The sequence below is a fragment of the Streptomyces sp. NRRL F-5650 genome (genome assembly GCF_000721365.1).
Classification (GTDB): domain Bacteria; phylum Actinomycetota; class Actinomycetes; order Streptomycetales; family Streptomycetaceae; genus Streptomyces; species Streptomyces ardesiacus.
The window spans coordinates 1-57,047 of sequence record NZ_JOGV01000025.1; the positions used below are offsets into that span (position 1 = coordinate 1).

The following is a 57,047-nucleotide window of genomic DNA, read 5'->3' on the forward strand; positions in this document are numbered from 1 at the left end:
CAACGCCGCCGTCGTCCTCGTCACCCACGAAGCACGCGTCGCCGCCTACTCCGACCGCGAGATCGTCGTCCGCGACGGCAAGTCCCGGGACATGGAGCGGGCCGTATGAGCGTGCGCCAGTGGGCCGCGGACCTGATGCTGGGCGTCCGCTTCGCCTTCACCGGTGGCCGGGAGGGCTGGACGCGGGCCGTGCTGACGGCCGTGGGCGTCGGACTCGGCGTGGCCCTGCTGCTGCTGACGACCGCGATCCCGAACGCGCTCACCGTCCGGCACGAACGGGAGGCGGCACGCTCCGACATCACCTTCGCCTCCGAGCCGATGCCCAAGGCGAACGACACGCTCGTGGTCGCCAGGGTCGACGACTACTTCCGCAACGACGACGTGCGGGGCCGGGCCCTGGAGCCCGAGGGTCCGCGCGCTCCGCTGCCGCCGGGGCTGGAGAAGTTCCCCGCGGTGGGCGAGATGGTGGTCTCCCCCGCCCTGAAGGAACTCCTGGAGTCGGACTCCGGCGCGCTGCTGCGCGAGCGGCTGCCCGACCGGATCGTGGGCACGATCGCGGAGCCCGGGCTGATCGGGTCGGCCGAACTCGCCTACTACCGCGGCGCGGAGGGGCTCGCCGAGCAGATCACGCCGGGCCGGATCGAGCGCATCGACCGGTTCGGCGACCCGAAGCCCGGCGAGGAGCAGTCCGACCCGGTGCTGCTCCTGCTGGTCCTCGTCGTCTTCGTGGTGCTGCTGATGCCGGTCGCGGTGTTCATCGCCGCCGCCGTGCGCTTCGGCGGCGAGCGGCGGGACCGGCGGCTCGCCGCGCTGCGCCTGGTGGGCTCCGACAGCCGCATGACCCGGCGCATCGCCGCCGGTGAGGCCCTGGCCGGCGCGGTCCTCGGACTGGTCTTCGGCGCCGCCTTCTTCATGGTCGGGCGGCAGCTCGCGGGTACCGCCGAGGTGTTCCGCATCAGCGTGTTCCCCAGCTACCTCAACCCCTCCCCGCTGCTGGCCCTGCTGGTGGCGGTGGCGGTGCCGGCGGCGGCGGTGCTGGTGACGCTGCTGGCGCTGCGCGGGGTGGTCATCGAGCCGCTCGGCGTGGTGCGTGCCGGCCGCCCGGCGCGGCGCCGGCTGTGGTGGCGGCTGCTGCTGCCGCTGGCCGGTCTGGCGATGCTGTACCCGATGATCGGCAACGGCCGGGACAACGGCGACTTCAACCAGTACCTGGTGACCGGCGGTGTCGTCCTGCTCCTGGTGGGCGTGACCGCGCTGCTGCCGTGGATCGTCGAGAGCGTCGTCGCCCGCCTCGGCTCGGGCGGCGTGGCCTGGCAACTGGCCGTGCGCAGGCTCCAGCTGAGCAGTGGTACGGCGGCCCGCATGGTCAACGGCATCGCGGTGGCCGTCGCCGGGGCGATCGCGCTGCAGATGCTGTTCGCCGGCGTGGACAGCGACTACACCAGGTCCACCGGGCAGGACGTGTCGCGGGCACAGATGGAGGCCCAACTGGCGAGCGGCGTCCCGATGGCCGCGGCGGCCGAGAAGTTCCGCGACACCAAGGGTGTGAAGGAGGTCTACGCCTACTCCGAGGGCTACCTGGGCGACCGCCCCCGCGACCCGGAGCACGGCACGATGATCACCGTCGGGGACTGCGCGTCGCTGCGGGAGATCTCCACGCTGCCCTCGTGCGCGGACGGGGACGTGTTCGCCGTCCACGGTGCCGAGTGGGACACGGGTGAGGACATGACGAAGCTGGCCGCCCCCGGCCGGACGCTGTACTCGGACCCGACCTACGAGGGCGGTCCGAAGCGCCGGGCGGTCCCGTGGACGGTGCCGCAGGGCATCAAGACCGCGAAGGCGCGTCCGGGGCTGGTGGCCGGGACCGACCGGGGCGGCTTCCTGATCACGCCGGGGGCGGTGCCGGACGCGCTCGCGCCGACGCTGGACGGCCACGCCTACCTCAAGCTGGACGAGTCCGTGCCGGACGTGCAGGACCTGGTCCGCAACACCGCGTCGGGCATCGACCGGCTGGCGGACACCGTGACCTGGGCGGCGACCGAGCGCACGGACCGCTTCGACGCCATCCGCACCGGCCTGTTCGTGGGGGCGGCGTGTGTGCTGGCGCTGATCGGCGCCAGTCTGCTGGTCTCGCAGCTCGAGCAGTTGCGCGAACGCAAGAAGCTGCTGTCGGCCCTGGTGGCCTTCGGCACCCGGCGCCGCACGCTGAGCCTGTCGGTGCTGTGGCAGACGGCGATTCCGATCGTGCTCGGCCTGCTGCTGTCCATGATCGTGGGCCTGACCCTGGGCACGGTGCTGCTGAAGATGACGGGCACCCCGGTGCGCGTCGACTGGACGGGCGTGCTCTCCATGACCGGCATCGGTGCGGCGGTCGTCCTGGTGGTGACGCTGTGCAGTTTGCCGCCGCTGCTGCGGCTGATGCGTCCGGAGGGACTGCGCACCGAGTAGGGCCGCACACGGAGGCAGGACCGAGGGACCGGAGGACCGCGCGGGCGGCCGTCCGGTCCCTCAGTCGTGCACCGTCCGCACCGGCAGGTCCGCCATCGCCTCCCGCAGGGCCGCCGCCAGTTCCCCGTACTCCGCCGAGCGGGCCGCGCCCGTGCGCATGGCGAGGGCGACCCGGCGGGTGGGGGCGGGGTCGGCGAAGGACGCGGTGAGGAGCTGGCTGGAGCGGGAGGTCTCCACGCGCACGGCGGTGCGCGGCAGCAGCGTCACCCCGAGGCCGCCCGCCACCAGTTGGACCAGCGTCGACAGTCCGGCGGCCGAGGTCGTGGCCGGGACGCCCGCGCGGCCCGCCTCCCGGCAGATGTCGAGCGCCTGGTCGCGCAGGCAGTGCCCTTCGTCGAGCAGCAGCAGCTTCAGCTCGCGCAGCACCGAGCGCTCGATGCCCTCACGGCCGCCGAGCCAGTGGTCGAGCGGCGTGACCAGGACGAAGTCCTCGTCGAAGAGCGGGAGTTCGGTGACGCCGGGGACACCGAGCGGCACCGCGAGCAGCAGCAGGTCGAGCCGGCCGGTCGTCAGGCCCTCCAGCAGGCTCGCGGTCTGCTCCTCGTGGACCTGGAGGTCGAGGTCGGGGTAGCGCTGGTGGACCAGCCGCAGCACCGTCGGCAGCAGGTACGGCGCGACGGTCGGGATGACGCCGAGCCGCAGCGCGCCGGTGAAGGGCGCCCGGACCGCCTCCGCCTCCTCCAGCAGCGCGCCGACCTCCGCCAGGACCGCCTTGGTCCGCACCGCGAGCCGTTCACCGGCCGGCGAGAGCAGCACCTTGCGCGTCGTACGCTCCAGGAGGGTGACACCCAGTGCCTCCTCCAGGGCGGAGACGGCCCCGGAGAGCGCCGGCTGGCTCATGCCGATCGCCGCTGCGGCGTCGCGGAAGTGCAGGTGCTCCGCGACCGCGTCGAAAGCCCGCAGTTGGGCGAGGCTGGGCTGCCTCTTCCGTCCCGACACTAATAGCCACCTCCGATCAACTCGACCGAGTGTAGCTATTTCACTAATCAATGCACCCTGTGCCAACATCATGAACGTCCAACCCGTGGGAAACGCCTGCAAAAAGGGTGTTTCCTCGCTGCACTTTTGGAGAGCGCGTGCTCACTGTCGGTGACAAGTTCCCCGAGTTCGATCTGACCGCCTGCGTCTCGCTGGAGAAGGGCAAGGAGTTCCAGCAGATCAACCACAAGACCTACGAGGGTCAGTGGAAGGTCGTCTTCGCGTGGCCCAAGGACTTCACCTTCGTGTGCCCGACCGAGATCGCCGCCTTCGGCAAGCTGAACGACGAGTTCGCCGACCGTGACGCCCAGATCCTCGGCTTCTCCGGCGACTCCGAGTTCGTGCACCACGCCTGGCGCAAGGACCACCCGGACCTGACCGACCTGCCGTTCCCGATGATGGCCGACTCCAAGCACGAGCTGATGCGGGACCTCGGCATCGAGGGCGAGGACGGCTTCGCGCAGCGCGCGGTCTTCATCGTGGACCAGAACAACGAGATCCAGTTCACGATGGTCACCGCCGGCTCCGTCGGCCGTAACCCCAAGGAGGTCCTGCGGGTCCTCGACGCCCTGCAGACCGACGAGCTCTGCCCGTGCAACTGGAGCAAGGGCGACGAGACCCTGGACCCGGTCGCGCTGCTGTCGGGGGAGTGAGCTGACATGTCCCTCGACTCCCTGAAGTCCGCCATACCGGACTACGCCAAGGACCTGAAGCTCAACCTGGGCTCGGTCATCGGCAATTCCGACCTCCCGGCGCAGCAGCTCTGGGGCACCGTGCTGGCGACCGCCATCGCCTCGCGCTCCCCCATCGTGCTGCGCGAGCTGGAGCCGGAGGCGAAGGCGAACCTGTCGCCGGAGGCGTACTCGGCCGCCAAGTCGGCCGCGGCGGTCATGGCGATGAACAACGTCTTCTACCGCACCCGGCACCTGCTGTCGGACCACGAGTACGGCACCCTGCGCGCCGGTCTGCGGATGAACGTCATCGGCAACCCGGGCGTCGACAAGGTCGACTTCGAGCTGTGGTCCTTCGCGGTGTCCGCCATCAACGGCTGCGGCATGTGCCTGGACTCGCACGAGCAGGTGCTCCGCAAGGCCGGCGTGGACCGCGAGACGATCCAGGAGGCGTTCAAGATCGCCGCCGTGGTCGAGGCCGTCGGCGTCACGCTGGACGCCGAGGCGGTCCTGACCGCCGAGTAGCCCGCCCCCGCACGGCACGGGCCCCGCTCACCGGGAGGTGGGCGGGGCCCGTTCGCGTACCGGCGCCGGCGGGGGCGCCGCGCTACGCCGGGGAGGCGTCCGACGGCGGACCGGCCTGCGGCGGCTGCCGGGGTCCCTTGGTCTCCGGGGCGGCCGGCTCCCGGCCGATCGCCGGGGCGGCGTCGCTCGACGTGGCCCCGTGGGGCTTGGGCTGCTTGCGCAGGGCGGTCTCGCGGGAGTACGCCCGCAAGTAGCCCACGACGGTGTTGGTCACCGCCACCAGGGGCACGGCGACCACGGCACCGCCGATGCCGGCCACCATGCCGCCGGCGGCCACCGACAGGACCACCGCGAGCGGATGGACCCGCACCGCCCTCCCGAGGATGAACGGCTGCAGGATGTGCCCCTCGATCTGCTGCACCGCCAGCACCACGACCAGCGTCATGACCGCGGCGAACACGCCCTGCGTCACCAGCGCCACGACGACCGCGAGCGCGCCCGACACCACGGCGCCGACGAGCGGGATGAAGGCGAACAGGAAGATGAACACGGCCAGCGGGACGGCCATCGGCACGTCGAGGAAGTAGATGCCGAGGCCGATGAAGATGGCGTCGATCAGCGCGACGATCACCGTGCCGCGCACGTAGGCGGTCAGCGTCCGCCAGGCGCGCGGACCGGCCCCGGCCACACCCGGGCGGGCGGCCGCGGGCACCAGCTTGAGCGCCCACTGCCAGATGCGCCTGCCGTCGTAGAGCAGGAAGAGCGTCGAGAAGGCGGCCAGCAGGATGCCGGTGAGCGCCTCGACGACGACCGTGACACCCTCGAGTCCCGCCGACGTTATCTGGTCGGTGTTGGCCCCGACCGCGTCGCGCAGGCTCTTGGCGACCTCGTTGATCTGCTTGTCGGTGACGTGGAAGGGGCTGTTCAGCAGCCAGTTGCGCAGTTCGTCGATGCCGTCCTGGACCTGGTCGGAGAGGTTGTCGATGTTCTCCATGACCTGCCAGGTCACGAACCAGCCGATGAGGCCCATCACCACGAAGCCGAGCACCGCCGTCAGTGCGGTGGCCGGTCCCCGGGGCACCCCGTGCCGGCGCAGCCAGGACACGGCGGGCTGAAGCAGCGCGGTGATCAGCAGCGCGGCCACGAACGCCAGCACCAGCAGTTGTACGGCGCTGATGATGCGCGTCAGCACCCACACGGTGCCCGCGAGCACCAGCAGCCGCCACCCGGCCTCCGCGGCCACCCGTACGCCCCACGGCACGGCCTGCGCCGGGTCGGGGCGGTTGTCGACGGCGACGGTGTGGTGTGCGGCGAAGTGGTCCTCGGCGCCTTCCTCGGCCAGGTCCTCCCCGGAGGGCGGCACGTGGTCGGGGACCGGCTCCGGCCCGTCGTCGGCGTCGTGCCGCCGCGCCTCCTGCCGACGCTGTTCCAACCGCTCGCTCATGTGCGTCAGTCCGGCGCCGAGCCGGCCGAGCCACCCTGGCACTCGTGACATGATCCGTCCTCTTCCCCCGTCTTTCCCCACCACTCCCCCCTGGAGTCGTTCCGGTCCGACCGTACATGCCGGGAGCGCGAAAGCCCCTCACCGTAGGACGGCGAGGGGCTGCGCGAGGTTGAGCGCGGACCGGGGTCCGGAGCCGGGGCTCAGTACCAGTGGTTGGCCTGCCAGAAGGCCCAGGCGTCGCACGGGCTGCCGTAGCGGTTGTCCATGTAGCTGAGGCCCCACTTGATCTGGGTGGCCGGGTTGGTCCGCCAGTCGGCGCCCGCCGAGGCGTACTTGCCCGCCGGGAGCGCCTGGAAGAGGCCGTAGGCGCCGGAGGAGGGGTTGACCGCCTGGTAGTTCCAGCTCGACTCGTGGTTCACGATGTTGCTGAAGCACTGGAACTGGCCGCTGGGCACCATCTGACGGGCCATCGCCTGGATCTGGCTGGTGCTGTAGGAGCTCTGGACGGCGAAGGTGCTGGCGTCGCGCTGGGCGTCGCGGCTGGCGGCGGCCTTCTTCTCCGCCTCGCGCTCCTTGGCCTCCTCGGCCGCCTTCCTGGCCTTCTCCTGCTTGGCCACGGCGGTCTGGGCGGCTGCCTTGCGGGCCGCCTCCTCGGCGTCCTTCTTGGCGCTCGCGTCCGCGGCGATGGCCTGCACGTCGGCCTGATGCGTCAGGGACGCGGTCTGTACCTGCGCCTGCTCACCCATGGGGATGTCGGCGAGCAGCGTCGTGCCTGCTGCCGTCGCCTCCGCGTCGTCGTTGTTCTGCGCGACGCTGCCCGAGGCAACTCCGACGACGCTTCCGACGGCGGTGACCGCCGTGGCCGAGGCCACTGCGAATCCCCGGACCGAGATCCGGCTCACACGGTTTCCTTCCAGCATCGCCCGCATCGGTGACCCTCGCGGACGCAATCGTGCCCCTGGCACTGGCCTCCCCAACTACGGGTCACGGGAGGCACGGGCCCGGTGGACAACTCCCCTGCGGGGAGCGCCGCGTGGTGCTCGGGCGGCATACGACTCGACTATGGAGTTGGCTCTGGTGCTTCTGGGGCGCCGTACCGCTGGGGGCACGGCTGTGTCGTATGCGGGGCCTGACAGGAATGAGACTCTGCCGTAACCCGGCGGGGTGAGGCAATTCTGTGTTGCGTGTGAAAGCTCACATCTCGTTTGGCCCAGGGGATTCACGGAAATCCGCACACACCGAGGCGCCGCCCGGCTAGGCTCTGGGCCTTTCCGGACGGCGCCGAACTGACGGGTAACCGGCCCTGACCGGGTCGGAGTTCCCGTACGGGCGCCAAACGGCCCGGACGGGTGACAGACGGATCAGATGTGCCCGTCCTCCAGCATTTCGGTCACGAGCGCGGCGATCTGGGACCGCTCGGAGCGCGTCAGGGTGACGTGCGCGAAGAGCGGATGCCCCTTCAGCTTCTCGATGACGGCCACCACTCCGTCGTACCGGCCGACCCTGAGGTTGTCCCGCTGGGCCACGTCATGGGTGAGGACGACCCGCGAGTCGGCCCCGATCCGGGACAGCACGGTCAGCAGGACGTTGCGCTCGAGCGACTGGGCCTCGTCGACGATGACGAACGCGTCGTGCAGCGAGCGCCCCCGGATGTGGGTGAGCGGCAGCACCTCCAGCATCCCGCGGGCGGTCACCTCCTCGATGACCTCGCGGCTGGTGACGGCCGACAGCGTGTCGAAGACCGCCTGCGCCCAGGGGCTCATCTTCTCGGCCTCGGAGCCGGGCAGATAGCCGAGCTCCTGCCCGCCCACCGCGTACAGCGGACGGAAGACCATCACCTTCTGGTGCTGCCGCCGTTCGAGCACCGCCTCCAGCCCGGCGCACAGCGCGAGCGCCGACTTGCCGGTGCCGGCCCGGCCGCCGAGCGACACGATCCCGACGTCCGGGTCGAGGAGGAGGTCGAGCGCGATCCGCTGCTCGGCGCTGCGGCCCTTGATGCCGAACGCCTCCCGGTCGCCGCGCACCAGCCGGACGCTGCCGTCGGGCGTGACCCGGCCGAGGGCCTTGCCGCGCTCGGACTGGATGGTCAGCCCGGTGTGCACGGGCAGCTCGGCGGCCTCGGGGACGTGGATCCGGCCCTCCTCGAAGAGCACGTCCACCTGCTCGCCCGGCAGGGTGAGTTCGGACATCCCGGTCCAGCCGGAGGCGTCCGTGATGGCCAGCTCGGCCCGGTACTCCTCGGCGAGGAGGCCCACGGACGACGCCTTGATCCTGAGCGGCAGGTCCTTCGACACGACGGTGACGTCGAACCCCTCGGCCTGCAGGTTCCGGGCGACCGCGAGGATGCGGGAGTCGTTGTCCCCCAGGCGGTAGCCGGTGGGCAGCACGCTGGGGTCCGAGTGGTTGAGCTCGACGCGGACGGTGCCGCCCAGGTCCCCGATCGGGATGGGGGCGTCGAGGCGACCGTGCCGCACCCGGAACTCGTCGAGCAGGCGCAGGGCCTGCCGGGCGAAGTACCCGAGCTCGGGATGGTGCCGTTTGGCCTCCAACTCCGTCACCACGACGATGGGGAGCACGACCTCGTGCTCGTCGAAGCGGTTCAGGGCGTTCGGGTCGGCCAGCAGGACGCTGGTGTCGAGAACGTAGGTGCGCCTGTCGGGCTTGTGGCGCTTTGTGCTGGTCACCACGGAAGGACGTACCCCCTCGGAAGAGGTCGGGGAGCGACGGAGTGGAACGGGGCCGGGAGGGCGGGAACGAGCCGGCCGGTCCGGCCGAGCCGACCGGTCCGGGGCCTGTCGCGCAGACCGTGAGGGCCGCCCTGCACTGGCGCGGGCCGCGGACCGGCCCTCCGCCGCGTCTCCCGTGCCGTGACCGCACGGTGGGGCTGGTGCAAAGGGCCTCCCGGGCGGACGGCTCCGCGCCGCCCGCTGAGATACGACACCCGTGGTTCGGGCGTCGACCTGCTTGGGTTATGCCCTCGAACAAGCGCCGCCATGCCACGACACGGGGCGGCGCACCGGTGAACTCCTCATGACAGCAGCCCCACCCGGGGGCGCCGCCCGGGAGGAAGGGGAGGGAGCCGGAGGACACCTCGGCGAAAAATCCCGCCGACACCACCGGAAGGAACGAAAAGCGGGCCGGTCCGTGGGGGAACGAAAAACGGGCCGGTCCGTGGGGGGGGGATACGGACCGGCCCGAGGGGGGGTTTCCACCATAACCCTTCGTAAGTGATGCCGCGCGCATCGGCGTGTCAAAATTACTCTCCGCAGTCACCCGGCAACGCCCGGATCACCACGGAAGTCCTCATTCCGCCCCAATCGCGACCGCCCGGGCGACTTCGGCGACCGCCCGCCCGGACGTGACCGGCACCGCGCAGCCCCCTCCACTGCGCGGTGCCACGCGCGTAGCTTTGCTCACGCGAATTACCTGGTCTGAACCTACGCGACCGGGCGGCTCGGATTCGACCCGAAAAGAACACCGGTGAATAACAATGTGGAAACCCCGTGAGGAACGACACCGGAACACCCGGACCCCCGGGCACCGGGGCACCGAGGTCGGGTGCCGAGACCGGGACGCCGGCACGGGCGCCTCAGGGCTTGCGCGCGTCGAAGAGGTGACGGGAGCTGTGGGCGACGAAGGGCCCCTCGGCCCGGATGCGCTCGTGGAGGTCGCGCAGCCGGTCGAGGTACGCCTCGACGGTGAAGCCGGGGACCATCCACACCACCTTGCGCAGGAAGTGGACGACGGCCCCGACGTCGAAGAACTCCATCCGCAGCCGCTCCGCCCGCAGCTCGACGACCTCCAGCCCGGCCGCCTCGGCGTCGGCGCGTTCACGCTCGGGATCACGGTGCCGGCGAGTTGCCTCCGGCAGCGGCCCGAGGAAGTGCTCGACGAGTTCGAAGACGCTGGCGGGCCCGACGTGCTGGGCGAAGTAGGCACCGCCGGGCGCGAGTACGCGGGCGATCTCGTCCCAGTGCGGCTCGACCGGATGCCTGCTCACGACCAGGTCGAAGGCACCGTCCGCGAAGGGCAGGGGTGCGTCGTCGGCCGAGGCGACCACCGGGACGCCGTGGGGGCGCAGCAGCCGGGTGGCCTCGGCGACGTTGGGCGCCCAGCCCTCGGTGGCGGCGACGAGCGGGGCCCGGTCGGGGCCTGCGGCGCGGAGGGCGAAGTCGAGCACCTCTCCTCCCCCGGTCTGCACGTCCAGTACGGCGGTGGCGGCCCCGGTGAGCCGCCCGGCCATGGACCGCGCGTATCCCCAGGACGGCCGTGCCTCGGTGGCCCGCCCCTCGAACCAGGAGAAGTCCCACCCCTCGGTGGGAACGGAGGCCCCCTCGGCAACGAGCTCGTCGAAGGAGCTGTGGGGGCCGGTCACGCCCGCGCCTCCACGAGGGGCCGCACCCGCTCCGCGGCGAACCGCACGAACCCCTCCGGGTCCGGCTCGTCCGCCGTCGGCTGCAGGACCACGGTGTCCGCCCCGGCCTCGGCCAGCCTCCGTACGGCGTCGGCGACGGCCTCCGCGTCTCCCGCGACCCCGAGCCCAGGCACGTCCGCGACACCTTCGGCGACCAGTTCGGCGCCCACCCGCTCACGGGCATCGCTCCCCGTGGCGGCGAGCAGATACACCACAACCCTGTGCGGGTCCCCGCTCCGTCCGGCCAGCGCCCGTCCTTCGTCGATGAGCCGCCGAGCACGACGCACCCCGTCGGGCGGGGTGTTCGCGGTGAGCACGGTCCCGTCGGCGGCCTCACCGGCCAGCCGCAGCGACCGGGGCCCGGTGGCTCCGGCGAAGACCTCGGCCCCCTGCTCCGGCGGCCAGTCCAGGCCGACGTCGTCGAGCCGGACGTAACGCCCCTTCACGGTGACCCTCTCCCCGCGCAACAGGGCCCGCAGCGCGAGGAGATGCTCCCGCAGCAGAGTCAGCGGCGACTCGACCCGCGCCCCGACCTGCGCCATCCAGTCCTGCACCCCGTGCCCCACGCCCAGGACGGCACGGCCGGGGAACATCCGGTGCAGCGTGGCGGCCTCCATCGCGGTGAGGGCCACGTTCCGCAACGGCACCGGCAACAGCCCGACCCCGACCCGCACCCGCTCGGTCCACGCGAGGGCGGCGGCGGCCGAGGAGATCCCGCCTTCGCGGAAACAGTCCTCCCACAGCCACAGCTCCTCCAGCCCCGCCTCGTCGGCGACGCGCGCCACGGCACGCAGCCGCTCGGGGGCGAGCTGAGGACGGAGTACGGCACCGAGTCCAGTCATGCGCCCTTCCTACCTTCGGCCGCGCCCCCGGACAACACCATTAGGACGCCGCCCCCAACGGGTTGGTGAACCGAACGGTGCCGGCGATCCCCTCCAGCACCGCCCGGTACTCCGCCCGACGCGCGACCGCGGCGCTGCTGACCGACAGCACGGCCAGCCGCTTGCAGTCGGGGTGGGGAAGGTGGGCGTGGACCTGGAGGAGAGGGAGCCCGGAAAGCGGACCGCCCTCCGCCGGCGGACGCAGGACCTCACTGACGGTCGCAGGGCCACAGGGCAACTCGAGGTACGCAACACGCCGGTGCCCGCACGAAACGGCGGCAACGGCACGAGCGGCGGTCACGGCCCGGGGTGCCGCGGGGGTGTCGTGCCAGGTGATCGTGAAGAGGGACAGCAACGGCTGCGCATCACCGCCGACGTCGTCGCGGTGCAGTCCGAGGGAGCAGTGGACTGTGCCGAATTCCTGCAGCGTGCCCAGCATCTGCTGACCCGAGGCCAGGAGCGCAATGTACCGCTGTCGAACCAACTCGGTCCGAGCCTGCGCGAGCAATGGCGCAGCAGCTACGCGTAGTCGGTCGGCCTCGGCCGATTCTGGTTCCGCAAGGAGAGTATCCAGAGGTATGGCCGTGAAGCCCGCAGGCTCAACGAACCACAGTTCTGCGTGAGGATCCCCGAGAGACTCGTGAGAAATGATCGCAGTAGAACTCACGTCATGCCTCATCTCATGGATCATGGATTGACGGGGTAGACGCCAGCACGTCGTCCGCGCTCAATGTCGTCGGGTGTAGCACCCCAATCAGCGAAGCTCGTACCACTCTGTGCGTCGATGCGCTGCTCAACGACTCTCAGCCGTCGAGGAATTGCTCCCCAGCACGGCGGGGCGGCGACGATTCCGATGAATCGAGGGTCACCTGCGAACCAAAGGGTTTCGATCTCTACTTTCAGACGCCTGTTGGCGAGAGGGGTCATTCGACGACACCACCACCACCTTCGCAGATGGCTGGGAAATACAAGCGGTAGCCACTGTCCAGGACGAGACGGGTTGGGGAACTCGAACCATCCATATTGTTTGCTCACTACTTCTGGGCGCCTGGTCAGCCCTCGCGGGGCATCTCGCACAACTTCCCACGGATATGCGCGCAGAATCCGAACCATCAAAAAGGTATTTGATAAACACTTTAGCCCAATCACTACGCGGTACGGCCCATAGATGAAGTATGGCATGAAAATCCACACCATCCAATTGGGCATCCAGAGGGAGATCTGAAGCAAGCCAACCCAGCCAACGACCCATCCGATCAGCCCGACAACAATTGCCGCCACCTGTAGCGCCCAAGCCAACCGAGTTGAGCGACTATCCCAAGCCATCGACTTACTCACAGGATGCAACTTGACACTCTCTCCGCGCAGATCAAAATACGTAGCGAACCAGATTAATTAGTCCACCGTTGTCAATAATGAGACGCGAGCCATCAATTCCAGCCACAGCACCGTCCTTGATGCCGTCATCATCTGCATCAACGGCGTTGCTGTACAGACCGAACCCTCCGGTGGCAATACCGGTGAGCCCTGACGCTGCAGAAACGACCTTGGCGACCTTCTCTGGGTTGCTGAGCCCGCGCACAGCCCGCGCAAGGATCTGGTTCTCCAGTCCGGCAATTCGTCCGGCTTCATCGAGAGCCTTCGAGCCGTAAGTGCCAAGCTTCTGCCAGACATCCAGCGACCTGGCGCCTGTTTGAATCGCATCCGTCGCTTCGATAGCACCCTTTGATACAGCACCCAGTCCAGGCAGCACCCCCATAAAATCGGCCCCGACTGACACGGCGTTGCTCCAGAAATCCGCGTCAAGCTCCCCTTCCGTGAGGCCGTCCATGAGGGACGCCCGCACTTCAGGATCGGCGAGCCGCAGAGCGAGAGCCGTGGCACTCAGCCCTGAGGCTGTCAGGAGCAATGCCGCCACGGTGGCCAGTCCCAGAGGCCCGGAGAAGAGCAGCGTTACAACCCCGATCACCCCCGCCACAAAGCTCAGGATGTCCGGCAGATTGTCGCCCAGCCAGTCGAGTGCCTCGTCGAACCAACCCGGCTCATGCGGAACCAACTTCTTCGTGGCGTCCCGGATCTTCCGCGCCCTGTATCCCGCCTTCTCCTCGTGCTCCTCGGCCAGCCTCTCCGCCTTGCCGATGATCTTCTTCAGCTCGGCCTTGGCATCATCGAGGTCACCGTTCGCCCGCGTGAGTACCTTCTCCGCGGCATCTCCCTCGGCCCCGTCCTTCTTCAGACCGAGATCACGACCCGCCGCATCCGCACGCCCCTGCGCACGATCCACCGCGTCCTGGGCGTTCTTCGCATCGGCCTCCAGCTTCCTGGCCCGCCGCTGGAAGTCGTCGAGTTCACCCTCCCAGCGGTCCAACTGCCGGGCCGCCTTGCGAATCGAGTGCGCCGCGTTCTTGAGGTTCAACGGCAACGGCCCACCGTCCAACTGCTCACGAAAGGCGACGGCCGCGTCACCCTTCCAATAGCTGCCGTCGAGCAACTTGGTGACGAGGTCGTACGCCTCCTGCAGCACCTTCGCGCAACCGCTGAGCTTCTTCTCCAGGCCCCGCACGGTGTCCGTGTCCCCCGGCACCGGATTGAAGCCCAGGTGCGGATACTCCGGGTTCGGAATGGGCGGCGCGGATTTGAGCCCCTGCGGCTTGCCCAGATCGCCCCGCGACTGCGGGTCGAGAGCGGCGCCGTACGCGTCCTGGCCGACAGGGACCGTCACTTCCCGCCGCCGCCCTTGACCGCCTCGCGGGACTCCCGCAGCGCCGCCTCGAGCGCCTTGTCGACCTCGAGGTAACTGTCCTTGCTCTTGCCGATGATGTCGGCAAGGTCCTCCGTCTGCTTGCCGATCTCCTCGGAGCCGTACTTCCAGTCGTCCTGGAAGGCTTCGCACGCCGAGTCGAGATCGTCCGTGCCCAGGCCGACGATCGTCGCGTCCGACAACGCCTTCCGAACACCCCTGAGCGAAGTCGACGACTCCTTCAGCGACTTCATGAAGCGCCCGAGTTCGTCACCGTCCACGGCAAGCCGCTCCGCCACCCGCCCGTCCCCTCTCACCGGTCCACTGCACCGATGAAGGAACGACGGCATCCGGTTTCCGTGGCGCCCCGACGCCCGCTAACGCCCTGACGACTGGCGGGACGGCTCAGCGGTTGACGGCCTGGATCTCCTGGACAACGACGGCCTGGGTCGCGCCGAGCGTACCGTCCGGCAGATCACCGCCCGCACTGTCGGTGCCCGTCCAGTGGATCTTCCAGGTGACCGTCGCCTGCAGCGGGAACGTGCCGCGCCCCGAAGAACGCAGGTACTTCACGCCGCACGACGGCGTGTCATTCGCCCTGCCCTTCTCATACGGCTCACCGATGCGGCCGTCCTTGATCTCGCAGACTCCGGACGCGGGGTAGGTCTCGGCATCCGGAGTGCCTGCCTTGATCTGCAACGAGACCGGCTCCGCCGTGGCCGTCGCGCTGATACCGATCTCCTGCACGGATGCAGTGACCGACACGGGCTTGAACTCGGCACCGTCCAGCCACGCCCATGTCGGAAGGTTGACTTTGGTCGCCCCCGCCGGCGCAAGTGTCACCTTCGTGCCGGGGACGCGGATCTCCGCGTAGGCGAGCTCGGCGAGGACCTCCGGGGTGACAGCGTTCTCCTTGTCCGCGGGCGGAGGGTCACCCTTGTCCACCCAGAAGTAGTCCGTGTCGCACTTGTCCCAGCCCGGCGGATAGCTCTTGTTCACATATGAGCCCCACCAGAATCCCTCACCTGTCTTGTCCTTGTGGAAGCCCTTCTTCTCGTCCAGCGCGTTGTACTTCTCCCGCTGCTCGGCGTCCCACTGGTACCCCGTGGAATCAGCCTCCCAGATAGGCTCCAAATAGTCCTGCAACTCCTGGGGGGTGAACTTCGGGGCATACCAACACGCCGGCGGCGACCATGACGTGGACGACGTCACTGCGCCGACCGAAGCACCACTCCCGTTCTTCGAACGGTCGAACACCACCCCACCCACAGTCACCGAAACAGTGCCATTATCGTCGGCGTTAGCGGCCTGCTCCGTCCCCGAATTCTGTGTGTTGCCGTCCAGGATGTCGTCGGCGTGCGCCGCTTCGGACAGAGGCAAGAGTGACAGACATACACCTACGCCCGTCGCGGCGAAGAACTTCTTCCTCCCACGTGTCACGGCTGGCACTTGACGCTCCCACTCTGCGAAGCGATGTTCTGGATCTCCCAGACGCCATCACCGTTCTTTTTCAGCGACGTGTGATAGACGACGTAGCTCTTCGCAGTTACCTCGGTTTTCCTGACCTTGTTACTCTCAAGGAACTTGACGAAGGCCTTGCCTTGATCTTCGCAATACGTGAAGGAAGCCGTTCCATCGTCGTCGACTGTCACTTCAGGCGCGTAGAAACGATAACTTCCCGTAATGCTCGCCTTTTTATCCACGTAGTTCTGGATGAACTTCTGTGTGCCGGCAGCGGCCTCGCCCTCGTAGTAGTAGAGGTATGCCTTGTCGAGCGGGTTCTGGTTGACGATCGCCAAGTCCACGGCCTTGATGGACTGCTCGCTGTCGGCAAGGACCGCGTCCTTGTCCTTGTCGCCCGTCTTGGGCCAGTCGAAGGTGTAGGAGAGATCCGCGGGCAGGTCGATCTTCGGCCGATCGGGCTCCGGCGACTCAGCCGCAGTCGGTGACGGCGAAGGGGTGGAGCTACTCGTGTCCGCCCCGGCGATCTCGTCCTTCCCTTTGTCGGAACTGTCCTCGCTGCCGCACGCGGACAGCGTCAGGGCCGCAGCGGCGGTCAGCGTGAGCGCTGCGATGAGGGTGGGGCGGCGGCGATTCACGGTCAGCTCCTGGGTGGGACGAGGCTTCTCTCGAGCGAAGCAACGCTATCCACCGGGGCCGAGCGACACCAGGGTGACACCCGTCTCCCTCCATGGCGCGACGATGCCAAGTGAGCGGTAGCTGCGGCTTCTTGGGCTGCAACGGTTACGCAACACCGCGGAATCAGCAAAGAGGTCCGGCCACCACGCCGACCCTCGGAGCACTGTCGTTTCCGCGTCGGTCGGACGGGGGTACGTTCGGCGGAGGGGGAACGGTGACCAAGGTGGGTGTCGGCTTTGGCGGCTCGGGTGGTGCGGCGCCGAGTCATTGGTCATCGGCGGCTGTTTTCGCGTCGTAGGGCTCGAATTCCATGTAGTCGAGGGGGTCTTCGTCCCGGCGTCCGAGCGGGGGCAGGCCCTCGGTCGCGAACCGGCCGCGCAGCCATTCCAGCAGCGTCGTGACGAGATCGGTGTCGAGCGGCCGGCCTTGGCCGGCATGGCGCGGTACGACGATCAACGGCCAGTCGTCCGGCGTGGCGCCTTCGGTCAGCCAGCACACCTGGTCGCCGTCGATGGAGTCTGCGAAGGGCAGGAATCCCCCGGGCTCGGGATATGCGGCCAGGGGATGGGCATCGGGGAACTCGGCTCGCTGTCCCTGGTACGTCTCCGTGTACCACTCGGCCCACGGGGCGAGCGCGTGCCGGTCCTCGTCGAAGGGCATGCTGAAGCGCAGCCAGCCGCCCCAGGAGCCGGCCCCGTACCGTTCCATCGGTCGTACGTACTCGGCCGGCAGACGTGTGCCCAGTCGTCCGTACAACCAGTCCCAGTTGTGCTTACCGAGCGCGGGTGTCTCCGGCGGCGGGACGAGTGCGGTCAATGCCTTCAGGCCGCTGCCCGTGGTGAGCGCCGCTCGCTGCTGTGCGGTTGGCTCCGGGCGCCGGGGCGGCGGGGTCCACGCGGTGCTTTCCAGGTCGGCCTGCATGCCGCTTCGGGCGGCCACGGGGCGCATGCCGTCGGCCACGAGCCGGGCCAGTGTCGGCACGAGCGGGCCCGCGAAACGCCGCCAGGGGTCGCGGCCCGCGTTCTCGTCGTCCTGGCAGTGCATGACGACCGGCCACTGGTCGGGGTCGTCGGATGCTGTGGTGTCCCAGTAGAGGGTGTCGGCGGTGCGGGTGGCGCCGAAGGGAAGGACACCGGGAGCGTCTCGCCGAGTCTGCTGGACCCACGCGCCGTAGTCGAACCAACCGCGGTTCACGCACGGGGTGTGAAGCCAGAGCCAGGCGCCGATGTCGAGGGGGCCGTACGCGGCGGCGACGGCCTTGTAGTCGGCGGGCAGGCGTGTTCCCAGCCAGGACTCGACCGCCTCCCAGTCGACAGGTACGGCGTGGTCAGCCGGCGGATCGCCGAAGATCTCGGCGAAGGCGCTGAGGTGCGGGTCGGAAGCGTTCACGAGCCCCAGACCCTACCGGCGTGGGCGAGCAGCAAAGCGGTCGTGCCACCGCGGGGATCGCCGGGCCCGTGTCGGATACCTTCGGCAGGAAGGCCGGGCCGACTTGCTGAGGTGAGGGGGACTGTGTGAGGCAGCGGCGTTGGCGGGACGGGACGGGGGCTTTGACCGTGGTGGGGCAGGACTGCGACGCTGTTCGCGTTCCGCTGGAGATCGCGGGTTCCTACCGCGCCCGCACCAGAGGGCTGTTGGGGCGCCGTTCCGTCGACGGGGCGATGCTCCTGTCCCCCGCCAACAGCGTGCACACGTTCCGGATGCGGATGCCCATCGACGTGGCCTACCTCGACCGGCACCTCACCGTCATCGCCGTCCGCACCATGCGGCCGGGCAGGCTGGGGCTGCCCCGGCTGCGGGCACGGCACGTACTGGAGGCCGAAGCCGGGGCGATGGGTGAGTGGGGGGTGCGGGTTGGGACGCGGGTGGAGATCGTGGAGGGCCCGGCAGCGCCGGCGGGCGGAGTCATTCGTCCGTGATGTCCACGGGATGGTCGCGGCGTCCCTCGAAGACGCTCGGGCTGGGTCTCGCGATCGGCGTCGATGGGTGACGTCTTTTTCGTCGCTTTCCTCAGGGCGAGACGATGTGGAGGAGTGCCCTGCCGTCCGTGCCCGTCGTCGCCTGGATCACCACCGCGCCGGGCTGCGGGCTCGGGCGGGTGGGGCGGAGGGCACCGCAGGAGTTGGCGCTGCCGTCGTCGCGGAGGTGGGTGAGGCAGCCTTGGCCGGGGCCGCTCGCGCCGGTTTCGGAGCGGTTGTTGCCCGACTTCACCTCGTACTCGATCTTGTTGGGGGCGACTTCGGTCACCGACAGCGTTGCCCTCGTGATGCCGTCCGGGCCCGGGAAGTGGAGGGTCACGGGCCTGGTCACCGTGATCTCGCAGTTGCCGTCGGTGCAGGTGTCGGGGGCGGTACCGCCCGTGCCGTCGGCTGCGGTGGGTAGGGGCGCCGACGGTGTCGCGTTCGGCCCGTCGTGGGCAGGGCCGCATGCGGCCGTGGTGAGGGCCGTCAGTGCTGTGAGGGTTGCCAGGGCGGGGCGGTGGGTGCGGGTGCGGGTGCGGGTGCGCTTGATCATGGGCGTCAGGGCTCCGAGCGTGGGAAGGAGACCTCCACCCTGCGGTTCTTCTTGCGGCCGGCTTCCGTGGAGTTGTCGGCGATCGGGTACTGCTCGCCGTAGCCGCGGACCTCGTAGGTGATGTCGGCGTCGTTGAGGGACTGGGACAGGACGTCGTGTACGGCGTTGGCGCGGCGCTTGGAGAGGACGTCGCCGTGGGTCGAGGAGCCGAGGTTGTCGGTGAAGCCGAAGACGCGGACTCTCGTGGCGTTCTGGTTCCTGATCTCCTCGGCGATGCCCCTGATGCGGGACCTCGCCTCGGCGCCGAGCTTCGAGCTGTCCTTGCCGAAGAGGACCTCGGCCTGGAGGGCGAGCGTCACGCTGGTGTTGGTGTCCTCGCGGCGCTCGTCGCCACTCTGTTCCTCGACGACCGACTTGATGTCCAGGACCTTCGCCTGCGCGAGCGTGGCGCCGTCCGGCAGTTTCAGGTCGGGGTCGTTGGGGTCGACCTTCACGGGGGCGGAGGCGGAGGGTTCTGTGCCGGGGGGGTCGTTGGGGTCGCCGTCGGCGTGGGCTGCGGTGGTGCTGTACAGGGTCGTGGCGAGCGTGAGGGTGACTGCGGCCAGCAGGCGCGGGGGTGAGGTCATGGCCGGCATCACCCTGTGATGGAGATGGACGCGCTGGCGAATGTCGGCAGTTGGAAGGTGACCTTAGTGGTGTCTTCCGGTGGCGCCGGGAACTGCATGAAGACCGGAATGGATGCGCCAGGCTTGATTCTGGGCATGTTCGTGGTGGTCAGGGGGCGACCGTCCGTGTCCCGTAGGACGTAGTAACGCTTCTTCTTTACGGAATCAATAAGCGTCGCGCCACCCAATGACGAACCATGCCGGATGATTTCCGTCTCGTCGCCCGCGGTACGTACGGAGACGCGTGCGGGATTGCTACCGTCATTTTTCAATTCGCCGCTGACGGTTACGAATCCCCCGGCGTCTCTCGTCGCCGAGGTGAGCTTGAGGATGAGACCGTCCTCTCCCTTGACTTCGGCCAGGGAATCGTCCGCCCCCTCCTGAACGCTCGGGTCGGAGCCCGCGTCGTCGGAGGCAGAAGCTGAGGCTTCCGGAGCCTTTCCGTCTCCGCCCTCGCCCCCGCTGCAACCGACCGCACCGAGGGCGAGACCAGCTACGACAGTCACCGCGACCATCCCCCTGCGGGCCTTGGTGGTGAACCGAGTGTTCATGCCCCTGCTTCCCTCATTCTCGTCATTCGATTCTCAGTCGGTCAGATGGACGGCAAACAGCTCGTCTGCCGTTGGCAGGTCGACCAGGTTCTCCGGGTCGAGGACCCAGCGCTCGTCTCCGCACGCCAGTTCCGGCAGGTCATCATCTTCTGCCTCAACCGTGGGCGGTTCGAATGTGCAACGGGGCTCCACCTCGGCGGTTGCTGAGGCCCGAGAATGCTTGTCTTCAGTACCCGGCACGATGGAGTCCCCCACAGGCCTGACCGTCTCCACCTCGACCGTGTAGCCAAGCAGCCCTTCAGGAGCGCAGCTCACCAGACGAGCGTCGTTGTGCGTAGCGAGTTGCTCTGCGCGCCCGCACGATGGACCGAGGCCCACGACGTCGCCGTCGAAGATCTGCTGCCACTGGGTCGGGTCCAGAACCTCCTTGCTCCACATGGCTGCGAGTTGGTCGCGGGTGTGCTGGGCTGCAGCGAGAGCAGCGGCGTCGGCGGCTGTCTGCGCGCCATTCCGGTTGGCCGAAGCCTGACCGACCGCCAAGTAGGCGAACGCGAGAAGGAGCAGGCCTCCCACCACGGTGATGTAGACGGGAAAGGCCTGTCCCGCGTCATGTCGCCCGGGGTCGCGGCTCAACCGTTGATGACCTCGTCGACCTTGTCCACGATCGCGTCGTAAATCGTCTGCCCGATATCCGTCCCCGTGATCGCCAGCACGATGGCCACCACCACCGCGATGATGCCGAGGTACTCCACCGCCGTCTGGCCCTTGTCCCTGCGGTGGTCGGTGGTGGTGAGGGTGGTGTGCAGGCGGGCGGTGGTGGTGCGGAGCCAGTTGGTCATGGTGTTCCCCTCCAGGGTGGGCGGCGGCGCGTTCCTCGTGCGGGACGCTTGGGTGGGTGGTGGTGATCCGCCGGCTGGTCGTGCCGGGTGTCATGGCGTGCACGATCTCCACCTCCCTTGCGCTCGGGGACCTCGGCCTGTCGGGAGTACCAGGCAACGACTGTCCCACAGTTGGTTGCAAGTGCGAAAGGTGTTGCAGCGAAGTAGGGCGAGTAAGTCTCTGGATGGCGGTAGTTGACGTCTTGTGTTCATGTGCAGTCGCACTCCCCTACTCGCCCGTGAGCGTGCCGAAGTCCGTCCCCGAGCCCAGGATCAGGCCCGCGCCGAGGAGGATCATCGTGGCCGGGACCATGAAGGTCGTGATCATGAGCGTGGCCTTGGGGACCGCGCGGGCGGCCTTGCGGCGGGCGTTCTGGGCGTCGGTGCGGCGCATGTCCTTGGCCAGGGAGACCAGGGTCTCGACGATGGGGGCGCCCAGTTCCTCGCCCTGCTGGAGTGCCGTCACGAACATCGCCACCTGTTCCGAGTCGTTGCGCCGGCGCAGTTCCGTGAAGGCCTCCCGGCGGCTCATGCCGAGGTCCATCTGGCGCAGGGTGATGCGCAGTTCGTCCGCCCAGGGGCCCTCGTAGCGCGTGGAGACCCGGTCCAGGGCCTGGCGGAACCCGAGGCCCGCGCTGACCACCACCGCCACGACGTCCAGGAAGTCGGGCAGCGTGCGCTCGATGACGTCCCTGCGGATGCGGATCGCCGACCAGAGCCCCACCTCCGTCCAGAAGGCGCCGAAGGCCAGCAGGAGGAGGGCGACGACGTACTGGCCGCGGAGGAGGAAGACCAGGAAGCCCACGGCGCCCAGGGCGCCGTAGACCGCGCGGCGGGCGGCGTAGCGGTCGATGGTGAGGCCGCCGGGGTTGCCGGCGAGGTCGATCCTGCGGCGGTACCGGGCGACCAGGGCGGGGCCCATCAGGCGCAGTACGGCCGGGGCGTAGCGCATGCCCATGCGGTCGATCAGGGAGTGCGCCGCGCCGGTGCGGGTGGCGCCGACCTCCAGGGCGAGGGCGAGGTCGTCGGGGAGCTTGGCCTCCGCGCGGTACATGCGGAGGCCGGCGAAGACGCCCCAGACGCCCAGGGCCATCAGGAGGCCCAGAAGGACGCCGGGGAAGGGGATGGTCATCGGGGTCTGCGCCTCCTCTCAGACGTCGATGCGGGACATGCGGCGGATGAGGACGAAACCGACGGCGTACAGGGCGAAGGCGGTGATCACCGCGGCCTGGCCGGCCGGGGAGCCCGTCATGCGTTCCAGGGCGCCGTCCTTCACCCCGTTCATCAGCAGCAACGAGCCGACGCCCAGGACGGGAACGGCGTACGAGGTGACCGTGACCTGGGAGAGCTGGGTGCGGATCTCGCGCCGGGTCTCCTTGCGCTCCTCCAGCGTCTCCGTGAGGTTGCGCAGGGCGCCGACCACCTGGCCGCCCGCGCGGTTGGAGAGCACGAGGGTGGTGACGAGGACGACCAGTTCGCGGGAGGGGAGGCGGTCGGCGAGTTCGCCGAGGGCGTCGTCCATGGAGGCGCCGATGGCGAGTTGGTCGGCGACCTTGCCCAGTTCCTCGCCGGCCGGGGCCTCCAGTTCCTCCGCGGCCATGCCGATGGCGGTGCGCAGGGCGAGGCCGGCCTGGGTGGCGTTGGCGAGGATACGGGCGAGTTCGGGGAGCTGGTTGATGAACTTCTCGATGCGTTTCTGGCGTTGCCAGTTGAGGAACTGGGTGGCGATGCCGATGCCGAGCAGGCCGGCCAGGGGGCCGAAGAAGGGGGCGAGGGCCGCCTGGCCGATCAGCCACAGACCCGCGACCGTGGCCAGCATGTAGGCGAAGAACTCGCCGGGGGTCACGTCCAGGCCGGTGGCCGCCAGGCGGCGTTCCAGGTTGCGGCCGAGCCTGGTGCGGCGCAGGCGGCGGTCCAGGCCCGGGAAGCGGCGTCGGCGTCCCGTCACCGGGGTCTGTCCTGCCGCCGTGAGCCGGTCGACCAGGGCCGCGCGCTGGGCCTTGCCGGCGGCGTAGGAGTGCAGGCCCATGACCGCCAGGACGCAGGTCAGCAGCGTGATGCCGGTGGTGAGCGTGACGAGCGTGTCGAGTTCCGGTTCCATCGGGCGGTCCTACCTGGCTTCTCGGGTGGTGAGCTGGTCGGGTGCGTGGGCCACGCCGAAGGCCTGCGGGACGGGCTGGCCCGCCATGTAGAGGCGCTCGGCGGTGCGGCGCGGCAGGGGGTGGTACTCGTAGGCGCCGAGGACGTGGCCGTCGGGTGTCATCGGGCGGGCGTTGAAACGGGCCACCGTGGCCAGGCGGTACGGCTCGCCGCCGTGGCTGGCCAGCAGGGCGATCTCGGTGATGCGGCGGGCGCCGTCGGCGAAGCGGGTGAGCTGGATGATGACGTCGACGGAGCTGTTGATCTGGTCGTGCAGCGCGGCGAAGGGGATCTCCACGTCCGACATGGAGGCCAGCGTCTGCAGGCGCATCAGGGCGTCCTCCGCGCTGTTGGCGTGGACGGTGGCGAGGGAACCGTCGTGGCCCGTCGACATGGCCTGGAGCATGTCCAGGGACTCGCCGCCGCGGACCTCGCCGACGACGATGCGGTCGGGGCGCATGCGCAGCGAGTTGCGCACCAGGTCGCGGATGGTGATCCTGCCCTGGCCCTCGACGTTCGGGGGACGGGACTCCAGGCGGATGACGTGGGCCTGCTGGAGCTGGAGTTCGGCCGAGTCCTCGATGGTGATGATGCGGTCGGACTCGGGGATCAGGCCGGAGAGGGCGTTGAGCAGCGTGGTCTTGCCGGTGCCCGTGGCGCCCGAGACGATGATGTTGAAGCGGGCCTGCACCAGGGCGGCCAGCAGGTAGAGCATGTTCTCGTCGAGCGAGCCGAGGCCGATCAGCTCCTGGAGGGTGAAGGAGCGGGGGAAGCGGCGGATGGTGAGGGTGGCGCCGGTGAGGGAGAGCGGCGGGATGATGACGTTCACGCGCTCGCCGGACGGCAGACGGGCGTCGACCATCGGGTTCGACTCGTCCACGCGGCGGTTGACCGTCGAGACGATGCGCTCGATGGTCTGCATGAGCTGGTCGTGGGAGGCGAAGCGGAGGGGCAGTTGCTCGACCCGGCCGGCGCGTTCGACGAAGATCGCGTCGGGGCCGTTGACCATGATCTCCGTGATCGAGGCGTCTTCGAGGAGCGGTTCGAGGATGCCCAGGCCGAGTGCCTCGTCGACGACCCGGCGGATGAGCTGGGAACGTTCGACCGTCGACAGGACCGGGCCCTCGCGGCTGATGATGTGCCCGAGGACCCGCTCCAGGCGGGCCCGGCGCTCGGCCGTGGCGAGCGCGCTCATCTCGGCGAGGTCGATCTCCTCCAGGAGTTTGGCCCGGTAGGAGGCGACCAGGTGTCCGTCCTCGCCCCGGCTGCCGTGCTCCTCGGGGGAGTGGATGCGTGCGCGCAGGCTCATGCGTCCTCGGCTCCTCGGTCAGTGGTCCAGCGGCATGGTGGCGGACTTGCGGGCCGGGTCGAAGTCCCACCCGGGCACGATCGACGGGATGTCGACAGTGGCGGTGACCGTCACCTCGTCCCCGCCGTACGACGGCGTGCAGTGCGTGCCGCCGGCCAGCCGGCCGCTGACGGCCGCCGCGCACGCCGCGTCCGCGCTCTCGCGGAGCGAGGCGCTGCGCGCGCCCGCCCGGGCCGCGGTGCCGGCCTGCTGGGCGGTGTACGCGATCAGGCCGAGCTGTACGACGGCCATGCCGACGAGGAGCAGGATCGGGAGGAAGCCGAGGTACTCGATGGCCACCTGGCCCCGGTCCCGGCATCGGTCCCGGCATCGACCTCGGTCCCGGCATCGGCCCCCGTCCCGGCCTCGGTACCGGTCGCGGTACCGGTCGCGGTCGCGGTCGCGTCCGGCGCGGGAGTACGGCATCTCAGTCGTCCTCCTCTTCCACGGCCCCCGCGTGGCCGTGCACGGTGAACGGGATGCTGAGGGTGCCCGGGAAGAGCAGGGGGACCTCGATGCGCACGTCGGCGGTGACGTAGCCGCCCGCGCTGCCGCAGTTCACCTCGGCGCCTCCCTCCCAGGAGCCCGGGAGCTTGTCCAGGCCCGCCTCCCGGCAGGCCCCCTGCCGCGCCCCGCGCTCCGCGGCCGTCGCCGCCCGTACCGCTTCGTCGGCAGCATTCCCCGCGAGCGTGTACGTGTATCCCACGAGCACGAGTTGCCACAGCACCACCAGCGTCGCGACGATCACCGGGGTCATGCCGAGGAACTCGACGGTCACCTGGCCGCTGTCCCGGCCCCGGGCCACCGCCCGGCCGCGTAACGCGCTCACCCCGCACCGTCCTTCCGCCGCCGGAAGCCGGCCGGGCCCCGGGCGCCGCGCTCGCCCCGGTCCCCGCGGAGGCGGCCGTGGCCCTTGCGGCCCCCTTCGGGCACGCCGGCCAGGCCCAGTTCGCCGGCCAGCGCCCACAGGGCCTGCTTCACGGTGCTCCTGGCGTCCAGTTCGTGCACGCGGCCCGCGTCCACGGCACCCTGGAGTTCTTTGAAGTTGGCCGGGACCGTGGTGGCGGCGATCGCCGTGCCGGTGATCCGCTGGATCAGCGGGGGCTGGATCTCCGTGCCCCGGGTGTGCCGGTTGACGACCACGGTGGTCTCCTCCGCCTTGCGGATCTGCAGCCGGTCCCACATCCGCACCGCCCGCTTGGCACCCCGTACGGCGACCACGTCCGGGGTGGTGACCAGCAGGGCCGTGTCGGCGGTCTCCACGACGGCCGCCCCGGCGCCGCCGAGCTGGGCGCCGCAGTCGACGACGACGACCTCGTAGCGGGAGCGCAGGGCGCCCACGATCTGGCGGGCGGCGCGGTCGGTGACCTCCTCGCCGCGTTCGCCCTCGCCGGGGGCGAGCAGCAGGGCGAGGCCGCTGTCGTGGCGGAAGACGGCGTCGGCCAGGACGCGCGGGGAGAGGTCGGTGATGGCGGCCAGGTCGGCCACGGAGCGGCGGAACTGGACGTCCAGGTAGGAGGCGACGTCGCCGGTCTGGAGGTCCATGTCGAGCAGGGCGGTGGAACGGCCCGAAGCCTGGGCGGCCAGGGCCAGTTGGACGGCGGTGAGCGTGGTGCCCACCCCGCCCTTGGCGCCGCTGACGGTGACGACGGTGCCGCCGGTTCCGGTGAACACGTCGACGGCACTGCCCAGGTGCCGGCGTACGCCCGCCGACCACTGGGCGACCGCCTGGACGCGGCTGGCGAGTTCCTCGTAGCCGAGCGGGAGGGCGACCAGGCCGCGGGCGCCGTAGTCCATGGCGGCCTGGAAGAGGCCGGGGCCGGGGTCGGAGGTGACGAGGATGACGCCGACGGCCGGGAAGCGCAGGGCGACCTCGCGGATCAGCTCCAGGGCCGGCACCGGGCCGATGCGCTCGTGGACGATCACGACCTCGGGCAGTTCGTCGACCGACTCGGCGGCGAGGCGCGCGAGGGTGTCGACGAGCTGGGTGGAGTCGGCGACCGGGGTGACCGGTTCGGCGTCCGGGAGCCGGCCGAGCAGCGACGTGAGGGACCGTACGGCGTCCGGGTCGCCGACTGCCGGGAGGATCCTCGTGGCCATGCGGCTCTCACTTGTCCTTCGCGAGTTCGTACGTCCGGTCCTTGTCGGGGACCGTGGTGTCGCCGCCGGGGGCCACCAGCGCGAGCCGGACGCGTCGCGCGAACGACTCGGCGTAGGTGAGGCGCTGGGCGTCGAGGGTGGACAGGGCGAAGGTGATGGGGACGGCGTCGGTGGTCCGGCGGTCGCGGCTGTCCGCGTCGGGCTCCAGCGAGGTGAGTTCGCCCACGTCGATGACCTTGGCGTTGGTCACGACGATCTTCGACTGGTCGGGGTCGCCCTCGCGTTGGCCCTCGAAGGTGGCGTACACGTTGACGGTGGCGCCCGGCGTGATCTTCCCGGCGACGCCGGTCGCCGCGTCGATCATGATGGCGACCTCCTGCTGCCCGGGCCGCAGGGCGGGCGTGTCGACGATCATGTCGGTCTGGAGCAGCGAGCCCGCCTTCAGCCTGGTCACGGCTATCTTGCCGCGGACCTGGGACAGGTCGGTGACGGCGTTGTCGGACAGCCAGCGCTCGGGCATCCCGATCTTCTCGAACTGCGCGGCCCCGAGCTGCGTGTAGGGCTCGATGTCGGACTTCAGCCGGTACGCGGTCACCTCGGGACCGACCTTGGACTTCACGTCGTTGACGACGGACAGCACGCCGGCGAACGCGCCGAGGGCGCAGAGGACCGACAGGATCAGCAGGACGATGCCGCGGCGCTGACGGGAGTTCATGGGCCGTGCAACCTCATCGGGGGGGTGGTCGGACGTCCGGGTGGACGGGGGCTGGTGGGTGGGGCGCTGGCGATCTACCCCGTCAGGGCGCGTCTCTCACGCCGGCGGCCCAGGGCGGGATCGCGGCGGTGGCCCAGCGCGCGCTCCCTGCCGCCGCCGCGGGGTCCGCCGGAGGCACCGCCGTGGTCGTCGTGGACCGGCGGGGTCGCGGAGCAGAACACGCAGCGGTCGCCGATGACGTCGATGCCGCACCAGTGGCAGGCGCTCTGCCGTACGGAGGCGACCAGTTGGTAGAGGACCGAGAGGTCGGGGAGGTAGGCGCAGAACTCGGTCAGCCGTCCCGTCCCCCACCAGTGCGGGGACTCCGCGGGCAGCTCCGTCTCGCGCAGCCCCTGCACGCGCCAGGCCGGGGCCAGGGTGCCCGTGACCCAGTCGGACGGGAGCTGGCCCTTGGCGACCAGCAGCGAGGTGCCGAACTCCGGTCCGGTGAGGGCGGCTTCGGGGCCGATGCGCACCAGTTGCGGCTCGGGGTGGGCCACGACGCCGAACTGGCTGCCGGGCACCCAGGACCTGGCGTGCGCCTTGAGGTCCACCGGCACGCGGTCGAGCCGGGTGACGGAGCCGAGCAGGGCGCCGGCGTGGATGTAGTGGGTGAGCAGGCGGCCGGCGGAGGCGAGGACACCGGGGCCGAGGTCGCAGGAGGCCAGTTGGCGCAACTGGCGGGCCAGCACGGCGATGCCGAGCGGCGGCAGGGGCGGCCGGAACAGCGCGACGCGGTCGGTCTCCAGGAGGGCCCGGACGGTGTGCAGGCGCCGCTCGACGCCCTTCGGGACGGCCTGGGACAACACGACGATCACGTGCCCGCACTGGTCGACCAGACCCTGCAGCTCGGCCAGCACCTGGTCCAGGGGTCGCCGGTCGACGTCCTGGAGCACGGCCGCGGGCAGCGTCCGTTCGTCCTGCGGCGGCAGTGCCAGGTCGGCACTGGTCACGGCAATGGCAGTTGGCACGCGCGGCTCCCCGTCTCCCATGCCCGTCGGACCGCCGGTGTTGCTCCGGCACCCCCGGATGACTTCACTGCGTGACTACGTGAGCACTGTATCCACGCGCCTGTGACGGGAGAACAGCGTTTCTCCAGCTCTGGAACAACTTGTGCTGCACAAGGTGCGCCAAAGCAGGACAGGTTGAGCATTTTCGAGCGCACATCGGCGTCCGCCTGGCGGCTGCCGTCCGTCCACCACCCGCCGCGCACTTGGTCCGTACCTACCTCTTGACACCCTCAATTGGTCTGGACCACCTTGTAGTTCAGCGGTGGCCACCGTCCCCCATCCCGCCCCACTTCCCCACCGGAGGCAGCAGTGGACCCCGTACGCAGACGGCGCGGCAGACGTCTCGGCACCTTCTCGGGCGCCGTCACCGCCGCACTGGCGCTCGCGTTCACGGCGGTCGGCCCGGCATCGGCCGCCGACGTCAACAACGCCAAGAACGCCGGTTTCGAGTCCGGTCTGAGCAACTGGACCTGTTCGGCGAACAGCGGCGCCACCGTCGCCTCCCCGGTGCACGCGGGCTCGGCCGCCCTGAAGGCCACCCCGGCGGGGCAGGACACCGCCCGCTGTTCCCAGAGCGTCGCGGTGAAGCCCAACTCGACGTACACGCTGAGCGCGTGGGTGCAGGGCGGCTACTCCTACCTGGGCGTGACGGGCACCGGTACGACCGACGTGTCGACCTGGACGCCGGACTCCGCCTCCTGGAAGCAGCTCAAGACCACCTTCAGCACCGGGTCCTCGACGACCTCGGTGACGGTGTACACACACGGCTGGTACGGGCAGGCGGCGTACTACGTCGACGACCTGTCCGTCTTCGGCCCCGACGGCGGTGGCGGCGACGGCGGGAACCCCGACCCCACGGCCCCCGCGACCCCGGCCGGCCTGAGCGTCTCCGGTACGACGCCGAACTCGGCCTCCCTCACCTGGAACACGGTCTCGGGCGCCACCGGTTACCACGTCTACCGCGACGGCACCAAGGTGACCGCGGTGACCGGCACCTCCGCGACGGTCACCGGTCTGGCGGCCTCGACGTCGTACTCCTTCCAGGTGACGGCGGTGAACGCGGCCGGTGAGTCGGCGAAGTCGGCGGCGGTCACGGCCCGCACCACGGCGCCGGACGACGGCGGGGGCAGCGGCACCCTGCCCAAGCACGCGGTGACCGGCTACTGGCAGAACTTCAACAACGGGGCGACCGTCCAGAAGATCTCCGACGTGCCCTCCGCGTACGACATCATCGCGGTCTCCTTCGCCGACGCGACCACGACGCCGGGCGCGGTGACCTTCAACCTCGACTCGGCCGGGCTCGGCGGCTACACCGTCGACCAGTTCAAGGCGGACGTGCGGGCCAAGCAGGCCGCGGGCAAGAAGGTCATCATCTCGGTGGGCGGCGAGAAGGGCACCGTCTCGGTGAACAGCGCCTCCTCCGCGACGAACTTCGCCAACTCCGTGTACTCCCTCATGCAGGAGTACGGCTTCGACGGCGTCGACATCGACCTGGAGAACGGTCTCAACCCGACCTACATGACCCAGGCCCTGCGCGCCCTGTCGGCGAAGGCGGGCCCGGACATGATCCTCACCATGGCCCCGCAGACCATCGACATGCAGTCGACGCAGGGCGGCTACTTCCAGACCGCGCTGAACGTGAAGGACATCCTCACGGTCGTCAACATGCAGTACTACAACAGCGGCACGATGCTGGGCTGCGACGGCAAGGTGTACGCCCAGGGCACGGTCGACTTCCTCACCGCCCTGGCCTGCATCCAGCTCGAGGGCGGTCTCGCCCCGTCCCAGGTGGGCCTCGGCCTGCCGGCCTCGACCCGCGCGGCGGGCGGCGGGTACGTCGCCCCGTCGGTGGTCAACGCCGCCCTGGACTGCCTCACCAAGGCCACCAACTGCGGCTCCTTCAAGCCGTCGAGGACGTACCCCGACCTGCGGGGGGCGATGACCTGGTCCACCAACTGGGACGCGACGGCGGGCAACGCGTGGTCGAGCGCGGTGGGCGCGCACGTGCACGCCCTGCCGTAGTCCACGGCCGACCGGCTCCCCCGCCCCGCACGAGTGGGCGGGGGACGCCCGTGCACGGCAGGGCACGGCACAACCTGAGCAAGGTGGGGGCGTCGGACGGCGTCTGGGCCGGGAGGTCGGCCTTGAGGGTTTCCAGTCACGGGTCCGGAGGCTCGAGGAGGAAGCCGCCTCGGCCGCTCAGGAGGTCCCGTCGGTCCACCTCCTCGACTCCTGCAGCGAGCGCCTCGCACACATCGGCCGGACCACCGCCGGCGCCGGAATCAGCGCCAGGGCCACGCCGGCCGCGACGCGCAGTCCCGTCGCGTGCAGTTCGCCGTTCGCCGTTCCCCGTCAGGAAGAGCAGGAACACCACCGGAATACCGATGAGCCACGGACGCGTCCGCTGCCGCGCCGGCGCACCGTAGTAGTCGACGACGATCCGGGCGGGCAGCGGCCAGCGCGCACTCCCGGCGGCCGGCCCTTCTCGGGGCGCCGGGAAGGCTCTTCCTCGTGCGGGCGGCGCGTTCCCTCGCGTCCGGCAGACGCCGGAAGACGAAGAACGGCGTGCCGGAGTCACGCAGGTCCGGGTCCGGGCCGGAGTGACGGAATCCGTACTGCTCGGCGATGTACGCGAACCGAGTGCCTCGGCTTCCGCGAACTCCGGAAAGGACATCCGGTTCCCGCCCTCCCGCTGCCTGGCCGCGCTCCGGCTGCTCGACGGGCTCGATCGATCAGGAGCGAACGCGAGGACCAGTGCCAGGCCGCGGTGGGCTGCCCCGCGCTCGTCTCGCCAAGGCGGTTGCGCCAGGCTCAGCCGCCTCGCTCCATGGGCTCGCCCGGCAGGAACTTCTGGCGCACCCAGAGGCTCAGCAGCACCGTCCCGCCCACCAGCAGCGGCACCGGGTCGCGGGAGTCGGGGGCCAGCACGTGCCCCAGGGCCATGACGGTGCAGACCGTCAGGGGAACGAACGCCGCGGTGCCCTCCATCCCCCAGCGCAGCGTCGGCCGGGCCGTCCCCAGGACACCGGCGCCGCCGGGCAGCCACGGGCCGACGGCGATCACCAGCAGGCCGGCGGTCTTGCATCCGGCGACCTGGGCGGCGTCCACCCCGAGCCGGTGCGGGCCGACCGCCCACAGCTGCATGGTGTCGCCGAGCAGTATGAGAGCGAGTCCGACGACCCCCGCCCACACGGTGGCCCTCCGGTCACTGCGCACGAGACGGCACAGGGCCAGCAGGAAGCTGAGGAAGACCAGCTCGGCGGCCCACAGGAACCCCACCATCCCCTCCCCCAGCCGCCAGTGGCCGCCGGCCCCGCGCAGCAGGACCCACCCGGCCATGAACACGGCACCCGCCGCGACGACCCCGTCGAGCACCCTCCGCAGCAACACGGGACGGCCGGCGCCGGCGTCTGCCGCGACCACCAGCCCGGCCGCCGCCAGGCCGACCGCCAGCGGCGCCCCGACGGCCACCACCGGCCCCAGCAGCGGACGCGCGTCCGGACCGGCGGCCGAGGGACGCACCGAGAGCGCGTCGGCCAGCAGCCGGTACCCGCCCCCGGCCACCGCCGAACCCGCCAGCAGCAGCAGTCGCGTGCGCACCCGTCCACCGGCCCACCGCGCGCGCAGCGCCAGCGAGGCCGCCACCAGACAGCAACCGACGGACGGTCCGAAGGACATCGTGCGCGCCACCGCGCTCTCCAGCCCCGACATCGGGTGAGCCTTTCGCCAGTCCTGCTCCCGAGGGCCCTCCCCGCGGCCCGCATATGCCGTCACCGAACGTAGAAGACGGACCACCGGCCATGAGGCGGGCGACCGGCCCGTTCACCCGTACCGCGTACGAGAAGGGACCTCCGGCCTTCGCCGCGCTGACGAAGGCCGGGACGCGACGGGCAGGGCGCCCTCCGCGGTGGGCGCGGTGCCGCGGACTCGGAGCTAGATCCGCTCCCACTCGGACTCGGATTCCTCCGGCTCCTGGTCGGCTTCCGCAGTCCTGTAGTCCTTCGGAAGGTTCAGCACGAGGTTGCCGTCGAAGCCCTTGTAGAACCTGGCGCCGGGGGCCTCGGCCTTGATCCTGCCCTCCACGTAGGCGCGGGCCTGGGCATGGTCGGCCAGCCACTTCGGCATGATCCAGTTGCGGAAGAGCATGCCGTGGGCGCCCGAGGCGACCACTTTGTAGTGGTACTTGCTGCCGATGAAGCGGTTCGCGGCCTCGAAGGCCCACTGGCAGGCCGCGCAGGCCAGCTTGACGCCGCCCATGTCCACGGTCTTCGTTCCGTCCTCGGGCTTGCGCGGATTGGCCTTCCAGTGGGCGATGTGCTGACCGAGCAGTGTCATCTCGGCGTGCTGCGAGCCGGTCCTGCCGCCGTTGTCGTCCCCGACGCGGGAGCCGCTCCAGTCGGGGTTCTTCAGGGCATGGGACACGGCGCCCAGTTGCGGCCTGTTGTAGTTGCCCGCGAAGTAGTCGCCGGCCTGCATCGCCCGGACCTTGTTGAGGTCCTTGTCCATCCGCCTCTTGCCGTAGGCGCCTATGTCCTCGTTCTGCACGTCCGCGAGTTCCCCGTTGACGTTGTCCCGCTCTTCCTCGGTGACGTGGTGCCGGCCGGTGTTGCCGGCCATGCCCAGCCGGCCGTCCGGCATGACGGAGGTCGCCAGGTGCGGCGTGCCGTCCCGTCGGATCTGACTCATTCCGAGGCGTCCCAGCCGGTCCAGCATGCGCAGCTCGGGAGAGCGGCGGTTCGTGCCCGGGCCCTTCGTCCTGCGGTACGTGCGGACCTTGTACACGGGGACCTGGTCGACGCCGGCATACCGCTTGGCGGCGAACTCGGCCTCGAGCTTCGGCTTCAGGAGGTGGCGTTCCCCACCGTGGGCGGGGCGCATCGTCTCCGCGTCGGGCTGCCCGCCCTCCCACTTTCCGGTGGTCGCGTTGAACCACTCGGTCGGCTCCGCCTGCTCCTTCGGCCTCTCCGCCCCGGGGCCGGGCGCTCGCTGGACCGTGGGGGTGCCGGAAGCCGCGGCGTCCGCGCCCGTGCGGCCGTGACCGCGTCCGGCACCGTGCCGGTGCCTCGATTCCTCGACCACACGGGTCGCCGCGGTGTTCCCGACCGCGCGCTGAAGGGCCAGGACGGCAGGAGCGGTCAGGTGGCCGGACTGCGGCTCCGGACGCCCGATCGCCGGTCTGCCGCCTGCCGGTGCACTCTTGCGGGTTTCCTTGCCGAGTGCTTCGGGCAGGTCCTGCGCGCGCAATGGGATTCCTCTCGGGACCCGGAACGTACCTCTTTTTGCTACCGCACCGGAAGGCTCCGGGCCAGAGCGGTTCGGGCAGGGCATGTTCGCCGGCCGCTGCCCTTCCGTCCGTTCGTCGCTGCCCGTTCGGGCACGCCCGGGGCTAGAAGAACTCCCCCCACGGCTGGTCCCAGATCTGCTTCACGCACAGGACCAGGAACAGCAGCCCCGCGACGGTCAGCATGCCGTTGCTGAGGCTGCCGTTGCGCCACTCGCGCGGGGTGCGGGAGGAGTTGAGGAGCCACATCAGGGTGAGGGCGAGGAAGGGCATGAAGGCGGCACCCAGGACGCCGTAGATGATGATCAGGCGGAAGGGCTCGTCCTGGAAGAGCAGGATGATGGGCGGGAAGGTGAGCCACAGCAGGTAGGCGCGGAAGGCCCAGGAGCGCTCACGGCGGCCGGAGGCCAACTCGTCGGCCCTCGCCTCGCGTTCACCGCGCCGGCGGGCCAGGAAGTCGGCGAACATCAGGCTCACGCCGTGCCAGACGCCGATCAGGGAGGTGAAGGAGGTGGCGAAGAAGCCGATCAGGAAGAGCTTGCCGGTGGCCGTGCCGTACTCCTGCTCCAGGATGCCGCCGAGCTGGATCAGGCCCTTGTCGCCGCTCGCGATGGCGATGTTCGCCGAGTGCAGCAGCTCGGCGCCGACGACGAGCATGGCGATCACGAAGACGCCGGTCGTGGCGTAGGCGACCCGGTTGTCCAGGCGCATGACCTTCATCCATCCGGTGCTGGTCCAGCCCTTGGCGTTGACCCAGTAGCCGTACGCGGCCAGCGTGATGGTGCCGCCCACGCCGCCGATCAGGCCGAGGGTGTTGAGGACCGAGTCCTTCTCGTCGGGGAGGACCGGGAGCAGGCCCGCGAAGGCGTCGCCCAGGTTGGGCGTGACGCGGACCGCCAGGTAGACGGTCACGACGAACATGACGCCCACCAGGACCGTCATGACCTTCTCGAAGACGTTGTACTTGTTGAACCAGACGAAGACCAGTCCCACCAGACCGCACGCGATGCCCCACCATTCCAGGCCCATCACGTCCGGAAAGAGGGCCTGCAGCGGCAGGGCGCTGGACGACATCGCCGCGGCACCGTAGACGAAGCCCCAGATCACGGCGTAGACCGCGAAGAACCACGTGGTCCAGGAGCCGAGGGCGGCCCAGCCGTCGAAGAGCGTGCGGCCGGTGGCGAGGTGCCAGCGGCCGCACGCCTCGGCGAGGGAGATCTTCACGAGGCAGCCGATCACCGCGGCCCACAGCAGGGTGTAGCCGAAGTTGCTGCCCGCGATGAGGGTGGCCACGAGGTCGCCGGCGCCCACACCGGTCGCCGCGACGACGATGCCGGGACCGATGTGGCGCCAACTGGACTTGCGGGGGGCCGTGTCGGCACCGCCCGTGACGCCTGCGTCTGAGGTGTTGCCCGTGGTGTCCGCCATGGGGGTCAAGAAAGCCCATGGCCGCCGGTGTCACAAGAGGGCGTGCACCGATCTTCACCCGATGCGCCTAACCCGATACGCCTACTCCGCGCGGGCGTTGGCCTCCTCCTCGGCGTCCTTCGCGCCCTGCGCGTCGCTCCCGGCCTTCTCGGGCTTCTCGGGCTTCTCGGGCTTCTCGGGCTTCGCCGGTTCCGTTTCGTCCGTGCTCCCGGTCTCGCCGTCCTCGAAGTACGCGTCGAGGACCTTGTCCAGGGCCGACTCCCACTCCGGGAAGCGGCTGCGCGAGGTGGCCTCGATCTCGATCGGGTACCACCGGCGGTCCGACGTGTGCACCGTCACCGTGAACCGCTTGCCGAAGCGGCCGGTCTCCGTCTCGACGGCGCCGACCTCGTCCCAGCGGAAGTCGCAGCTCTGGTCGTCGAGGGAGAGGCGTACGCCCTTGTGGTCGGCGACGATCCGGGCGCGGCGGTCGGACGCCTCGAAGACCGGGCCGTCCACGGGGGCCTCGTCCTCCGGTTCCGCGGCGTCCGCGTCGGCCGTGGCATCCGCGTCGGCCGGGGTGTCCCCGGCGGACGGTTCCTCCGCCGGGGACGCCGAGGGCTCCTCGGTCTCCGCGGCGGCGTCCTTGTCCGCCCGGTCCTCGTCGCGTTTCACGTCCTCCGGCCCACCGGACACGGGTGCGGTGAGCCCGGGGATGAAGGCCGGGTCGAATCCGGCGCCTTCCAGGGGCTGGCTCGTCGATCCTCTGCGCTGCTCCACGCGGGCAGTATGGTCGACGATCCTGTGCCGGGCACAGCCAGCCCCGACTTCGTTATCAGACGCCTACACAAGCCGCCTGCACAAGCCGCCTGCGCGAGCCGTCTACACGAACAGGCTCACGACCGCCGCCACCACGAACCCGGCGACCGACAGCACGCTCTCCAGGACGGTCCACGTCTTGAGCGTGTCCCGCTCGCTGATGCCGAAGTACTTGGCGACCATCCAGAAACCGCCGTCGTTGACGTGCGAGGCGAAGATGGAGCCCGCCGAGATGGCCATGATGACCAGGGCCACGAACGCCTGCGAGTGGTCGCCCTCGGACAGCAGCGGCGCCACGATGCCCGCCGTCGTCACGATGGCCACCGTCGCCGAGCCCTGGGCGACCCGCAGCACCACGGAGATCAGGTAGGACAGGACGATCACCGGCAGGCCGACGTCGTTGAAGGTGTCGGAGAGGGCCTGGGCGACGCCGCTGGCCTTGAGGACGGCGCCGAAGACACCGCCGGCGCCGACCACCAGCAGGATGTTGCCGACCGGCTTCAGCGAGGCCGTCGAGACGGTCTCCAGCGACTTGCGGGACCAGCCGCGCCGGATGCCGAGCAGGTAGTAGGCGAGGAACAGGGCGATGGTCAGGGCGACGAAGGGGTTGCCGAAGAACTCGATCACCGAGCGGAGGGTGGACGGGTCCAGGGCGATGGAGGAGAAGGTCGCGGCGAGGATCAGCACCAGCGGGGTGCCGATGATGCCGAGGACCGTGCCGAGCGCGACGGGGCTCTCGGTGGGCGCGACGCCGGCCTTGCGCTGCTCCTCGACGACGGCCTGCTTGGCCTCCTCGGCGGCCTCGACCATGTCCTGCGGCACGGGCACGAAGATGCGGCGGCCGATCCACGCGGAGAACGCCCAGGCGGCGAGGACGGCGGGGATGCCGCAGACGATGCCCATGAGGATGATCCAGCCGAGCTTGACGTTCAGCAGTCCGGCGGCGGCCACCGGGCCGGGGTGCGGCGGCAGGAAGGCGTGGGTCATCGACAGGCCGGCCAGCAGCGGCAGGCAGTACAGCAGGATCGACTTGCCGGAGCGCTTGGCGGCGGCGTAGACGATGGGCGCGAGGACGAAGATGCCCACGTCGAAGAAGACCGGGATGCCGAAGATCAGGCCGGTGAGGCCCATGGCGAGCGGGGCGCGCTTCTCCCCGAAGAGGCCGAGCAGCCGCGAGGCCAGCACCTGTGCGCCGCCGCTGACTTCGAGGATCGCGCCGAGCATGGTGCCCAGGCCGATGATGATGGCGACGTGGCCGAGGATGCCGCCCATGCCGGACTCGATGGTCGAGACCGCGTCGGACTTCTGGACCGTGCCGAAGAGTTCGGTGACCGACAGGCCGGCGAGCAGGCCGACGGCTATGGAGACGGCGAGCAGCGCGACGAAGGGCTGCAGCCGCACCTTGATGATGAGGAAGAGCAGGAGCGCGATGCCGATGGCGGCGACGGTCAGCAGGCCGGCCGTGCCGTCGATCAGGGTGAGCAGGCCGCCGGTGTGCGGTGGGGTCTCGGAGGCGGCGGCGAGCTGGAGGGACGGGTAGGACATACGGGGGTCCTCTGGATAAGTACATGGAGCTTTCGGGCAGGGCGGAGCACGGCAGGGCGCCCCGTGGGGTGGGGGGCGCCGTGCCGTTCACAAGCGGTTCAGACAGGCGGGAGGGGACGGTCAGCCGAGGACGGCCAGCGCGTCGATCTCGATGAGGAGGCCGGCGGGCAGACCGACGTACACGGTCGTGCGGGCGGCGGGCGGCTGGGTGAGGCCCTGCTCCTCGAAGTAGGTGTTGTAGATCTCGTTCATCTCGGCGAAGTGGTCGACGTCCGTGAGGTAGACGCGGATCATCATCACGTCGTCCCAGGAGGCGCCGCCCTCCTCCAGGATCGCCTTGACGTTGGCGAGGGTCTGGAGGGTCTGCTCGCGCAGGGTCGGGCCGGCCGGGGTGGGGGCCTTGCCCTCCTCGTGGGGGAGGAAGCCGACCTGGCCGGCGACCTGGAGGATGTTGCCCTTCTTCACGCCGTGGCTGAACTTCGCCGGGGGGACGGTGTGGGTCGCGGGGGTGAGAGCGATCTTGTCGGTCATGCGGTGACTTCCTTGACTGGGGTCCTGCCGGAGTACTCGCCGCTGATGGCGTCCGCCGTACGGCGCACCAGCGGGAGCAGGGTGAGGAGTTCCTCGGCGGTGACGACGACGTTCGGCGCGGAGACCGACATGGCGGCGACCACCCGGCCGTCGGCGCCCCGGATGGGCGCGGCGACGCAGTTGATGGACTCCTCGTGGCCACCGAGGTCGGTGGCCCAGCCCTGTTCGCGCACCTTGGCGAGTTCCTTGAGGAACCCGTCGGCGTTGGGTGTCGAACGGGCCGTGTACATGGGGTAGTCGAGCTGCTCGGCCACGGCACGGCGCTCGTTCTCGGGGAGGTCGGCGAGCAGGAGCTTGGCGACGGCCGCCACCGTGATGGCGACGGGCTTGCCGATCCGGGAGTACATGCGGACCGGGTAGCGGCTCTCGACCTTGTCGATGTAGAGGACCTCGTCCTCCTCGTGGACGGCGAGGTGGACGGTGTGGCCGACCTGCTCGTTGAGGCGGACGAGGTGGGGGTGGGCGATCTCGCGGACGTCGAGGTTCTCCATCGCCTCCTGGGCGAGGGAGATGAGCCGGGCGCCGAGGCGGTAGCGCTGGTCGGCCTGGCGGTAGACGAAGCCGTGGTCGTGGAGGGTGCGCAGCAGGCGCAGGGCGGTCGACTTGTGCACGCCGAGGCGGTCGGCGACCCGGCCCAGGTCGGCGGGGCCCTCGGCGAGCAGCGGCAGGATGCTGAGCGCGCGGTCGACGGTCTGGCTCATGGGGTGCGTACCTCCTCCTCGGCCCTCGCGTCGGCCTGTGTCCAGCCGGGGCCGAGTCGCAGTCTCCCCCACGCGGTGTCGTCCAGGGCGGCCAGGCGGTCGGCGTGGCCGCGGGCGGGGGGTGCGGCGAGGTCGCCGGGGACGGTGAGGGCGGCGGCGGCCATGAGGTGGCCGTGGCGCAGCCGCTCGCGTACGGGCTTCTCGCGCAGGGTGGCGGAGAGGAACCCGGCGGCGAAGGCGTCGCCCGCGCCCACGGCGGCGACGACGTCGACGTGCAGGGCGGGGACGGAGGTGACCTGGTCCCCGTGGAAGGCGGTGGCGCCGGTCGCGCCCTGCTTGACAACGAGCACCTCCGGTTCGGGCAGCGCCGCGCGGACGGCCTCGGGTCCGGTGAGTCCCCAGGCGTCCCGCGCCTCGTCGTCGCCGACGAAGACGAGGTCGGCGCCGCGGGCCAGGTCGAGGAGCACCTCGGGGCCGTGGCCGTGACCGGCGTCGCGCCACAGGCCGGGACGGTGGTTGACGTCGAAGGAGACGAGGGGGCGGCCGGGGCGGCGGGCGGTCAGTTCGCGCACGAGACCGAGGCAGTCGGCGGAGAGCGCGGGGGTGATGCCGGACAGGTGCAGGACGCGGCCGGAGCGGACGGCGTCGAGGTCCATGGTGCCGGTGGACATCGCGGAGGCGGCGGAGCCCGCCCGGTAGTAGGCGACCTCGTGGGCGTCGGTGGCCCGGTCGCCCGCGGTGCGGAAGTAGATGCCGGTGGGGCGGGCGGGGTCGCGGCGGACGGCGGAGACGTCGACGCCGTGGGCGCCGATCGCCTCGACGAGGTGGTCGCCGAAGCCGTCGGCGCCGACCCGGCCGACCCAGCGGACGGCGTGCCCGGCGCCGGCGAGGACGCAGGCCACGTTGGACTCGGCGCCGCCGATGGCCCGTTCGAAGGAGGGGACGTCGGCGAGGCGGCCGGGTACGGAGGGGAGGAAGGTGACCATGGACTCGCCGAGCGCGACGACGTCCACGACGTCGGGGGCGGTGCTGCGGGGTCCGTCGACGGTCACGATGGTCCTGGCTCCTCTTCGCGTCTCGCGGGCGGCGGCTCCGTTGACCCCGCGTTCGCCGAGATGTTAGACAGCAGTAAGCGATATACGCAACGCCTGTTGCAAGATTTGCAACGCAATGGATCAGGGAGGCTCCATGGCCCTCGACAACGGCCCCGTGAGCGGCCGCGAAGCCCTCGCCGAGCTGGCACGGGAGCGCGTCGACCACCGCTTCAAGGGCCTCCCCCCGGACGCTTACGGCCTCACCCTCGCCGAGCTGGCCGGACAGCGCCGCAACCTCTTCACCGACGGCTTCGCCACCCCCGTCCTCGCGCTGTCCGCCGAGCGCCTGGCGCACAACCTGGAGCTCATGGAGGCGTACTCCGCCCGGCACGGCCTCGCCTTCGCGCCGCACGGCAAGACCTCCATGGCGCCCCAGCTCTTCCACCGCCAGATCGAGCACGGCGCCTGGGGCATCACCCTCGCGGTGCCGCACCAGGTGTGGGTGGCGCGGGCCTTCGGCATCGGGCGGATCTTCCTGGCCAACGAGCTGGTCGACGCCGCCGCCCTGCGCCGGCTCGCGGCGGAGCTGGACACCGACCCGGAGTTCCGCTTCGTCTGCTACGTCGACTCGGTGCGCGGCGTCGAGCTGATGGACGCGGCGCTGACCGCGGCGGGCGCCGGCCGCCCGGTGGACGTCGTGGTCGAGCTGGGCGCCGGTGAGGGCGCCCGGACCGGGGCGCGCACGGAGGCGGAGTGCGCCGCGGTCGCCGACGCGGTGGCCGGGACGCGGACGCTGCGGCTGGCGGGGGTCGCCGGGTACGAGGGCGAGGTGCCGGACGCCGACCCCGAGCGCGTGCGCGCGTGGCTGCGCAGGCTGGTCGCGCTGGCGGCCGGCTTCGACGCGGCCGGGCGGTTCGAGGGCCTGGCGGAGATCGTGCTGAGCGCGGGCGGCAGCGCCTGGTTCGACGCGGTGGCCGACGTCTTCGCCGAGGTGCCCGAACTGACCCGGCCCGTCCTCAAGCTGCTGCGCTCGGGTGCGTACGTCTCCCACGACGACGGGCACTACCGGGAGGTGACCCCCTTCAACCGCGTGCCCTCCGAGGGCGCCCTGGAGCCCGCGTTCCGGCTGTGGGCCCAGGTGGTCTCCCGCCCCTCCCCCGAGCAGGCCTTCGCCAACGCGGGCAAGCGGGACGCGGCGTACGACCTCGACCTGCCCTTCGCCCAGGCCGTGCGCCCGGCCGGCGGCGGCCCCGAGCGCCCCGCGACCGGCATCACGGTGAGCGCCCTGTCCGACCAGCACGCCTGGCTGCGCACCGCCCCGCAGGCGGAGCTGGAGGTCGGGGACTGGCTGGGCCTGGGGCTGTCCCACCCGTGCACGTCCTTCGACAAGTGGCAGCTCATCCCGGTCGCCGAGGCGGACGGAACGGTCGTCGACTACATCCGCACGTTCTTCTAGAAGCCAGGAGGAGTCAGCATGGAAGAGCTGGTCATCCGGGACGCCGACGTCGTGGACGGTTCCGGCGGCGACTCCTACCGCGCCGACGTGGTGGTCGACCGCGGCCGGATCGTCTCGATCGTCAAGGAGGCGGCGGCCGCCGGCTGCCAGCGCCCCCGGGCGCGCCGGGAACTGGACGCCGAGGGGCTGGTCCTGTCCCCCGGTTTCATCGACATGCACGCCCACAGCGACCTGGCGCTGCTGCGGGACCCGGACCACAGCGCCAAGGCCGCGCAGGGCGTCACCCTGGAGGTGATCGGCCAGGACGGGCTGTCGTACGCGCCGGTCGACGACCGCACCCTCGGCGAGGTGCGCCGGGCGATCGCCGGGTGGAACGGCCCCGGTGACGACGTCGACTTCGACTGGCGGTCGGTCGGCGAGTACCTGGACCGGCTCGACCGCGGCATCGCCGTGAACGCCGCGTACCTGATCCCGCAGGGCACGGTGCGCGCCCTCGCCGTCGGCTGGGACGACCGGGAGGCGACCGGGGCGGAGCTGGAGCACATGCGGCGCCTGGTCGCCGAGGGCCTGGAGCAGGGCGCGGTCGGCATGTCGTCGGGGCTGACGTACACGCCCGGCATGTACGCCAAGGACGCCGAGCTGACCGAGCTGTGCCGGGTGGTGGCGTCGTACGGCGGCTACTACTGCCCGCACCACCGCTCCTACGGCGCCGGGGCGCTCCGGGCGTACGAGGAGATGGTGGAGCTGACCCGTGAGGCGGACTGCGCCCTCCACCTCGCCCACGCCACGATGAACTTCGGCGTCAACAAGGGCCGGGCCCCCGAGCTGCTGACCCTGCTTGACGACGCACTCGCCGGCGGTGCCGACATCACGCTCGACACCTACCCGTACACCCCCGGCTGCACCACCCTCGTGGCGCTGCTGCCGAGCTGGGCGAGCGAGGGCGGCCCGGAGCGGATCCTGGAGCGGCTGGCGGACGACGAGACCGCCGAGCGGATCCGCCACCACATGGAGGAGATCGGCTCCGACGGCTCCCACGGGGTGCCCATGGAGTGGGAGACGATCGAGATCTCCGGCACGGGCGACCCGGCGCTCGCCCCCTACGTGGGCCGTACGGTGCTGGAGTCGGCGCGGCTGCGCGGCGAGAGCCCGTGGACGGTCGCCCGGCACCTGCTGCTGGCCGACCGGCTGGCGCCGACCATCCTCCAGCACGTCGGCCACGAGGAGAACGTCCGCGCGATCATGCGGCACCGGGTGCACACCGGCGGCTCGGACGGCATCCTCCAGGGGGCCAAGCCGCACCCGCGGGCCTACGGCACCTTCCCGCACTACCTCGGGCACTACGTGCGCGAGCTGGGCGTGCTCCCGCTGGAGGAGTGCGTCGCCCACCTGACCTCGCGCCCGGCGGCCCGGCTGCGGCTGCCGGACCGGGGTCTGGTGCGCGAGGGGTACCGGGCCGACCTGGTGCTCTTCGACCCGGCGACGGTCGCGGCGGGCAGCACCTTCGAGGAGCCGCGGGTGCTGCCGACGGGCATCCCGTACGTGCTGGTGGACGGGCGGTTCGTGATGGAGGACGGGCGGCGCACCGACGTGCTGGCCGGGCGGTCGGTGCGCCGGGTCCCGCGCTGAGCCGGGGGCCGGGCCGGCACGGCCCGCCGGACCGGCCCCGCGCGCCGGCCTACGGCTTGGGCAGGGCGCAGCCGCCGCGTGAGAGGTCGAGCTTGTTGCCGGGGCCGAAGCAGGCGGGGATCCCGTAGGTCTGCTGGGCGTAGTTGATGCCCTCGCGGACCGTCACGGTGCCGTCCTCGGCGACCTCGCAGGGGTTGTTGTCGGTGCAGCGTCCGCCGTCCTCGTTGCCCGTGTTGTTGACGGCGACGACCTTGCCGGTGGCGTTGTCGACGACGGGCGATCCGGAGGTGCCGCCGATGGTCTGGCAGGCGGAGGTGTAGCGGACCGAGTCCTTCCAGGTCCACTCCCCCTCCTTCAGGCGGTAGGCGAACCCATCGACGTTGCAGGCGTAGGTGCGCTTCCAGTAGCCGGAGACGACGGTGATCGCGGTACCCGCCGCGGGGCGGGTGTCGTTGAGGGTGAGCGGGCTGATGCCGTAGGAGCCGCGGATCTGGGCGTACGTGCTGCCGAGCTGGTAGAGCGAGACGTCCGTGTCGGTCATGGTCGCGTAGGCGATCTTGACGGCCCGCAGGGTGGCGACGCGGGTGCCGGAGGCGTTGAGCAGCCCGAAGGTGCGGCTGGAGGGCTGGTCGACGACGACCTCGCCGGCCGCCGGGAAGCCGGTCTCCAGACAGTGGCCGTTGGACATGACCAGCGCCGGGTCGTCGTCCGCGGAGGCGGGCAGGCGGACGACCGAGCCGGAGCAGTTGCTGAGCGCGACGGTCCCGGCGAAGGAGACGGCGCGGGCGGCCGGGGCCGCGGGTGACGCGGGTGACGCGGGTGACGCGGCCGCCGGTGCCACGCCGACCCCGGTGACGGCCAGGGTGGCGAGCGCGGCAAGGAGAGGCTTGTTCATGTGGGGGTCCCCTCTATGGAGGGCACCGGCCGGAGGTCGTCCGGACGGCACCGTATTGTCATGAGCATTTTCATGACGGAGAGGGGTGCGGACAAGGGCCGGTAACCGGCCGCGAGTTGGCGCGATCCGGCCCCCGGGGCACGCCCGGAGGCGGTGGCGACCACCCGGACGCGCGCGTCCCGCGTGGTGGAAAACACGGCCCATGGGTCGTAACCGGGTCGTAAGCTCGCGGACATGCAGGTGATCCAGTCGACCAAGCTCGCCAACGTCTGTTACGAGATCCGGGGCCCGGTGCTCGAGGAGGCGATGCGGCTGGAAGCGGCCGGACACCGCATCCTGAAGCTGAACACGGGCAACCCGGCCGCGTTCGGCTTCGAGTGCCCGCCGGAGATCCTGGAGGACATCCTCCGCAACGTCTCCACGGCACACGGCTACGGCGACGCGAAGGGCCTACTGGCGGCACGCCGGGCGGTCGTCATGCACAACCAGACCCTCGGCATCGAGACGGACGTCGAGCACGTCTTCATCGGCAACGGCGTCTCCGAGCTGATCGTGATGGCGATGCAGGGCCTGCTCGACGACGGCGACGAGGTGCTCGTCCCGGCCCCGGACTACCCCCTGTGGACGGCCGCCGTCTCGCTCTCCGGCGGCACGGCGGTGCACTACCGCTGCGACGAGCAGTCCGACTGGATGCCCGACCTCGCCGACGTCGAGCGGAAGATCACCGACCGCACCAAGGCGCTGGTGATCATCAACCCGAACAACCCGACGGGCGCCGTCTACGACGACGCGATGCTGCGCGGACTGACGGACATCGCCCGCCGGCACAACCTGCTGGTCTGCTCCGACGAGATCTACGACAAGATCCTCTACGACGACGCCACCCACACCCCGACCGCCGCGATCGCCCCCGACCTGCTCACCCTCACCTTCAACGGCATGTCGAAGGCGTACCGGGTGGCGGGCTACCGCGTCGGCTGGATGTCGATCTCCGGGCCGCGCGCCCACGCCGAGTCCTACATCGAGGGCCTGACGATCCTGGCGAACATGCGGCTGTGCGCCAACATGCCGGGGCAGCACGGAGTGGTCGCGGCGCTCAGCGGGCGGCAGACCATCAACGAGCTGGTGCTGCCCGGCGGGCGGCTGCGCGAGCAGCGGGACGCCGCCCACGAGGCACTGACCGCCATCCCGGGCGTGACCTGCGTGAAGCCCAAGGGCGCGCTGTACCTCTTCCCGCGGCTCGACCCCAAGGTGTTCAAGATCAAGGACGACCGGCGGATGGTCCTGGACCTGCTGCGCCAGGAGAAGATCATGGTCGTCCAGGGCACCGGCTTCAACTGGCCCGAGCCCGACCACTTCCGGGTGGTGACCCTGCCGACGGCCGCGGACCTGCGCGAGGCGGTGGGCCGGATCGGGAACTTCCTGGACGGGTACGGCCAGCCCTGATCCCCGCCCCACCGGGACTCCGGACTCCGGCCGTATGCCCCGAACGGCGTCAACTTTAGATTGGATCTAATGTAGGATGACTTCCTGAAGCAACAGGAGGCCATCCCATGTACGAGCCGATCCGCAGCAAGTCGGTCCACAGCACGATGGCCGACGGCACCACGGACTTCCCCCACCGGTCGCGGGACGAGGAGCTGGACATCCAGCTCGCGGGCCACCTCGCGGCCCTGCTCGCGGTCACGGACGAGCTGCACGCGCTGGAACCCGGCACCGGTCTGGACACCGCCGCCGACCGGCTCGCCGAGCAGGTGGCCCGGCTGCGGGGAGGCAAGCCGCCGGTCCGGCTGCAGGTGGCCCCCGCCGACCCGAAGCCGTGCCCCGCGGCCCTGCACCGGCGGGCGCACAAGCTGGCGGCCCGCGCCCTGGTCGTCGCGGCCTCCCGCGCCGACACGGCGGCCGCCATCCTGACCGCCGAGCGCATGGACGCGCACTCGGCGGCCCTGGAGCCGCGCGAACTCGCGTCCCGCTGAGCCTCCGGGCTCCCCCGACGGCCCCGGCCCGCGCGCACCCGCAGCGACGCGCGGGCCGGGAGCCACGCACCACGCCGCCCTCGGCCGGGGTCGCCACGACGCCGCCGGCCCGCTGCCGGCCGTCGGCACGGAGGGGGTCAGATGACGAACAGCAGCACCACGCGGCACCACCGGGTACCCGTGGGCAGGGCGGTCACACGAACGGGCCGGGCCCCCGCACGCCGTTGTGCGGGACCCGGCCCGTGCCGGGGAGGCCCCTCCGGGCCCCGGGGACATCGAGCTACTGGGGCGGAGGGGTCTCCCCTCTCGTGACCGGCCTTCGTGACGACTTCGCGGGTCAGGGCTAGTCGGACCGGCCACGGAGCTTGGCGGTGTCGGTGCTCAGCCCAGGCGCTGCACCAGGGCCCGGTACTGGTCCCACAGCTCGGTGGGCGTGTGGTCGCCGAAGGTGTTCAGGTGCTCGGGGACGAGTGCCGCCTCCTCGCGCCAGACCTCCTTGTCGACGCTGAGCAGGAACTCCAGGTCGGCGTCGGCGAGGTCGAGGCCGTCGGTGTCCAGGGACTCCTTGGTCGGCAGCACGCCGATCGGGGTCTCGACGCCCTCCGCCCTGCCCTCCAGGCGCTCCACGATCCACTTCAGGACGCGGCCGTTCTCGCCGAAGCCGGGCCACACGAACCGGCCGTCGTCGTCCTTGCGGAACCAGTTGACGTAGTAGATCTTGGGCAGCTTGGACTGGTCCTTGTCCTTGGCCACGTCGATCCAGTGCCCCATGTAGTCGCCCATGTTGTAGCCGCAGAACGGCAGCATGGCGAAGGGGTCGCGGCGCAGCTCGCCGACCTTGCCCTCGGCGGCGGCGGTCTTCTCGGAGGCCACGTTGGCGCCGAGGAAGACGCCGTGGTTCCAGTCGAAGGACTCGGTGACCAGCGGTACGGCGGTGGCGCGGCGCCCGCCGAAGAGGATCGCCGAGATCGGCACGCCCCTGGGGTCCTCCCACTCCGGCGCGATGATCGGGCACTGCGCGGCGGGCGTGGTGAAGCGGGCGTTGGGGTGCGCGGCGGGCGTGCCGGACTCGGGCGTCCAGTCGTTGCCCTTCCAGTCGGTCAGGTGGGCCGGGACCTCCTCGGTCATACCCTCCCACCACACGTCGCCGTCGTCGGTGAGGGCTACGTTGGTGAAGACGGAGTTGCCCCACAGCGTCTTCATCGCGTTGGCGTTGGTGTGCTCACCGGTGCCGGGCGCGACGCCGAAGAACCCGGCCTCGGGGTTGATGGCGTACAGGCGGCCGTCCTCGCCGAAGCGCATCCAGGCGATGTCGTCGCCGATGGTCTCCACGGTCCAGCCGGAGATCGTGGGCTCCAGCATGGCGAGGTTGGTCTTGCCGCAGGCCGAGGGGAAGGCGGCGGCGACGTACTTGGGCTCGCCGGTGGGCGGCGTCAGCTTCAGCACCAGCATGTGCTCGGCGAGCCAGCCCTCGTCGCGGGCCATGACGGAGGCGATGCGCAGGGCGTAGCACTTCTTGCCGAGCAGGGCGTTGCCGCCGTAGCCGGAGCCGTAGGACCAGATCTCGCGGTCCTCGGGGAAGTGCGAGATGTACTTGGTGCCGCTGCAGGGCCAGGGGACGTCCGCCTGGCCGGGCTCCAGCGGGGCGCCGACGGAGTGCACGGCCTTGACGAAGAAGCCCTCGTCGCCCAGTTCGTCCAGGACGGGCTGCCCCATGCGGGTCATGGTGCGCATGGAGGCGGCGACGTAGGCGGAGTCGGTGATCTCGACGCCGAGCGCGGAGAGCGGGGAGCCGAGGGGGCCCATGCAGAAGGGCACGACGTACATGGTCCGGCCGCGCATCGCACCGCGGAACAGACCCTGCTCACCGGTGAAGATCTCCCGCATCTCGGCGGGGTCCTTCCAGTGGTTGGTCGGGCCGGCGTCCTCCTCCTTCGCGGAGCAGATGAAGGTCCGGTCCTCGACGCGGGCGACGTCGGAGGGGTCGGAGGCCGCGTAGTAGGAGTTGGGGCGCTTGACCGGGTCGAGTTTGCGGAAGGTGCCCTTCTCCACGAGCTCCCCGCACAGGCGCTCGTACTCGGCCTCGGATCCGTCGCACCAGACCACGGAGTCCGGCTGGGTCAGTTCGGCGATCTCGTTGACCCACGAGATCAGTTCCTGGTGGTGGGTGGGGACGGGGGGAGCCGCGATGTCGCGCGCCACGATTGCTCCTAAATGAGGGGTTTTTTGTTGGAGGCCCCGTGGGGGCTGCGACCCGGACGCGTGACGTGTGCCTCGTGGGCGCTCATCCGGTGTCGACCGCACTCATTTGATCATCCGACGCGAGTGCCCATCTGTCCAGAGGGCATCACACTTGAGCGGCGTGACCATCACCACGTGCCCGAACCGGGGGTGCGCCGCCGGACACCCCGTGAGACGATGACCACTCGCCGGACGGCAGGCACCCGTACTGACGCGTAACTTACGCAACCGTAGGTACGATGCGCCCATGACTGCGTCCGTCCCCGACGCGCCCAGGGACTTGCCGGCCGCCGGCCGCGGCCCTGTCGCGCTCTCCCTCCCGCACCCGGTGAAGCCCAAGCTGCGCGGCTGGCTGCACCTGGGCATGTTCCCGGCCGTCCTGATCGCCGGTCTGGTGCTCACCGCCCTCGCCGAGTCGCCCGAGGCCCGCATAGCCTGCGGCGTCTACGTGCTCACGGCGTGCCTGCTGTTCGGCGTCAGCGCGCTCTACCACCGGGGCAACTGGAGCCCCCGTATGGACGGCGTCCTGCGCCGCCTCGACCACGCCAACATCTTCCTGATCATCGCGGGCACCTACACACCGCTCACGATGCTGCTGCTGCCCGGCGCCAAGGGCGAGTGGCTGCTGTGGGGCATCTGGGCCGCCGCCGCGGCCGGCATCGTCTTCCGGGTCTTCTGGGTCGGCGCCCCGCGCTGGCTCTACACCCCCTGCTACCTCGCCATGGGCTGGGCGGCCGTGTTCTACCTGCCGGAGTTCATGCGGGCCGGCGGCATCGCCGTGCTGGTCCTGGTGATCGTCGGCGGTGTGCTCTACAGCGCGGGGGGCGTGATCTACGGCCTCAAGCGCCCCAACCCGTCACCGCGCTGGTTCGGCTTCCACGAGGTCTTCCACTCCTTCACGCTGGCCGCCTTCGTCGCGCACTACGTGGGCATCTCGCTGGTCGCCTACTAGGCGCCCGTCCCCCGCGGGAAAAGGGGCGGGGCCCGGCGCCGCCCCGTGGCATCCTGACCGCGTGAACGGTCCCGAGATCCACGTCGAGTTCGCCCCCGAGCTGCACCTGTTCGTGCCACGCGCCCGCTCCGGCGAACCCGTCCGCACGGCCACCGACGGCGTCTCCACCCTCGGCCACCTCGTCGAGTCCCTCGGCGTTCCGCTCACCGAGGTCGGCGCCCTGCTCGTCGACGGCGCCGAGGTCCCGCCCGGGCACGTCCCGGCGGGCGGCGAGTCGGTGCGCGTACGGCCCGTCGGGCACCCCCAGCGCGTCCCCGGCGCTCCCCTGCGGTTCGTGCTCGACGTGCACCTGGGCACCCTGGCCCGCCGGCTGCGGCTGCTCGGCGTGGACACGGCGTACGAGTCGACGGACCTCGGCGACCCGGCGCTCGCCGCGCTGTCGGCGGCCGAGAAGCGGGTCATGCTCAGCCGCGACCGGGGCCTGCTGCGCCGCCGGGAGCTGTGGGCCGGCGCCTACGTCTACAGCACCCGCCCCGACGAACAGCTCCAGGAGGTCCTGGACCGCTTCCGCCCCGACCTGCACCCCTGGACCCGGTGCACCGCCTGCAACGGACTGCTGCGGTCGGCCACCAAGGACGAGGTGGCCGAGCAGCTCAAGGGCGGGACGCAGCGCTCGTACGACGTCTTCGCCCAGTGCACCGCGTGCGGCCGCGCCTACTGGCGGGGCGCGCACCACGAGCAGTTGGAGGCGATCGTGGAGCGCGCCGTGAGCCGGAGCACCCACGGCACCTGAGCGGTCCGGCGCCCCGCCGACGACCGTGGGCGGCTCAGTCGCCCAGCGCGGCGCGCAGCCGCTCCGGGTCGGTGGCCGGCGCGTCGCAGGTGAAGTTCCGGCAGACGTAGGCGGCCGCCGCCCCGTTCACCAGGGGCCGTCCGGCGAGCAGCGGGAACTCGTCGCCGCCCTCGGTGCCGAAGGCCACGACCGCGCCGGGCGCCGTGGACAGCAGCGCCGTGCGGTGCAGGCCGCGGGCGGCGGGGTCGGCGGGCGCCGGTGCGACGACGGCGACTTCGCGCGGGCCGTCGAGCAGCGCCTCCGCGGCGGCCAGGCCCCAGCCGACGAAGCGCGGGACGCGCGGGCCGAGCGCCTTCACCACGCCGAGGGCGTGCTCGGCGGCGGTGCGGTGCGGGGCGGAGCCGGTGTGGGCGGCGTAGGCCAGCAGGGCGGCCGCGGCGGCGCTCCAGCCCGACGGGGTGGCGTTGTCGGTGGGGTCCTGCGGGCGGCGGATCAGCCGCTCGGCGTCGGCCGCGGTGTCGTACAGCGAGCCGGACTCGTCCGTGAAGCGGGTGAGGACGTGGTCGAGCAGGAACCCGGCGAAGTCCAGCCAGACGCCCTCCCCCGTCACCGACGCCAGTGCGAGGAAGCCCTCGGCCACGTCGGCGTAGTCCTCCAGCACCCCGGCGTTGGCCCCCGGCCGGCCGTCCCTGCTGGTGCGGGTGAGCCGGACCTGCTCGTCGAGGTGCACGCGGACCAGCAGGTCGGCGGCGGCCACGGCGGCCTCGACCAGGTCGGGACGCTCGAAGCAGGCGCCGGTCTCGGCGAGCGCGGCGACGGCCAGGCCGTTCCACGCGGCGACCACCTTGTCGTCCCGGCCGGGCGCGGGGCGGCCCTCCCGGGCGGCCAGCAGCCGCTGCCTGACCGACGCGATCCGGTCCGCGTCGAACACGCCCTCCTGCTGCGGGAGTTGCAGCACCGAGGCTCCGTGCTCGAAGGTGCCCTCCTCGGTCACCCCGAAGTACCGCGCCGCCAGTTCCGCGTCCTCGGCGCCGAGGACCTCGGTGAGCTGGGCGGGCGTCCACACGTAGTAGGCGCCCTCGACGTGCCGGCCCGTGCCGTCGTCGCTGTCGGCGTCCAGTGCGGAGGCGAACCCGCCCTCCGGGGTGCGCAGTTCCCGCACCATGAAGTCGGCGGTCTCCAGGGCGACCCGGCGCGCGAGGTCCGAGCCGGTGGCACGCCAGAGGTGGGTGTAGACGCGGCACAGCAGGGCGTTGTCGTAGAGCATCTTCTCGAAGTGGGGCACGATCCACTCGCGGTCCACGGAGTAGCGGGCGAAGCCGCCGCCCAACTGGTCGTAGATGCCGCCGCGGGCCATGCGTTCACAGGTGTCCCGCGCCATCTGGAGCGCGCCCTCGGCGCCGGTGCGGGCGTGGTGGCGCAGCAGGAACTCGATCACCATGGACGGCGGGAACTTCGGCGCCCCGCCGAACCCGCCGCGCCGCGCGTCGTACTCCCGGGTCAGGCCGAGCAGCGCCTGCCCGAGCTGCTCCTCGCCGGGCGCCTGGGCGTCGCCGTAGGAGATCTCCCGCCCGGCGAGGTCCCGGACGATCTTCCCGGCGACCTCGCTCACCTCCTCGCGCCGCTCCGACCAGGCCTGCTGGACGCCCTGGAGCACCTGGCGGAAGGAGGGCATGCCGTGCCGGGGCTCGGGCGGGAAGTAGGTGCCGAAGTAGAAGGGCTCGGCGTCCGGGGTGAGGAACACGGTCATGGGCCAGCCGCCCTGCCCGGTGGCCGCCTGCACGGCCTCCATGTAGACGGCGTCGACGTCGGGGCGCTCCTCGCGGTCGACCTTGACGCTCACGAAGTGCGCGTTGAGGTACTCGGCGGTGGGGCCGTCCTCGAAGGACTCGTGCGCCATGACGTGGCACCAGTGGCAGGCGCTGTAGCCGACGCTCAGCAGGACCGGGACGTCGCGCCGCCGGGCCTCCTCGAACGCGTCGGGGCCCCAGGGCCACCAGTCGACCGGGTTGTCAGCGTGCTGAAGCAGATAAGGCGAGGTCACACCAGCCAGCCGGTTCATGCGATCCACCCTCTCACGTCACCGGGCCCCGGCGGTTCAGCATCGGCGCTTCGCGCCGGAGGGCCACGCGCTGCTGGCGGAGGCCCGGACCGTGTCGGTCGCGGCACTGGTCGCCCCTTGGCCGAGCGCCCGTCGGCTCGGCGCCCAGCGATGCGTGCTGCGTCTGCCTGCGCGGATTGCCGCAGGACGCCCGTGCACCTGATCGGGTGGCGAACAGGCGAAGCGCTGGTCGCTGCCGCCCACGAACGGCTTTGACCTGCACGTTCGTGCGCGTCTGGGAGTTGGACCAGGCGCGAGTGGACAGCACCGGCAGGTGAGCGACTTTGCGGACACGCCCTAGGCGGGTGCGGTGTCGGTGAGGGTGTGGAGGAGGCCGACGAAGGCCCGTACCGGGGATTCTGAGCCGTCGGCGGGCAGCAGGACGCCGTAGTCCAGGGTCGGGCCGTCCCGCAGGGGGACGAAGGCGACGCCGGGCCGGGCGTGGTACTCGGCGGCGCGCGCCGCCACGATCGACGCGCCGAGGCCGGCGGCGACCAGCACCGGGATCTCGTGCCAGGACGCGCAGGACGGCCCGCGCGGGATGGGGCGCCCCATCGGTGTGCGCTGGGGGAAGTGCACGTCTACGACGGGCCGCGCGCGGATGTTGTCGATCCTGAGCAGGGGTACTTCGGCGAGGTCTTCCAGGGATGCGGTCGGGCCGGCAGCCAGAGGGTGATCGACGGGCAGCATCAGCGCCCTGGGTTCACGGAGCAGCACCGGGCCGACGGTGATGCCGGGCTCGACCACCGGGAGCTCGGCGATCTGTGTATGGAGTTCGCCCCGGAGCAGCGGTCCGTGGGGATCGTTGAAGGAGACCTCCCGGGTCTGCACGGTCCAGCCCGGGTACTGGCTGCGGAAGGCGGCGGCGGCCCGCAGCAGCAGTTCGGCGCACCAGGGTGCGGTGTAGCCGGCGCGCAGCTCGCCCGTCGTTCCGCGGCCGTGGGCGGTGGCGCGCTCCAGGGCGCGGAGGATGAGGTGCCGGGCGGGTAGCAGTTCGTCGCGGAGTTCTTCACCGAGCGGGGTGAGGCGCACGGTGCGTGAGGTGCGGGCGAACAGCGGGGCGCCGAAGCGGCGCTCCTGCTTCTTGATGACGTGACTGACCCGGGAAGGCGTGATGTGCAGTCGCTCGGCGGTCCGGCCGAAGTGCAGCTCTTCCGCGAGGGTCAGGAAGATCTCGATGTCCCGCAGTTCCATCGCCCCTCCAGCCGCCCGTTCGAACGAGAACCTAACGCTCGACGACGCGCCGACACAACGCGGATCGTTGCCCTGGCGGGCAACACAGCCTTGCGGGCTTCGCCGTTGATGACGCCGCGCGACGGGGACAGGCTGAACCGACTGCGGCGGCAGCCCCACCGGCAGGGACCGACGACTTCCGCAGGGCCGCCCGGCCCTGCCTCCAGGCAGCGGCCCAGGCGTTCGTCGACGCCGACTTCGGCGGGCCGGAGGCGGGTGTACGACGAGCGCGGGCAGTGGGCCGGAAGCGCCGGGGTGCGCGCCTCGGGCGCGGCCGCGTCCCGCTGTCCGCACACCAGGCGACGGCCGGTCACATTCCGTTGAGCGTAAGGAATTTCATGAGGAACGGCAGCAAGCGCGGTTTCACCGACAAGGGGCTGCGTCGTCTCCACGACGTCCTTGAGAGCCATGTGGAGGCGAAGAAGATCCCCGGTGTCGTCGCACTCGTCAGTCGCGAGGGGGAGACGCACGTCGAGGCCCTGGGCACGATGCGGCATGACGGCGGCGGGCCGATGCGTCGGGACACGATCTTCCGTATGGCGTCGACGTCGAAGCCGGTGGCGATGGCTGGTGCGATGGTCCTCGTCGACGAGTGCCGACTGCGGCTGGACGAACCGGTCGACCGGTGGCTCCCTGAACTCGCCGACCGGCGGGTCCTCGAACGGATCGACGGTCCGCTGGACGAGACGGTTCCGGCGCATCGGCCGATCACGGTGCGGGACTTGTTGACCTCGACCTTCGGGATCGGGATGGACATGACCGCCGTCGGGACCCCGATCTTCGCCGCGCTGTTCGAAAGAGGCCTCACCCCGAACGGGCCCGAGCCGATGCCCGCGCCGGACGAGTGGATGCGCCGCCTGGGCGAGCTCCCGTTGATGCGGCAGCCGGGCGAGCGCTGGCAGTACCAGGTCAGCAACGACGTGATCGGAGTCCTGGTCGCCCGCGTCACGGGCACGTCCTACGAGGAGTTCCTGCGCGAGCGGGTCTTCGCGCCCCTGGGCATGGACGACACCGGCTTCCACGTCCCCGCCGACAAGATCCACCGCCTTCCCGCCCTGTACGCGCCGGACCCGGAGACGGGCGAGTTCCATGTCTGGGACGAGGCAGAGGGCGGAAGGTGGAGTGCGCCGCCGGAGTTCCAGAGCGGTGGCGGTGGCCTGGTCTCGACCGCCGATGACTACCACGCCTACTTCCAGATGCTCCTCAACGGCGGAACCCACGACGGCCGACGCATCCTGTCGCGGGCGGCGGTGGAGCTGATGACCACCAACCGCCTCACCCGCGAGCAGACCGCCGAGCGGACCGCCATGGCCACCGCGAACGTGCACGTCTCGCACGGCCAGGGCCAGCACGGAGGCTGGGGATTCGGGATGGCGGTACGCACATACCGCGCCGACTACGCCCCCGTCGGCCAGTTCGGCTGGGACGGCGGCAGCGGCACAGCCACCTACGCCGACCCCCACACCGGCCTCACCGGCCTCCTCCTCACCCAGACCGGCGCCTCCAACCCCAACTCCATGCACCTCATCCACGACTTCTGGACCACCCTCTACCAAGCCGTCGAGGACTGATCCCGAGCGCTTCGCCGGCAGGCGGCGCGCCCACGACACCGAGTCGGGGCACGCCGCCTGTCGGCGTCGTGGGCGACGGAGTCGACCTGAGACCCGACTTGAGACCCGTCCGGACCGGTTCCGGACACCGAGAGCGGGCGAACCCCACTGGCGTACCGAGCCGGTGGGCGGCGCCGGAACGCAGTCCCATCGCCGAACCGGCACCGTGCGGCCGGCTGGCCGCCGTGGTTGACGAGTCGCCGCCAGTTGATCTCGGATCCAGGCGTCGATGTCCTCGCTGAGCCGCTCGTCGTACGCGTCCGCACTGATACTCCTTGGAAGCGTCCCAGGTCTGAGCTACCGGATTGTGTTCAGCCACTGGCACCAGCGGCAGGCGCTGCAGCCGACGCTCAGCAGGACCGGGACGTCGCGCCGCCGGGCCTCCTCGAACGCGTCGGCCTCCCGGGGCCACCAGTCGACGGGATTGTCCGCGTGCTGGAGGAGGTACGGGGAGGTGGCCTGCGCAAGTCGGTTCGGCACGTCCTCCATCCTCGCGCGCATCGCCTCCGCCCCGTCCGCGCGCCACAGGGGCGGCGCCCCGGATATGCCGTGGACCGCCTGCCGGCCGTGTGCTCCACTCGGCGCATGAGCCTTGCGGTGCACGTCTTCGTGATGGACGCGGACGGAAGGAGACAGGTGCTCGACGCGCCGGACGACGCCTACGAGTCCGCCGGCTTCGAAAGCTGGCGCACCCGCGTGTGGGGGTCGCCGGTGGTGTCTTCGCTCGGGGCCGTCCTTCTCCCGGTCCTCGCCGAGCGGGACCTGGAGGTGCCGCCCGGCCAGGTGCCCGCGCTCCTGGGCGAGTGCCTCCTGCTCCGGGAGAAGCTGGAGGAGATCGTGGCGAACACGGAACCCGTGCGGACGGTGGCGGAGCACCGGTCCGCGATCGACGACCGTCTGAGGACCATCGTGGAGGTCGCCGAGCGCGCGCAGGCCACCGGGGGCGGGGTCGTCATCTGGTGACGCCCGCCGGGCCTTGCCGCGCAGGGCGTCCGGCAACGGGACCGCCCCGCCGCGGGCGCCACGGTGGCAGGGCGCACGGACGGGGCAGGACGTACCGCGGGGAGGCTCGTTCTCAGTAGTCGACGCGGTCGGACTTGGCGATCCAGGCGTCGAACGGCTGGGTGCGGTGGGGCAGGTCGAGGTGCTCCACGGTCATCGGCCAGTTCGCCTGGGGCCGCTTCTCGAACAGGTCGTAGAACTTGCGGTCGTCGAAGCCGGCCACGGCGGCGTCGTGGCGGTCGGCGGAGAAGACCAGGCGGTCCACCCGGGCCCACAGGGCCGAGGAGAGGCACATCGGGCAGGGCTCGCAGGACGTGACGAGGGTGCAGCCCTCCAGGCTGAAGGAGCCCAGTGTCCGGCAGGCGGCGCGGATGGCGCTGACCTCGGCGTGTGCGGTGGGGTCGAGACCGGCGGTGACCTGGTTGTTGCCGAGGGCGACGATCTCGCCGCCCTTGGCGATGAGGGCGCCGAAGGGGCCGCCGCCGTTCTGGACGCTGGTGGTGGCCAGTTCGATGGCCTTCTCCATCCAGGCGCGCTCGAACTCGCGGATGCCGGTCTCGAGGGTGTCGGTCGTCATGCGTGCTCCTTCTTGGGCATGCGGCGTGCGGGAGGACGGCGTGCGGGCCGGTGTACTGCGCGGGGGGAGGACGCGTAGGAGCAGTAGACAGGCCGTCGGCGACGCCCGGCCAGGGTCCGAAAACATGAACTACGAGCAGGCTGCGACCGCCGCGTCGTAGGTTCGCACAAAGACCCGGGGCGGCCCGGGAGGCCGTCAGTCCCCCTCGGCCTCGAAGGTGCGCAGCAGGTCGGCCGCGACGCTGACGGCTATGGTCGCGGGCTCCTTGCCGGTGATGCCGGACAGCCCGATCGGTGTCTTGATCCGGTCGATGACGGCTTCCTCGTGGCCGCCCTCGGTGGCCAGGCGCTTGCGGAACCGCGCCCACTTGGCGGCCGAGCCGATCAGGCCGATGGACCCCAGGTGGTCCGTGCGCAGTGCCGCGTCGCACAGGGCGGCGTCCTCGGCGTGGTCGTGCGTCATGATCAGGACGTGCGTGCCGCGCGGCAGCCGTGCGAGCACTTCCTCGGGCAGCAGGGGCGTGTGGTGCGTGTGCACCTGCGCCACCGCGTCCGCGAGCACGGCCAGGCGCTCCTCGGTGAGCATGTCGGCGCGGTTGTCGACGAGGTGGAGGTCGAGGTCCTGGCGGGCCAGGATGCGCGCCAGTTCGAGACCCACGTGGCCGACGCCGAAGACCGCCACCGCCCGGACCACCGGCAGCGGTTCGAGCAGGACGGAGACGGTGCCGCCGCAGCACTGCACGCCGTGCTCGTTGGTCACCTTGTCGTTGAGGGCGAAGTCGAGCAGCTCCGGTTCCGTCCTGGCCGCGGTGATCATCTCCCGGGCCCGGTCGATCGCCACCGCCTCGACGTTGCCGCCGCCGATCGAGCCCCACGTCCCCGTGTGTCCGACGACGAGTTTGGCACCGGCGTCGCGCGGGGCGTGGCCGCGCACGGTCGCGACGGT

The 57,047-nt window shown here is 71.0% G+C and carries 52 protein-coding genes and 2 pseudogenes (1 of these 54 running past the window's edge); 15 read left to right on the forward strand and 39 right to left on the reverse strand.

The features are described from left to right. Both IG88_RS42705 and IG88_RS0121525 read left to right on the forward strand, forming a co-directional pair. Positions 1-109, forward strand: a pseudogene (locus IG88_RS42705) (ABC transporter ATP-binding protein); the annotation flags it as partial. Continuing rightward, complete coding sequence (locus tag IG88_RS0121525; RefSeq protein ID WP_031043590.1) at positions 106-2,448, forward strand: ABC transporter permease; 2,343 nt, start codon at positions 106-108, stop codon at positions 2,446-2,448. The pseudogene IG88_RS42705 and the gene IG88_RS0121525, both read left to right, overlap by 4 nt. Positions 2,449-2,508: 60 nt before the next feature. Here IG88_RS0121525 and IG88_RS0121530 read toward each other — a convergent pair whose 3' ends face one another. Continuing rightward, positions 2,509-3,447, reverse strand: coding sequence for a LysR substrate-binding domain-containing protein (locus IG88_RS0121530; RefSeq protein WP_031043593.1), 939 nt, complete (start codon positions 3,445-3,447; stop codon positions 2,509-2,511). Positions 3,448-3,584: 137 nt separating this feature from the next. On the opposite strand from IG88_RS0121530, the gene IG88_RS0121535 reads away from it, so the two are divergent. Both IG88_RS0121535 and IG88_RS0121540 read left to right on the forward strand, forming a co-directional pair. Further along, positions 3,585-4,139 carry a peroxiredoxin gene (locus tag IG88_RS0121535; protein WP_030145756.1) on the forward strand — a complete coding sequence of 185 codons (555 nt, stop codon included), beginning with the start codon at positions 3,585-3,587 and terminating at the stop codon, positions 4,137-4,139. A 6-nt stretch (positions 4,140-4,145) separates the two neighbouring features. Next, the gene (locus IG88_RS0121540; RefSeq protein ID WP_031043596.1) at positions 4,146-4,682 is read left to right on the forward strand and encodes an alkyl hydroperoxide reductase; all 537 of its coding nucleotides are present in this window, start codon (positions 4,146-4,148) and stop codon (positions 4,680-4,682) included. A gap of 82 nt (positions 4,683-4,764) precedes the next feature. Here the strand turns inward: IG88_RS0121540 and IG88_RS0121545 are convergent, their stop codons facing one another. The 5 genes from IG88_RS0121545 to IG88_RS0121565 form a co-directional block, all read right to left on the reverse strand. After that, complete coding sequence (locus tag IG88_RS0121545) at positions 4,765-6,177, reverse strand: AI-2E family transporter (protein WP_031043598.1); 1,413 nt, start codon at positions 6,175-6,177, stop codon at positions 4,765-4,767. 149 nt (positions 6,178-6,326) lie between these two features. After that, a complete protein-coding gene (locus IG88_RS0121550) occupies positions 6,327-7,028 on the reverse strand; it encodes a transglycosylase SLT domain-containing protein (RefSeq protein WP_031043600.1) in 702 nt (233 codons plus the stop codon). Between the two features lie 459 nt (positions 7,029-7,487). Then, positions 7,488-8,813, reverse strand: a complete 1,326-nt coding sequence (locus IG88_RS0121555; RefSeq protein ID WP_031043603.1) for a PhoH family protein — start codon at positions 8,811-8,813, stop codon at positions 7,488-7,490. A 902-nt stretch (positions 8,814-9,715) separates the two neighbouring features. After that, entirely contained in the window at positions 9,716-10,501 is a 786-nt protein-coding gene (locus IG88_RS0121560) for a class I SAM-dependent methyltransferase (RefSeq protein ID WP_031043605.1), read from the reverse strand. Then, positions 10,498-11,382: an LLM class flavin-dependent oxidoreductase gene (locus IG88_RS0121565; protein ID WP_031043607.1), complete on the reverse strand. Its 885-nt coding sequence runs from the start codon at positions 11,380-11,382 to the stop codon at positions 10,498-10,500. Before IG88_RS0121565 ends, IG88_RS0121560 begins: the two co-directional genes overlap by 4 nt. A gap of 187 nt (positions 11,383-11,569) precedes the next feature. On the opposite strand from IG88_RS0121565, the gene IG88_RS43430 reads away from it, so the two are divergent. Beyond that, positions 11,570-11,950, forward strand: coding sequence for a hypothetical protein (locus IG88_RS43430; protein ID WP_158854000.1), 381 nt, complete (start codon positions 11,570-11,572; stop codon positions 11,948-11,950). Between the two features lie 840 nt (positions 11,951-12,790). On the opposite strand, the gene IG88_RS38845 is transcribed toward IG88_RS43430, so the two are convergent. The 5 genes from IG88_RS38845 to IG88_RS0121595 form a co-directional block, all read right to left on the reverse strand. Continuing rightward, positions 12,791-14,143 carry a hypothetical protein gene (locus IG88_RS38845; protein WP_051852002.1) on the reverse strand — a complete coding sequence of 451 codons (1,353 nt, stop codon included), beginning with the start codon at positions 14,141-14,143 and terminating at the stop codon, positions 12,791-12,793. Further along, positions 14,140-14,460, reverse strand: a complete 321-nt coding sequence (locus IG88_RS0121580; protein ID WP_031043613.1) for a hypothetical protein — start codon at positions 14,458-14,460, stop codon at positions 14,140-14,142. The genes IG88_RS38845 and IG88_RS0121580 overlap by 4 nt, the downstream gene beginning before the upstream one ends. 106 nt (positions 14,461-14,566) lie before the next feature. Continuing rightward, the gene (locus tag IG88_RS0121585) at positions 14,567-15,535 is read right to left on the reverse strand and encodes a hypothetical protein (protein WP_031043615.1); all 969 of its coding nucleotides are present in this window, start codon (positions 15,533-15,535) and stop codon (positions 14,567-14,569) included. Positions 15,536-15,597: 62 nt separating this feature from the next. Continuing rightward, on the reverse strand, positions 15,598-16,260 hold the full coding sequence (locus tag IG88_RS0121590; protein ID WP_031043616.1) for a hypothetical protein: 663 nt from the start codon (positions 16,258-16,260) through the stop codon (positions 15,598-15,600). Between the two features lie 304 nt (positions 16,261-16,564). Beyond that, positions 16,565-17,689: an SMI1/KNR4 family protein gene (locus IG88_RS0121595; protein ID WP_051852003.1), complete on the reverse strand. Its 1,125-nt coding sequence runs from the start codon at positions 17,687-17,689 to the stop codon at positions 16,565-16,567. A gap of 125 nt (positions 17,690-17,814) precedes the next feature. On the opposite strand from IG88_RS0121595, the gene IG88_RS0121600 reads away from it, so the two are divergent. After that, positions 17,815-18,219, forward strand: a complete 405-nt coding sequence (locus IG88_RS0121600) for a DUF192 domain-containing protein (RefSeq protein WP_031043618.1) — start codon at positions 17,815-17,817, stop codon at positions 18,217-18,219. A 91-nt stretch (positions 18,220-18,310) separates the two neighbouring features. Here IG88_RS0121600 and IG88_RS0121605 read toward each other — a convergent pair whose 3' ends face one another. The 13 genes from IG88_RS0121605 to IG88_RS0121665 form a co-directional block, all read right to left on the reverse strand. Next, positions 18,311-18,814: a hypothetical protein gene (locus IG88_RS0121605; protein ID WP_031043619.1), complete on the reverse strand. Its 504-nt coding sequence runs from the start codon at positions 18,812-18,814 to the stop codon at positions 18,311-18,313. A 5-nt stretch (positions 18,815-18,819) separates the two neighbouring features. Next, complete coding sequence (locus tag IG88_RS0121610) at positions 18,820-19,440, reverse strand: OmpA family protein (RefSeq protein WP_031043620.1); 621 nt, start codon at positions 19,438-19,440, stop codon at positions 18,820-18,822. Between the two features lie 8 nt (positions 19,441-19,448). Then, on the reverse strand, positions 19,449-20,030 hold the full coding sequence (locus IG88_RS0121615) for a hypothetical protein (RefSeq protein ID WP_031043622.1): 582 nt from the start codon (positions 20,028-20,030) through the stop codon (positions 19,449-19,451). Between the two features lie 33 nt (positions 20,031-20,063). Then, positions 20,064-20,663, reverse strand: coding sequence for a pilus assembly protein TadG-related protein (locus IG88_RS0121620; protein WP_031043625.1), 600 nt, complete (start codon positions 20,661-20,663; stop codon positions 20,064-20,066). Then, the gene (locus tag IG88_RS0121625; RefSeq protein ID WP_031043630.1) at positions 20,660-20,869 is read right to left on the reverse strand and encodes a membrane protein; all 210 of its coding nucleotides are present in this window, start codon (positions 20,867-20,869) and stop codon (positions 20,660-20,662) included. The genes IG88_RS0121620 and IG88_RS0121625 overlap by 4 nt, the downstream gene beginning before the upstream one ends. 268 nt (positions 20,870-21,137) lie before the next feature. Next, on the reverse strand, positions 21,138-22,040 hold the full coding sequence (locus tag IG88_RS0121630; protein WP_031043632.1) for a DUF5936 domain-containing protein: 903 nt from the start codon (positions 22,038-22,040) through the stop codon (positions 21,138-21,140). 18 nt (positions 22,041-22,058) lie between these two features. Then, positions 22,059-23,009 carry a type II secretion system F family protein gene (locus IG88_RS0121635; RefSeq protein ID WP_031043634.1) on the reverse strand — a complete coding sequence of 317 codons (951 nt, stop codon included), beginning with the start codon at positions 23,007-23,009 and terminating at the stop codon, positions 22,059-22,061. Positions 23,010-23,018: 9 nt separating this feature from the next. Continuing rightward, positions 23,019-24,356 (reverse strand): CpaF family protein, encoded by a 1,338-nt coding sequence (locus IG88_RS0121640; protein ID WP_031043635.1) that lies wholly within the window; start codon positions 24,354-24,356, stop codon positions 23,019-23,021. 18 nt (positions 24,357-24,374) lie between these two features. Further along, positions 24,375-24,695: a TadE/TadG family type IV pilus assembly protein gene (locus tag IG88_RS0121645; protein WP_031043637.1), complete on the reverse strand. Its 321-nt coding sequence runs from the start codon at positions 24,693-24,695 to the stop codon at positions 24,375-24,377. Positions 24,696-24,822: 127 nt separating this feature from the next. Next, the gene (locus IG88_RS0121650) at positions 24,823-25,224 is read right to left on the reverse strand and encodes a TadE/TadG family type IV pilus assembly protein (protein WP_031043640.1); all 402 of its coding nucleotides are present in this window, start codon (positions 25,222-25,224) and stop codon (positions 24,823-24,825) included. Next, complete coding sequence (locus tag IG88_RS0121655) at positions 25,221-26,495, reverse strand: AAA family ATPase (protein ID WP_031043644.1); 1,275 nt, start codon at positions 26,493-26,495, stop codon at positions 25,221-25,223. The genes IG88_RS0121650 and IG88_RS0121655 overlap by 4 nt, the downstream gene beginning before the upstream one ends. 7 nt (positions 26,496-26,502) lie before the next feature. Beyond that, entirely contained in the window at positions 26,503-27,210 is a 708-nt protein-coding gene (gene cpaB, locus IG88_RS0121660; RefSeq protein WP_031043646.1) for a Flp pilus assembly protein CpaB, read from the reverse strand. A gap of 74 nt (positions 27,211-27,284) precedes the next feature. Then, positions 27,285-28,241, reverse strand: coding sequence for a hypothetical protein (locus IG88_RS0121665; RefSeq protein WP_031043648.1), 957 nt, complete (start codon positions 28,239-28,241; stop codon positions 27,285-27,287). A 327-nt stretch (positions 28,242-28,568) separates the two neighbouring features. On the opposite strand from IG88_RS0121665, the gene IG88_RS0121670 reads away from it, so the two are divergent. Continuing rightward, complete coding sequence (locus IG88_RS0121670) at positions 28,569-30,281, forward strand: chitinase (RefSeq protein ID WP_031043651.1); 1,713 nt, start codon at positions 28,569-28,571, stop codon at positions 30,279-30,281. Between the two features lie 789 nt (positions 30,282-31,070). Here IG88_RS0121670 and IG88_RS0121675 read toward each other — a convergent pair. The 8 genes from IG88_RS0121675 to IG88_RS0121710 all read right to left on the reverse strand — a co-directional run bounded on the left by IG88_RS0121675 (position 31,071) and on the right by IG88_RS0121710 (position 39,655). After that, a complete protein-coding gene (locus tag IG88_RS0121675) occupies positions 31,071-31,970 on the reverse strand; it encodes a hypothetical protein (protein ID WP_234332244.1) in 900 nt (299 codons plus the stop codon). Between the two features lie 222 nt (positions 31,971-32,192). Next, a complete protein-coding gene (locus IG88_RS0121680; RefSeq protein ID WP_031043656.1) occupies positions 32,193-33,503 on the reverse strand; it encodes a hypothetical protein in 1,311 nt (436 codons plus the stop codon). 142 nt (positions 33,504-33,645) lie between these two features. After that, on the reverse strand, positions 33,646-34,968 hold the full coding sequence (locus tag IG88_RS0121685) for an Nramp family divalent metal transporter (RefSeq protein WP_031043659.1): 1,323 nt from the start codon (positions 34,966-34,968) through the stop codon (positions 33,646-33,648). Positions 34,969-35,049: 81 nt separating this feature from the next. Continuing rightward, positions 35,050-35,727 (reverse strand): hypothetical protein, encoded by a 678-nt coding sequence (locus IG88_RS0121690; protein ID WP_031043664.1) that lies wholly within the window; start codon positions 35,725-35,727, stop codon positions 35,050-35,052. Between the two features lie 102 nt (positions 35,728-35,829). Further along, positions 35,830-37,311, reverse strand: coding sequence for a GntP family permease (locus tag IG88_RS0121695; RefSeq protein ID WP_031043666.1), 1,482 nt, complete (start codon positions 37,309-37,311; stop codon positions 35,830-35,832). 120 nt (positions 37,312-37,431) lie between these two features. Next, entirely contained in the window at positions 37,432-37,842 is a 411-nt protein-coding gene (locus IG88_RS0121700; protein WP_031043668.1) for a RidA family protein, read from the reverse strand. Next, positions 37,839-38,603, reverse strand: a complete 765-nt coding sequence (locus IG88_RS0121705) for an IclR family transcriptional regulator (RefSeq protein WP_031043671.1) — start codon at positions 38,601-38,603, stop codon at positions 37,839-37,841. Before IG88_RS0121705 ends, IG88_RS0121700 begins: the two co-directional genes overlap by 4 nt. Beyond that, entirely contained in the window at positions 38,600-39,655 is a 1,056-nt protein-coding gene (locus IG88_RS0121710; RefSeq protein ID WP_031043672.1) for a sugar kinase, read from the reverse strand. Before IG88_RS0121710 ends, IG88_RS0121705 begins: the two co-directional genes overlap by 4 nt. Before the next feature lie 136 nt (positions 39,656-39,791). On the opposite strand from IG88_RS0121710, the gene IG88_RS0121715 reads away from it, so the two are divergent. Beyond that, on the forward strand, positions 39,792-41,093 hold the full coding sequence (locus IG88_RS0121715; protein ID WP_031043674.1) for an amino acid deaminase: 1,302 nt from the start codon (positions 39,792-39,794) through the stop codon (positions 41,091-41,093). 18 nt (positions 41,094-41,111) lie between these two features. After that, positions 41,112-42,722: an N-acyl-D-amino-acid deacylase family protein gene (locus IG88_RS0121720; protein ID WP_031043677.1), complete on the forward strand. Its 1,611-nt coding sequence runs from the start codon at positions 41,112-41,114 to the stop codon at positions 42,720-42,722. A 49-nt stretch (positions 42,723-42,771) separates the two neighbouring features. On the opposite strand, the gene IG88_RS0121725 is transcribed toward IG88_RS0121720, so the two are convergent. Next, the gene (locus tag IG88_RS0121725) at positions 42,772-43,617 is read right to left on the reverse strand and encodes a S1 family peptidase (RefSeq protein ID WP_031043679.1); all 846 of its coding nucleotides are present in this window, start codon (positions 43,615-43,617) and stop codon (positions 42,772-42,774) included. A gap of 234 nt (positions 43,618-43,851) precedes the next feature. On the opposite strand from IG88_RS0121725, the gene IG88_RS0121735 reads away from it, so the two are divergent. Further along, the gene (locus IG88_RS0121735) at positions 43,852-45,063 is read left to right on the forward strand and encodes a pyridoxal phosphate-dependent aminotransferase (RefSeq protein ID WP_031043681.1); all 1,212 of its coding nucleotides are present in this window, start codon (positions 43,852-43,854) and stop codon (positions 45,061-45,063) included. Positions 45,064-45,170: 107 nt separating this feature from the next. Beyond that, positions 45,171-45,593 carry a hypothetical protein gene (locus IG88_RS0121740; protein ID WP_031043682.1) on the forward strand — a complete coding sequence of 141 codons (423 nt, stop codon included), beginning with the start codon at positions 45,171-45,173 and terminating at the stop codon, positions 45,591-45,593. A 381-nt stretch (positions 45,594-45,974) separates the two neighbouring features. On the opposite strand, the gene IG88_RS0121745 is transcribed toward IG88_RS0121740, so the two are convergent. Next, the gene (locus IG88_RS0121745) at positions 45,975-47,795 is read right to left on the reverse strand and encodes a phosphoenolpyruvate carboxykinase (GTP) (RefSeq protein WP_031043684.1); all 1,821 of its coding nucleotides are present in this window, start codon (positions 47,793-47,795) and stop codon (positions 45,975-45,977) included. 286 nt (positions 47,796-48,081) lie between these two features. On the opposite strand from IG88_RS0121745, the gene trhA reads away from it, so the two are divergent. Together trhA and IG88_RS0121755 are read left to right on the forward strand one after the other, a co-directional pair. Beyond that, on the forward strand, positions 48,082-48,786 hold the full coding sequence (gene trhA, locus IG88_RS0121750) for a PAQR family membrane homeostasis protein TrhA (protein ID WP_031043685.1): 705 nt from the start codon (positions 48,082-48,084) through the stop codon (positions 48,784-48,786). Between the two features lie 61 nt (positions 48,787-48,847). After that, the gene (locus IG88_RS0121755) at positions 48,848-49,579 is read left to right on the forward strand and encodes a Mut7-C RNAse domain-containing protein (RefSeq protein WP_031043687.1); all 732 of its coding nucleotides are present in this window, start codon (positions 48,848-48,850) and stop codon (positions 49,577-49,579) included. A 34-nt stretch (positions 49,580-49,613) separates the two neighbouring features. Here IG88_RS0121755 and IG88_RS0121760 read toward each other — a convergent pair whose 3' ends face one another. After that, a complete protein-coding gene (locus IG88_RS0121760; protein WP_031043690.1) occupies positions 49,614-51,641 on the reverse strand; it encodes a thioredoxin domain-containing protein in 2,028 nt (675 codons plus the stop codon). A 336-nt stretch (positions 51,642-51,977) separates the two neighbouring features. After that, a complete protein-coding gene (locus IG88_RS0121765) occupies positions 51,978-52,874 on the reverse strand; it encodes a LysR family transcriptional regulator (RefSeq protein WP_031043693.1) in 897 nt (298 codons plus the stop codon). A gap of 377 nt (positions 52,875-53,251) precedes the next feature. Between IG88_RS0121765 and IG88_RS0121770 the strand changes: the two genes are divergently transcribed. Then, a complete protein-coding gene (locus IG88_RS0121770; RefSeq protein WP_031043694.1) occupies positions 53,252-54,484 on the forward strand; it encodes a serine hydrolase domain-containing protein in 1,233 nt (410 codons plus the stop codon). A gap of 360 nt (positions 54,485-54,844) precedes the next feature. On the opposite strand, the pseudogene IG88_RS0121775 reads toward IG88_RS0121770, so the two are convergent. Next, positions 54,845-55,003: pseudogene (locus IG88_RS0121775) on the reverse strand (DUF255 domain-containing protein); the annotation flags it as partial. A 105-nt stretch (positions 55,004-55,108) separates the two neighbouring features. Between IG88_RS0121775 and IG88_RS0121780 the strand changes: the two are divergent. Then, complete coding sequence (locus tag IG88_RS0121780; protein WP_031043707.1) at positions 55,109-55,486, forward strand: hypothetical protein; 378 nt, start codon at positions 55,109-55,111, stop codon at positions 55,484-55,486. A gap of 112 nt (positions 55,487-55,598) precedes the next feature. Here IG88_RS0121780 and IG88_RS0121785 read toward each other — a convergent pair whose 3' ends face one another. Continuing rightward, positions 55,599-56,102 carry a nucleoside deaminase gene (locus IG88_RS0121785; protein ID WP_031043709.1) on the reverse strand — a complete coding sequence of 168 codons (504 nt, stop codon included), beginning with the start codon at positions 56,100-56,102 and terminating at the stop codon, positions 55,599-55,601. A gap of 195 nt (positions 56,103-56,297) precedes the next feature. Then, positions 56,298-57,047, reverse strand: partial view of a xanthine dehydrogenase accessory protein XdhC gene (xdhC, locus tag IG88_RS0121790; protein WP_031043712.1) — the 3' portion only. Its footprint extends 60 nt past the window's final position; only the last 750 of its 810 coding nucleotides appear in the window; its start codon lies off the right edge, out of view — the gene reads right to left on this strand; its stop codon occupies positions 56,298-56,300.

Excerpts from the sequence above, each read along its gene's own strand:
- IG88_RS0121525 (WP_031043590.1), top strand. The coding sequence starts at position 106 with ATGAGCGTGCGCCAGTGGGCCGCGGACCTGATGCTGGGCGTCCGCTTC.
- IG88_RS0121540 (WP_031043596.1), top strand. The coding sequence starts at position 4,146 with ATGTCCCTCGACTCCCTGAAGTCCGCCATACCGGACTACGCCAAGGAC.
- IG88_RS0121545 (WP_031043598.1), bottom strand. The coding sequence starts at position 6,177 with ATGTCACGAGTGCCAGGGTGGCTCGGCCGGCTCGGCGCCGGACTGACG.
- IG88_RS0121565 (WP_031043607.1), bottom strand. The coding sequence starts at position 11,382 with ATGACTGGACTCGGTGCCGTACTCCGTCCTCAGCTCGCCCCCGAGCGG.
- IG88_RS0121605 (WP_031043619.1), bottom strand. The coding sequence starts at position 18,814 with ATGATCAAGCGCACCCGCACCCGCACCCGCACCCACCGCCCCGCCCTG.
- IG88_RS0121610 (WP_031043620.1), bottom strand. The coding sequence starts at position 19,440 with ATGACCTCACCCCCGCGCCTGCTGGCCGCAGTCACCCTCACGCTCGCC.
- IG88_RS0121615 (WP_031043622.1), bottom strand. The coding sequence starts at position 20,030 with ATGAACACTCGGTTCACCACCAAGGCCCGCAGGGGGATGGTCGCGGTG.
- IG88_RS0121625 (WP_031043630.1), bottom strand. The coding sequence starts at position 20,869 with ATGACCAACTGGCTCCGCACCACCACCGCCCGCCTGCACACCACCCTC.
- IG88_RS0121630 (WP_031043632.1), bottom strand. The coding sequence starts at position 22,040 with ATGACCATCCCCTTCCCCGGCGTCCTTCTGGGCCTCCTGATGGCCCTG.
- IG88_RS0121635 (WP_031043634.1), bottom strand. The coding sequence starts at position 23,009 with ATGGAACCGGAACTCGACACGCTCGTCACGCTCACCACCGGCATCACG.
- IG88_RS0121640 (WP_031043635.1), bottom strand. The coding sequence starts at position 24,356 with ATGAGCCTGCGCGCACGCATCCACTCCCCCGAGGAGCACGGCAGCCGG.
- IG88_RS0121655 (WP_031043644.1), bottom strand. The coding sequence starts at position 26,495 with ATGGCCACGAGGATCCTCCCGGCAGTCGGCGACCCGGACGCCGTACGG.
- cpaB (WP_031043646.1), bottom strand. The coding sequence starts at position 27,210 with ATGAACTCCCGTCAGCGCCGCGGCATCGTCCTGCTGATCCTGTCGGTC.
- IG88_RS0121665 (WP_031043648.1), bottom strand. The coding sequence starts at position 28,241 with ATGGGAGACGGGGAGCCGCGCGTGCCAACTGCCATTGCCGTGACCAGT.
- IG88_RS0121675 (WP_234332244.1), bottom strand. The coding sequence starts at position 31,970 with ATGTCGGGGCTGGAGAGCGCGGTGGCGCGCACGATGTCCTTCGGACCG.
- IG88_RS0121685 (WP_031043659.1), bottom strand. The coding sequence starts at position 34,968 with ATGGCGGACACCACGGGCAACACCTCAGACGCAGGCGTCACGGGCGGT.
- IG88_RS0121695 (WP_031043666.1), bottom strand. The coding sequence starts at position 37,311 with ATGTCCTACCCGTCCCTCCAGCTCGCCGCCGCCTCCGAGACCCCACCG.
- IG88_RS0121700 (WP_031043668.1), bottom strand. The coding sequence starts at position 37,842 with ATGACCGACAAGATCGCTCTCACCCCCGCGACCCACACCGTCCCCCCG.
- IG88_RS0121705 (WP_031043671.1), bottom strand. The coding sequence starts at position 38,603 with ATGAGCCAGACCGTCGACCGCGCGCTCAGCATCCTGCCGCTGCTCGCC.
- IG88_RS0121715 (WP_031043674.1), top strand. The coding sequence starts at position 39,792 with ATGGCCCTCGACAACGGCCCCGTGAGCGGCCGCGAAGCCCTCGCCGAG.
- IG88_RS0121720 (WP_031043677.1), top strand. The coding sequence starts at position 41,112 with ATGGAAGAGCTGGTCATCCGGGACGCCGACGTCGTGGACGGTTCCGGC.
- IG88_RS0121725 (WP_031043679.1), bottom strand. The coding sequence starts at position 43,617 with ATGAACAAGCCTCTCCTTGCCGCGCTCGCCACCCTGGCCGTCACCGGG.
- IG88_RS0121735 (WP_031043681.1), top strand. The coding sequence starts at position 43,852 with ATGCAGGTGATCCAGTCGACCAAGCTCGCCAACGTCTGTTACGAGATC.
- IG88_RS0121740 (WP_031043682.1), top strand. The coding sequence starts at position 45,171 with ATGTACGAGCCGATCCGCAGCAAGTCGGTCCACAGCACGATGGCCGAC.
- trhA (WP_031043685.1), top strand. The coding sequence starts at position 48,082 with ATGACTGCGTCCGTCCCCGACGCGCCCAGGGACTTGCCGGCCGCCGGC.
- IG88_RS0121760 (WP_031043690.1), bottom strand. The coding sequence starts at position 51,641 with ATGAACCGGCTGGCTGGTGTGACCTCGCCTTATCTGCTTCAGCACGCT.
- IG88_RS0121765 (WP_031043693.1), bottom strand. The coding sequence starts at position 52,874 with ATGGAACTGCGGGACATCGAGATCTTCCTGACCCTCGCGGAAGAGCTG.
- IG88_RS0121770 (WP_031043694.1), top strand. The coding sequence starts at position 53,252 with ATGAGGAACGGCAGCAAGCGCGGTTTCACCGACAAGGGGCTGCGTCGT.
- IG88_RS0121780 (WP_031043707.1), top strand. The coding sequence starts at position 55,109 with ATGAGCCTTGCGGTGCACGTCTTCGTGATGGACGCGGACGGAAGGAGA.
- IG88_RS0121785 (WP_031043709.1), bottom strand. The coding sequence starts at position 56,102 with ATGACGACCGACACCCTCGAGACCGGCATCCGCGAGTTCGAGCGCGCC.